This is a genomic window from Streptomyces sp. NBC_00203, from assembly GCF_045206325.1.
GTDB classification, from domain to species: domain Bacteria; phylum Actinomycetota; class Actinomycetes; order Streptomycetales; family Streptomycetaceae; genus Streptomyces; species Streptomyces lutosisoli.
Map to the genome: position 1 here is coordinate 10,477,867 of NZ_CP108126.1, position 57,251 is coordinate 10,535,117.

At 69.3% G+C, this 57,251-nt stretch carries 51 protein-coding genes and 9 pseudogenes (2 of these 60 only partly in view); 41 read left to right on the top strand and 19 right to left on the bottom strand.

The annotated features are described in order from the left end of the window. The 3 genes from OG975_RS46510 to OG975_RS46520 all read left to right on the top strand — a co-directional run. Window positions 1-901, top strand: the 3' portion of a protein-coding gene (locus OG975_RS46510) for an LLM class flavin-dependent oxidoreductase (RefSeq protein WP_406335842.1). 161 nt of this gene lie to the left of the window's left edge; the window shows 901 of its 1,062 coding nt (coding positions 162-1,062); its start codon lies beyond the left edge, outside the window; it ends in the stop codon at window positions 899-901. Window positions 902-996: 95 nt separating this feature from the next. Further along, window positions 997-2,157, top strand: coding sequence for a saccharopine dehydrogenase NADP-binding domain-containing protein (locus OG975_RS46515; protein ID WP_406336757.1), 1,161 nt, complete (start codon window positions 997-999; stop codon window positions 2,155-2,157). A gap of 41 nt (window positions 2,158-2,198) precedes the next feature. Next, window positions 2,199-2,501 (top strand): hypothetical protein, encoded by a 303-nt coding sequence (locus OG975_RS46520; RefSeq protein ID WP_406335843.1) that lies wholly within the window; start codon window positions 2,199-2,201, stop codon window positions 2,499-2,501. A gap of 43 nt (window positions 2,502-2,544) precedes the next feature. On the opposite strand, the gene OG975_RS46525 is transcribed toward OG975_RS46520, so the two are convergent. Then, complete coding sequence (locus tag OG975_RS46525) at window positions 2,545-2,919, bottom strand: winged helix-turn-helix transcriptional regulator (protein ID WP_406335844.1); 375 nt, start codon at window positions 2,917-2,919, stop codon at window positions 2,545-2,547. Window positions 2,920-3,203: 284 nt separating this feature from the next. Continuing rightward, the gene (locus OG975_RS46530; protein WP_406335845.1) at window positions 3,204-4,259 is read right to left on the bottom strand and encodes an aldo/keto reductase; all 1,056 of its coding nucleotides are present in this window, start codon (window positions 4,257-4,259) and stop codon (window positions 3,204-3,206) included. A 241-nt stretch (window positions 4,260-4,500) separates the two neighbouring features. Here OG975_RS46530 and OG975_RS46535 point away from each other — a divergent pair, with 241 nt between their 5' ends. From OG975_RS46535 to OG975_RS46545, 3 genes and pseudogenes are all read left to right on the top strand, one after another. Continuing rightward, window positions 4,501-5,112, top strand: a complete 612-nt coding sequence (locus OG975_RS46535; RefSeq protein ID WP_406335847.1) for a TetR/AcrR family transcriptional regulator — start codon at window positions 4,501-4,503, stop codon at window positions 5,110-5,112. Between the two features lie 432 nt (window positions 5,113-5,544). Continuing rightward, window positions 5,545-5,874 (top strand): hypothetical protein, encoded by a 330-nt coding sequence (locus tag OG975_RS46540; protein WP_406336807.1) that lies wholly within the window; start codon window positions 5,545-5,547, stop codon window positions 5,872-5,874. Between the two features lie 26 nt (window positions 5,875-5,900). Further along, window positions 5,901-6,101: pseudogene (locus OG975_RS46545) on the top strand (IS110 family transposase); the annotation flags it as partial. Between the two features lie 22 nt (window positions 6,102-6,123). On the opposite strand, the gene OG975_RS46550 reads toward OG975_RS46545, so the two are convergent. Further along, window positions 6,124-6,351 carry a hypothetical protein gene (locus tag OG975_RS46550; protein WP_406335848.1) on the bottom strand — a complete coding sequence of 76 codons (228 nt, stop codon included), beginning with the start codon at window positions 6,349-6,351 and terminating at the stop codon, window positions 6,124-6,126. A gap of 492 nt (window positions 6,352-6,843) precedes the next feature. Between OG975_RS46550 and OG975_RS46555 the strand changes: the two genes are divergently transcribed. Together OG975_RS46555 and OG975_RS46560 are read left to right on the top strand one after the other, a co-directional pair. Further along, window positions 6,844-8,073: an IS110 family transposase gene (locus tag OG975_RS46555; protein ID WP_406335849.1), complete on the top strand. Its 1,230-nt coding sequence runs from the start codon at window positions 6,844-6,846 to the stop codon at window positions 8,071-8,073. A 20-nt stretch (window positions 8,074-8,093) separates the two neighbouring features. Further along, window positions 8,094-8,989: pseudogene (locus OG975_RS46560) on the top strand (IS256 family transposase); the annotation flags it as partial. A gap of 87 nt (window positions 8,990-9,076) precedes the next feature. On the opposite strand, the gene OG975_RS46565 reads toward OG975_RS46560, so the two are convergent. Together OG975_RS46565 and OG975_RS46570 are read right to left on the bottom strand one after the other, a co-directional pair. Continuing rightward, window positions 9,077-9,721, bottom strand: coding sequence for a GNAT family N-acetyltransferase (locus OG975_RS46565; protein WP_406335850.1), 645 nt, complete (start codon window positions 9,719-9,721; stop codon window positions 9,077-9,079). Between the two features lie 377 nt (window positions 9,722-10,098). Next, entirely contained in the window at window positions 10,099-12,207 is a 2,109-nt protein-coding gene (locus OG975_RS46570) for a tetratricopeptide repeat protein (protein WP_406336758.1), read from the bottom strand. Window positions 12,208-12,210: 3 nt separating this feature from the next. On the opposite strand from OG975_RS46570, the gene OG975_RS46575 reads away from it, so the two are divergent. From OG975_RS46575 to OG975_RS46595, 5 genes and pseudogenes are all read left to right on the top strand, one after another. Continuing rightward, complete coding sequence (locus OG975_RS46575; RefSeq protein WP_406335851.1) at window positions 12,211-12,417, top strand: hypothetical protein; 207 nt, start codon at window positions 12,211-12,213, stop codon at window positions 12,415-12,417. Window positions 12,418-13,361: 944 nt separating this feature from the next. Beyond that, window positions 13,362-14,627, top strand: coding sequence for a glycosyltransferase family 4 protein (locus OG975_RS46580; RefSeq protein ID WP_406335852.1), 1,266 nt, complete (start codon window positions 13,362-13,364; stop codon window positions 14,625-14,627). Next, a complete protein-coding gene (locus OG975_RS46585) occupies window positions 14,624-15,439 on the top strand; it encodes a transferase (RefSeq protein ID WP_406335853.1) in 816 nt (271 codons plus the stop codon). Before OG975_RS46580 ends, OG975_RS46585 begins: the two co-directional genes overlap by 4 nt. A gap of 121 nt (window positions 15,440-15,560) precedes the next feature. Continuing rightward, a pseudogene (locus OG975_RS46590) lies at window positions 15,561-16,142 on the top strand (transposase); the annotation flags it as partial. After that, complete coding sequence (locus OG975_RS46595) at window positions 16,139-16,474, top strand: hypothetical protein (RefSeq protein WP_406335855.1); 336 nt, start codon at window positions 16,139-16,141, stop codon at window positions 16,472-16,474. The pseudogene OG975_RS46590 and the gene OG975_RS46595, both read left to right, overlap by 4 nt. Here the strand turns inward: OG975_RS46595 and OG975_RS46600 are convergent. Then, window positions 16,468-17,016, bottom strand: a complete 549-nt coding sequence (locus tag OG975_RS46600; protein ID WP_406335856.1) for a transposase — start codon at window positions 17,014-17,016, stop codon at window positions 16,468-16,470. The genes OG975_RS46595 and OG975_RS46600 overlap by 7 nt on opposite strands. 50 nt (window positions 17,017-17,066) lie before the next feature. Between OG975_RS46600 and OG975_RS46605 the strand changes: the two genes are divergently transcribed. Then, window positions 17,067-18,674 (top strand): ISL3 family transposase, encoded by a 1,608-nt coding sequence (locus OG975_RS46605; protein ID WP_406335858.1) that lies wholly within the window; start codon window positions 17,067-17,069, stop codon window positions 18,672-18,674. 24 nt (window positions 18,675-18,698) lie between these two features. Here the strand turns inward: OG975_RS46605 and OG975_RS46610 are convergent, their stop codons facing one another. Next, entirely contained in the window at window positions 18,699-19,259 is a 561-nt protein-coding gene (locus OG975_RS46610) for a winged helix-turn-helix domain-containing protein (RefSeq protein WP_406335860.1), read from the bottom strand. Between the two features lie 369 nt (window positions 19,260-19,628). Between OG975_RS46610 and OG975_RS46615 the strand changes: the two genes are divergently transcribed. From OG975_RS46615 to OG975_RS46630, 4 genes are all read left to right on the top strand, one after another. Further along, a complete protein-coding gene (locus tag OG975_RS46615) occupies window positions 19,629-20,303 on the top strand; it encodes an SMI1/KNR4 family protein (protein WP_406335861.1) in 675 nt (224 codons plus the stop codon). Between the two features lie 266 nt (window positions 20,304-20,569). Next, window positions 20,570-21,040 carry a transposase gene (locus tag OG975_RS46620; RefSeq protein WP_406335862.1) on the top strand — a complete coding sequence of 157 codons (471 nt, stop codon included), beginning with the start codon at window positions 20,570-20,572 and terminating at the stop codon, window positions 21,038-21,040. A gap of 95 nt (window positions 21,041-21,135) precedes the next feature. Then, a complete protein-coding gene (locus OG975_RS46625; RefSeq protein WP_406335863.1) occupies window positions 21,136-21,477 on the top strand; it encodes a hypothetical protein in 342 nt (113 codons plus the stop codon). A gap of 148 nt (window positions 21,478-21,625) precedes the next feature. Further along, on the top strand, window positions 21,626-22,696 hold the full coding sequence (locus OG975_RS46630) for a hypothetical protein (RefSeq protein ID WP_406335865.1): 1,071 nt from the start codon (window positions 21,626-21,628) through the stop codon (window positions 22,694-22,696). Between the two features lie 145 nt (window positions 22,697-22,841). Here the strand turns inward: OG975_RS46630 and OG975_RS46635 are convergent, their stop codons facing one another. The 4 genes and pseudogenes from OG975_RS46635 to OG975_RS46650 form a co-directional block, all read right to left on the bottom strand. After that, a complete protein-coding gene (locus OG975_RS46635; RefSeq protein ID WP_406335866.1) occupies window positions 22,842-23,105 on the bottom strand; it encodes a hypothetical protein in 264 nt (87 codons plus the stop codon). 699 nt (window positions 23,106-23,804) lie between these two features. Then, window positions 23,805-24,197 (bottom strand): hypothetical protein, encoded by a 393-nt coding sequence (locus OG975_RS46640; RefSeq protein ID WP_406335867.1) that lies wholly within the window; start codon window positions 24,195-24,197, stop codon window positions 23,805-23,807. A gap of 185 nt (window positions 24,198-24,382) precedes the next feature. Then, window positions 24,383-24,523 (bottom strand): annotated as a pseudogene (locus OG975_RS46645) (IS630 family transposase); the annotation flags it as partial. A 133-nt stretch (window positions 24,524-24,656) separates the two neighbouring features. Further along, entirely contained in the window at window positions 24,657-25,103 is a 447-nt protein-coding gene (locus tag OG975_RS46650; RefSeq protein ID WP_406335869.1) for an anthrone oxygenase family protein, read from the bottom strand. A gap of 91 nt (window positions 25,104-25,194) precedes the next feature. Between OG975_RS46650 and OG975_RS46655 the strand changes: the two genes are divergently transcribed. Then, complete coding sequence (locus OG975_RS46655; protein ID WP_406335870.1) at window positions 25,195-25,773, top strand: TetR/AcrR family transcriptional regulator; 579 nt, start codon at window positions 25,195-25,197, stop codon at window positions 25,771-25,773. A 267-nt stretch (window positions 25,774-26,040) separates the two neighbouring features. Here the strand turns inward: OG975_RS46655 and OG975_RS46660 are convergent, their stop codons facing one another. The 4 genes and pseudogenes from OG975_RS46660 to OG975_RS46675 all read right to left on the bottom strand — a co-directional run bounded on the left by OG975_RS46660 (window position 26,041) and on the right by OG975_RS46675 (window position 29,821). Further along, a complete protein-coding gene (locus OG975_RS46660) occupies window positions 26,041-27,606 on the bottom strand; it encodes a hypothetical protein (RefSeq protein ID WP_406336759.1) in 1,566 nt (521 codons plus the stop codon). A 1,152-nt stretch (window positions 27,607-28,758) separates the two neighbouring features. Then, a pseudogene (locus OG975_RS46665) lies at window positions 28,759-29,044 on the bottom strand (transposase family protein); the annotation flags it as partial. Continuing rightward, window positions 29,018-29,215 (bottom strand): annotated as a pseudogene (cas2e, locus tag OG975_RS46670) (type I-E CRISPR-associated endoribonuclease Cas2e); the annotation flags it as partial. The pseudogenes cas2e and OG975_RS46665, both read right to left, overlap by 27 nt. 393 nt (window positions 29,216-29,608) lie before the next feature. Then, window positions 29,609-29,821: an FG-GAP repeat protein gene (locus tag OG975_RS46675; protein WP_406335872.1), complete on the bottom strand. Its 213-nt coding sequence runs from the start codon at window positions 29,819-29,821 to the stop codon at window positions 29,609-29,611. Window positions 29,822-29,888: 67 nt separating this feature from the next. Between OG975_RS46675 and OG975_RS46680 the strand changes: the two genes are divergently transcribed. After that, window positions 29,889-30,317, top strand: a complete 429-nt coding sequence (locus OG975_RS46680; RefSeq protein ID WP_406335873.1) for a hypothetical protein — start codon at window positions 29,889-29,891, stop codon at window positions 30,315-30,317. Between the two features lie 88 nt (window positions 30,318-30,405). Here the strand turns inward: OG975_RS46680 and OG975_RS46685 are convergent. The 3 genes and pseudogenes from OG975_RS46685 to OG975_RS46695 form a co-directional block, all read right to left on the bottom strand. Beyond that, window positions 30,406-30,600, bottom strand: a pseudogene (locus tag OG975_RS46685) (hypothetical protein); the annotation flags it as partial. 37 nt (window positions 30,601-30,637) lie between these two features. Beyond that, window positions 30,638-30,796 (bottom strand): annotated as a pseudogene (locus OG975_RS46690) (trypco2 family protein); the annotation flags it as partial. Next, window positions 30,797-31,630 (bottom strand): PIG-L family deacetylase, encoded by an 834-nt coding sequence (locus OG975_RS46695; RefSeq protein ID WP_406335874.1) that lies wholly within the window; start codon window positions 31,628-31,630, stop codon window positions 30,797-30,799. 851 nt (window positions 31,631-32,481) lie between these two features. Between OG975_RS46695 and OG975_RS46700 the strand changes: the two genes are divergently transcribed. The 3 genes and pseudogenes from OG975_RS46700 to OG975_RS46710 form a co-directional block, all read left to right on the top strand. Continuing rightward, window positions 32,482-33,048: a dihydrofolate reductase family protein gene (locus tag OG975_RS46700; RefSeq protein ID WP_403856740.1), complete on the top strand. Its 567-nt coding sequence runs from the start codon at window positions 32,482-32,484 to the stop codon at window positions 33,046-33,048. 169 nt (window positions 33,049-33,217) lie between these two features. Further along, window positions 33,218-33,550, top strand: coding sequence for a ribosomal protein L7/L12 (locus tag OG975_RS46705; protein WP_406335876.1), 333 nt, complete (start codon window positions 33,218-33,220; stop codon window positions 33,548-33,550). Between the two features lie 16 nt (window positions 33,551-33,566). Beyond that, window positions 33,567-33,934: pseudogene (locus OG975_RS46710) on the top strand (transposase); the annotation flags it as partial. Between the two features lie 107 nt (window positions 33,935-34,041). On the opposite strand, the gene OG975_RS46715 reads toward OG975_RS46710, so the two are convergent. Then, window positions 34,042-34,644 (bottom strand): DUF4328 domain-containing protein, encoded by a 603-nt coding sequence (locus tag OG975_RS46715; RefSeq protein WP_406335878.1) that lies wholly within the window; start codon window positions 34,642-34,644, stop codon window positions 34,042-34,044. Window positions 34,645-35,149: 505 nt separating this feature from the next. Here OG975_RS46715 and OG975_RS46720 point away from each other — a divergent pair. The 18 genes from OG975_RS46720 to OG975_RS46805 all read left to right on the top strand — a co-directional run. After that, the gene (locus OG975_RS46720; protein ID WP_406335879.1) at window positions 35,150-37,402 is read left to right on the top strand and encodes an AAA family ATPase; all 2,253 of its coding nucleotides are present in this window, start codon (window positions 35,150-35,152) and stop codon (window positions 37,400-37,402) included. Between the two features lie 45 nt (window positions 37,403-37,447). Further along, window positions 37,448-38,275, top strand: coding sequence for a Pvc16 family protein (locus OG975_RS46725; RefSeq protein ID WP_406335880.1), 828 nt, complete (start codon window positions 37,448-37,450; stop codon window positions 38,273-38,275). Window positions 38,276-38,300: 25 nt separating this feature from the next. Then, window positions 38,301-39,449 carry a phage tail sheath subtilisin-like domain-containing protein gene (locus OG975_RS46730; RefSeq protein ID WP_406335881.1) on the top strand — a complete coding sequence of 383 codons (1,149 nt, stop codon included), beginning with the start codon at window positions 38,301-38,303 and terminating at the stop codon, window positions 39,447-39,449. Between the two features lie 67 nt (window positions 39,450-39,516). Beyond that, entirely contained in the window at window positions 39,517-39,957 is a 441-nt protein-coding gene (locus tag OG975_RS46735; RefSeq protein ID WP_406335882.1) for a phage tail protein, read from the top strand. After that, a complete protein-coding gene (locus OG975_RS46740) occupies window positions 39,954-40,322 on the top strand; it encodes a hypothetical protein (RefSeq protein ID WP_406335884.1) in 369 nt (122 codons plus the stop codon). Before OG975_RS46735 ends, OG975_RS46740 begins: the two co-directional genes overlap by 4 nt. A gap of 11 nt (window positions 40,323-40,333) precedes the next feature. Continuing rightward, window positions 40,334-40,471: a DUF6760 family protein gene (locus tag OG975_RS46745; RefSeq protein WP_406335885.1), complete on the top strand. Its 138-nt coding sequence runs from the start codon at window positions 40,334-40,336 to the stop codon at window positions 40,469-40,471. A 57-nt stretch (window positions 40,472-40,528) separates the two neighbouring features. Next, window positions 40,529-41,629 carry a DUF4157 domain-containing protein gene (locus OG975_RS46750; RefSeq protein ID WP_406335887.1) on the top strand — a complete coding sequence of 367 codons (1,101 nt, stop codon included), beginning with the start codon at window positions 40,529-40,531 and terminating at the stop codon, window positions 41,627-41,629. Window position 41,630: 1 nt separating this feature from the next. Then, a complete protein-coding gene (locus tag OG975_RS46755) occupies window positions 41,631-42,374 on the top strand; it encodes a LysM peptidoglycan-binding domain-containing protein (protein ID WP_406335888.1) in 744 nt (247 codons plus the stop codon). Further along, on the top strand, window positions 42,371-44,056 hold the full coding sequence (locus tag OG975_RS46760; RefSeq protein WP_406335890.1) for a phage baseplate assembly protein V: 1,686 nt from the start codon (window positions 42,371-42,373) through the stop codon (window positions 44,054-44,056). Before OG975_RS46755 ends, OG975_RS46760 begins: the two co-directional genes overlap by 4 nt. Window positions 44,057-44,091: 35 nt before the next feature. Continuing rightward, window positions 44,092-44,481 (top strand): GPW/gp25 family protein, encoded by a 390-nt coding sequence (locus OG975_RS46765; RefSeq protein ID WP_406335891.1) that lies wholly within the window; start codon window positions 44,092-44,094, stop codon window positions 44,479-44,481. Further along, window positions 44,478-46,700, top strand: coding sequence for a putative baseplate assembly protein (locus OG975_RS46770; RefSeq protein WP_406335893.1), 2,223 nt, complete (start codon window positions 44,478-44,480; stop codon window positions 46,698-46,700). The genes OG975_RS46765 and OG975_RS46770 overlap by 4 nt, the downstream gene beginning before the upstream one ends. A 10-nt stretch (window positions 46,701-46,710) precedes the next feature. Continuing rightward, window positions 46,711-48,363, top strand: a complete 1,653-nt coding sequence (locus OG975_RS46775; protein WP_406335894.1) for a hypothetical protein — start codon at window positions 46,711-46,713, stop codon at window positions 48,361-48,363. Between the two features lie 39 nt (window positions 48,364-48,402). After that, a complete protein-coding gene (locus OG975_RS46780; protein WP_406335896.1) occupies window positions 48,403-50,754 on the top strand; it encodes a hypothetical protein in 2,352 nt (783 codons plus the stop codon). Window positions 50,755-50,844: 90 nt separating this feature from the next. Further along, window positions 50,845-51,114, top strand: coding sequence for a hypothetical protein (locus OG975_RS46785; RefSeq protein WP_406335898.1), 270 nt, complete (start codon window positions 50,845-50,847; stop codon window positions 51,112-51,114). Further along, the gene (locus OG975_RS46790) at window positions 51,114-51,524 is read left to right on the top strand and encodes a hypothetical protein (RefSeq protein WP_406335899.1); all 411 of its coding nucleotides are present in this window, start codon (window positions 51,114-51,116) and stop codon (window positions 51,522-51,524) included. Before OG975_RS46785 ends, OG975_RS46790 begins: the two co-directional genes overlap by 1 nt. A 36-nt stretch (window positions 51,525-51,560) precedes the next feature. Next, window positions 51,561-53,924, top strand: a complete 2,364-nt coding sequence (locus OG975_RS46795) for a hypothetical protein (protein ID WP_406335900.1) — start codon at window positions 51,561-51,563, stop codon at window positions 53,922-53,924. Then, window positions 53,917-56,034, top strand: coding sequence for a DUF4157 domain-containing protein (locus OG975_RS46800; protein ID WP_406335901.1), 2,118 nt, complete (start codon window positions 53,917-53,919; stop codon window positions 56,032-56,034). Before OG975_RS46795 ends, OG975_RS46800 begins: the two co-directional genes overlap by 8 nt. Window positions 56,035-56,117: 83 nt before the next feature. Further along, a protein-coding gene (locus OG975_RS46805; RefSeq protein WP_406335902.1) for a polymorphic toxin type 5 domain-containing protein crosses the window boundary here: on the top strand, window positions 56,118-57,251 show its start. Its footprint extends 1,950 nt past the window's final position; 1,134 of the gene's 3,084 nt are visible here — the first part of the coding sequence; its start codon is at window positions 56,118-56,120; its stop codon lies beyond the right edge, outside the window.

Here is a 57,251-nt window from a genome sequence, read left to right on the forward strand (position 1 = left end):
GCGCATGCTCCTCGGATCCGGAATCATCCAGCTCGGCACCCGCACGCCGATGGCCATCGCCCGCGCCGCGATCACGCTGTCGCAGATCTCCCAGGGGCGCTTCCTTCTCGGACTGGGTCCCTCCGGGCCGCAGGTGATCGAAGGGCTGCACGGTGTGCCGTTCGACCGGCCGCTGTCACGGATGCGTGAGACCGTCGAGATCGTGCGAGAGGCCGGCACGGGCGGCAAAGTCTCCTACTCCGGGCGGGAGTTCCAGATCCCGCTGCCAGGTGGGGAGGCGAAGCCCATGCGTCTGTCGATGCGCTCCGAATACGACCTCCCCGTCTACCTGGCGACTCTCTCACCGAAGATGCTGCACCTGACCGGTGAGATCGCCGACGGGTGGCTGGGCACCAGTTTCGTTCCCGAGGGCGCCCAGGAGGCGTACTTCGACCACCTGGACCAAGGCTTGGCCGCCGCCGGTCGCGCCCGCTCCGACCTCGACATCTGCCAGGGCGCCGAGGTCGCCTTCGCCGATGACGAGGACGCGCTGCGCACGATGGTGGCCGGTCGCAAGAAGGAGTTGGCCTTCAGCCTCGGTGGCATGGGCTCCGAGACCACGAACTTCTACAACAACGCCTACAGCCGCCAGGGTTGGGCGGAAGTGGCGGCCGACGTCCGCACACGCTGGCAGGCCGGGGACCGCGACGGCGCGGCGGGCCTGGTCACCGACGAGATGGTGCTGGCGACCACGCTGATCGGAACCGAGGACATGGTGCGCGAGCGGCTGCGTGTGTGGCGCGATGCCGGCGTCGACACCGTTCGTTTCTATCCCGCGGGCGAGACCCTCGACGTCCGACTCGCCACCCTGGGCCGGGCCATCGACCTGGTCCGTGACATCGAGGACGAGGCGGCACGGTAGCGACACGCCATGCCGGCAGCCGAGGAGGGCTGCTGCGCGGTGCCTCATGACAATGCCCTCCGGAAGGCGGCAGAGCCGTGGAAAAGCGCAGGATCATGCTGCTGGGCGCAACGGGGTACACCGGGCGGCGAGTGCTACGGGAACTGATCGCACGAGGTGAGAAGCCGACTTTGGTCGGGCGAAGCCGAACCAGGATGCTCGCCCTGGCCAACCACTTGGAGGTAGAACTGCCGGTGGCCGAGGTCGACGTCACCTCGGCGGCCCACCTCGCGCGCCTTCTGGAGCCCAGCGATGTGGTCGTCTCCACGGTCGGGCCGTTCATGCAGCTCGGTATGGCCACGGTCACGGCCGCGGCACGGGCAGGGGCGCACTACTTCGACTCCACGGGGGAAGGAACCTTCGCCCGCCGCGTCCTCCTCGAGCTGGACTCCGTCGCGGCCGCCCGGGGAGCGACTCTCGTGCCCGCATTCGGCTACGACTATGTGCCCGGCAACCTCGCCGGCGCCCTGGCCCTGGAGCAGGCGGGCGAGCGAGCATGTCATGTCGAGATCGGCTACTTCGTCACCCGCTCGGGGCACGGGAATGAGCTGCTCTACCGGAGTACCCTGCGCGACGCCTGGACCCTGTCCACGGGAGGCACGCGGCAGACGCTGGTCGGTGCGGCGGCCGAAAACGGGTTCGCCTACCGCCGCCCACGCCCCGACGCCCGTTCCCGTCTGGTCGACGAGCGTGCCGCCAAGCGCGTCCTCACTTTCCGCTACGCCGGTGTGAAGCGTGCGGCCATGACCGTCCCGGGATCGGAACATCTAGGACTGCCGGAAGTCTTCCCCCAGTTGGAGAGCGTCGAGGTGGGCCTGGGGTGGCTCGGACGGTGGACGCGTCCGGTACAGATCGCCGCCGCGCTCCAGGCACCCCTGCTGCGGTCGGCGAAGGTGCGGGCCGCGGTGACGCGCTGGTCCGAGCGGCTCCCGGGAGCGCATCGCGAGCCGGACCCCGACGGCCGCTCTCTGGTGATCGCCGTCGCCCGCGACGGTTACGGTCGGCCCCTGGCTACGACGGCCCTCACCGGGCCCGATCCGTACGAGATGACGGGATCCCTCCTGGCGTGGGGCGCTGTCCACGCGGCGGCGCCGGATGCCGTCCTCAAGCCCGGCGTGCACGGGCCGGTCGCGGCGTTTGGGCTCGACACCCTCAGGGTCGGTGTCACCGAGGCCGGAGTACAGGAAGTTGACGAGGCGTCGGTCCGGCACCGGTGATTTCTGCGCGGGCACGGATCACGGCATCGGAACGGTGGAAAGTGCCGACGGGTTGGTGGCCGCCGTGCGCGCGGGTCAGTGGAGAGGCCGATGACGTCCAGGGCCACATCGAAGTCGAGGAGCGTCGCCAGGGCGAACGTGCCGTGAACGTGGGCGAGGCGCAGGCTGCCGCAGCAGCCCGCTGTCCGCGCGGTCCGGCTTCCGACCCGGCAGCGACCGACTCGAAACCGAAACTGAGCTATCCCGTCGGCTCGGCTGCCGCACGCGTCGGCGGGCTGCGCCGCAGCGTCCCGGCCCGGACCTTCGACAAGAGCGTCCGCAAACTCAACAGGATGACCGGCTGACAGCACCGGGCCGGAATCCTGCGCCGACGGTGCCCCCAAATGGTCAGGGAGGATCGCCCCCGGCTGGATCGTCGAGGTGGGTCAGTGCCCAGTCTCGGAGCTTCTCCAGGGCGGGGCGGATCGCCACTCCGGCCTGCGTCAAGCGGTACCGCACGCGCAGTGGCGGTCCTTCCCTCACCTCGCGCACCACGAGGCCGGCCGCCGCCAGGTGGGCCAGCCGGTCGGAGAGCATGCGCTCACTGATGCCGGGAACAGCACGGTGCAACTGGGTGAAGTGCGCGGGACCGGCGAGGAGCACGGAGATGAGCGGACCGCTCCAGCGCTTGCCCAGCAGGTCGAAGACGCGCGTTGTCACCGCGTCCACCTGGCGACTCCTGCCGTGCTCGGTCCGCTCGCCCGAGTCGTCACGCCCCTTCATGGTTCCCTCCCCCTGCGGTCGTGCGGTCATGGGTGCCACCGACACTGATCGGGGATGCGGCATCGCGGTCTCTCTTCTTCGCCTGGTGAGTCACCGACGGGCCGGTGCCACGGTCGCTGACGCCTTGTGTCGGCCGTGGGGCCTTCGCGGCAGGCGAGGCCCCACGGTGTCAGTGGCCGGGGCGTGCCTCGGCCAGGCAGACGGCACCGCCCCGGACCGTGCGCACGATGCGGGACGGAACGCGGCGTCGGCTGCATGAGGCCGTCGGCGGCAGGTTCCGCGGCTCAGGCCGCGGGCACGGCGGGCTGGGCGACGCGGGAGGCGTCACCGCCCTGGACGGCGTCTCGCGCACCGGCGGCCGCCTCGTGGGGCACTCCGAGGGGGACTGCGCTGATGTCGGACAGGTGTGCGAACTGCTTCGGGGTGAGCTGGACATCCAGGGCGCCCAGGTAGTCGTCGAGCTGGGTGAGGTTGCGAGGGCCGATGATCGGGATGAACGAGGTGGACGCCTGGGCGGCGCGCTCACGGACCCAGGCCACCGCCACCTGGGCGGGCGTCGCGCCGGTCTCCTCGGCGATGGCCAGGACGGTGTCCACGACGGCGGTCTTCTGTTCGGTGCTCTCGGTGTGGATGACCGCCTTGAGATCGGTCAGCCGCCCCTCGGTGCTGCGACGGTACTTGCCGGTGAGCAGTCCGCCGCCGAGCGGGGACCACAGGGCGGCGCCGAGGCCCAGGCTCTCGGCCATCGGCAGCAGCTCGCGGTCGGCGGTCCTCTCGACGAGGCTGTACTCGATCTGGATGCCCGTGACCGGTGCCCAGTTCTTCAGGTCCGCGAGGGTGGCGGCGCGGGAGACACGCCATGCGGGGAAGTTGGACAGGGCGGCGTGGAGGATCTTGCCGGAGCTGACCAGGTCGTCCAGTCCGCGCAGGATCTCCTCCATGGGCGTGAGGTCGTCGGGGAAATGGACCCAGTACAGGTCGATGTAGTCGGTGCCGAGACGCTTCAGGCTCGCTTCCAGCGAAGTGACCATGTTCTTGCGGCTGTTGCCCGTCCTGGAGATGCCGGGCTGCGGGCTGGCCCCGTTGGTGAACTTGGTGGCCAGGACGAAGTGGTCCCGGTCGGGGGCGACGAACTTGCCGACCAGCTCTTCCGACTCGCCGAACTGGTAGCCGTCCGCGGTATCGAGGAACGTTCCGCCGGCCTCGGCGAACCTGTCGAACATCCGGCGCGCCTCGTCCGGCTCCGCACCGGCACCCCAGCCGGTGCCGAAGTTCCCTGTGCCAAGCGCGTACTCGGAAACGCGCAGTCCTGTCTGTCGTCCGAAGGTCGTGTAACGCATCAGGTCTCCTTGGTGCTGTTTTCGCATCGATGGTCGGGGCGGGTGAGGCGCCGGACCGAACGGTGGCCCGGTGGGGAGATCAGAGGGTGCCGAGCGAGCCCTGAATGGATGCGGCACCGACGAACCACCCATCCGCGTGCGACGTGATGCGGGGGTTTGCTAAGTAAGACGATCGGTCTACTTAGGCATCCACGGTAGCTGGCCCACCGACCTATGTAAAACGATCGGTATCCTTAAGGCTGTGACCGAATCTCACCCTGTACGTCGGCGTCGCGGGCGTGGCGCCCGGGAGCGGATCCTCAAAGCGGCGACCGAGCTGTTCACGGCGCAGGGGATCAACGCGACCGGAATGGATCAGCTGTCGACCGTCGCCGAAGTGTCGAAACGCACTCTCTACACGCACTTCCCCAGCAAGGACGAGCTCGTCGGGGCGTACCTGCAGTCCCTGAGGGACGATCTCCTCCCCGTCCCCCCGTCGCCCGCCCAACCGACACCGAGCCCGCGTGAACAGCTCCTCGCCGTCTTCGACTGGAAGCTGCCGGAAACCACTGCTCCGTTCCGAGGATGCCCATTCCTGAACGTCAGCGTCGAGGTACCCGACCCCGGGCATTCCGCCCACCAGCTGGCCGCGGCGTACAAGAGGGAGTTCGCCCGCCGCCTGACGGACATCGCACGGCAGGCCGGGGTCGCCGATCCGGAAATCCTCGGTGAGCAACTGGCGCTGCTCTTTGACGGTGCGGCCGCACGCGGCACCGCACTCAACAGCAGCCACACCGGCGCGTGCGCGCGATCCATCGCAGAGTCCTTGGTCGATGCCGCCCTCGCCGACGTCGGCCCGGCATCTCCGCGATGAGGTCGACTGAGGTTGCACAGTGCCTCGCGCAGCTCGGGATCGATGCCGAGGAGTACGGCCTTGAGCTGGGTTTTCGCCGGCGTGCGGGCCTTGACGGCCGACTCCTTCGCCAGCCGGAGAACGCGCATGTCCGCGGCCGGGCCCACGCCAGTCCTGGGCGTGACGTCTGCGCGTCCGGACAGCACCGCGCGGGCGGGGCAAGCGCCGAAATTACCTGGGGAATTACGTGAACTTATCCCTGGGGAATGGCTCGAATGTTCGCGTCATGCTTCCCTAATCCCTTGTTAAGGACGCTCCGAGGGAGCGGTTGTTCCCCCTGGACGTTCGAGTGTCGGATCGTGACATCTAAGGGTTGTCCCGTAGCGGGAGCGGTCGTCGAGGTGTCAGTTCTGCGCTATGGACTGAGGGTTGCCTGGGATGAATGATCTGGGCATGCCGATGGACGAGGCACTCTCCGAAACTGACCTTGATGCGATGGCCAAGCGGGCTGCGTCCGCTTCGCTGGGGCCCTGGGTTCCCGTGCTGGAGACGCGCGGAGCGACGGGTGGCGCGAGTTGTATCCAGGTGGACCCTGACCATGCCGAGCAGGACGACGAAATCTACGTCAACCGGTTCATCGGCGCTCGGCAGGTCCTCGGCCCGGACCGGCAGCTGGATGCCGATCTCGACTTCATCGCATGGGCACGTCAGGACGTACCACGCCTGATCGCCGAGGTGAGGCGGTTGCGGGCCCTGCTCATGGAGAAGGACTCGCGGGACTGACGAGTCTCGTTCGCGGTGAGATCCTCGCCTCGCTCCGAGCCTCGGCCGGGGCCAACGCCCACTACCGACAACGACGCGAGCACGGAGACCGGCACGCAGCCGCCCAACGCAGCCTCTTCAACCGCATGATCGGCCAGCTCTACCACTGCATCCAGCACCGCCAGCACTATGAGGAGAACCTGGCCTTTCCGACTCCGCTCGAAGCGACAAGATCAGGTGTTGCATAAGCCACGGCTGGCCGAGCCGCTCTTACTCAGGGATGACCAGCCCGCTGGCACGCAGTCGAGGCAGGCAGATCTCCAGGCAGGCTTCCACTGAGGCGGCATCAGTTCGCACGAGCAGGTCCTCGTGAAACGGGGCACCGTTCGCGACGAAGGTCCACGGCCTCACGCCGTCACGCATGCGTTCCGCATCGGCCTTGAACAGCACCGTCACACCCTGCTCAGCCAGCGCTTCCATGACACGCACCACGTCCACCAGTGCCACCCCGCCCGTTCGAATAGGCAGGTCACGCTACACGGGCCAGCGGACCCCGACTTGACGGCATAGCAACGTGAGGTGTCTGGCGTCGTCGACGTCTCACAACAGAGCGGCGGCGTTCGGCGTCCTCGCGGCCGCCACCGTAAAGCGAGGGGCTGGCGCTCGTGGGCGCCGGGCGGACGCCTGTGCTCTACCTGGCCACGATGCCTCCGTGCAGAGCGGCGATGCCCGGCGCCGTCGAGCGTCAACACCCCTTGCCCTGACCACTCGTTGGTGCTGGTGGTGCGAGCCCACCACACGGTGACCTCTTGATACGCCCGAGCAGTCCGAGCTCCCGCACAGACCGAGGCCCGCGTGGTGCGCTGGTGCCACGAACGGCTAGTGAGGTGGCGGACCAGCCCGGTGGGCCGAGTCCTGGAATTAGGTCGCTGCGTGGCCCGCATGTGCTCGTGACCAGCACAGACACCCGTGCCATAGGGAGGGAACATCTTGATCTACTGCGGAATCGACTGGGCCGAGAAGACACACGACGTCGCCTTGGTCGACGACAGCGGCGAGTTACGGGCCAAGCGTCACATCACCGACGACGCGGCCGGCTACAAGCTCCTGCTGGATCTGCTCGCCGAGTACGGCGACACCGAGGAGGATCCGATCCCGGTTGCCATCGAGACCTCTCGCGGCCTGCTGGTCGCGGTGCTGCGAACCGGCAAGCGGCAGGTATTCGCGATCACCCCGCTGGCTGCCGCACGCTACCGCGACCGACACAGCGTCTCGCGCAAGAAGTCCGACCCCGGCGACGCCCTGGTCCTGGCCAACATCCTGCGCACCGACATGCACGCCCATCGGCCCCTGCCAGGCGACAGCGATCTGGCCCGCGCCATCGCCGTCCTGGCCCGTGCCCAGCAGGACGCCACCTGGAACCGCCAGCAGATGGCCAACCAGCTCCGCTCCCTGCTGCGCGAGTACTACCCTGCCGCTCTGGACGCCTTCGCGACCTGGCAGAACGGCCTGTGCCGGCCCGAAGCCCGCGAACTCCTCAAGGCCGCGCCGACCCCGGGCAGGGCCGCGAAACTGACCCGTCCGCAGATCATCGACGCACTCAAGCGAGCCGGCCGCAAACGCGGAATCGAGGCCGAGGCCGAGCGGATCCGTGAAGTCTTCCGCGGCGACTTCGCCCACCAGCCGCCCCTGCTCGAGGATGCGCTCGGCCAGCAGATGCTTGCCCTTCTGGGCCAGCTGGAGGCCGCCTGCGTGGCCACCGACGACCTCGCCAAGGCGGTGGAGGAGGCGTTCCCTCAGCACCCGGACGCTGACGTGATCCTGAGCTTCCCCGGGCTCGGCACCCAACTCGGCGCCCGGGTCCTCGCCGAGATCGGGGACGACCGCACACGGTTCGCCGACGGTCGCGGCCTGAAGGCGTATGCGGGCTCCTCGCCCATCACGCGGGCCTCCGGAAAGAAGTCGAGCATCACCCGCCGGTGGGTCAAGAACGACCGGCTCAACCACGTCGGCTACCTCTGGGCGTTCTCCGCCATCACCGCCTCACCCGGCGCCAAGGCGCACTACCGGCGACGCCGCGACGAACACGGAGACTGGCACGCGGCCGCCCAGCGCAACCTCTTCAACCGCATGATCGGCCAGCTCTACCACTGCCTCCAGAAACACGAACTGTTCGACGAACAGACCGCGTTCCCAACCCAACTAGCCACCGCAGCTTGACACTTAGCCGCGTGAGGTGTCTGCACGGCCTGTCCTCCGGGGACTTCGTGCCCGCGCTGGAACAGTTCCTCGGCTCCTCCGCCGGGCTCTCGTCGGCCACCGTCACCCGGCTGACCACCCAGTGGCAGGCCGACCACCAGGCGTTCCAGGAGCGCGACCTGTCCGGCACCGACTACGTCTACGTCTGGGTCGACGGCATCCACCTGCGCATACGCCTGGACGAAGTCAAGGCCGCCGTCCTGGTGGTCATCGGCGTGCGCGCGGACGGCACCAAGGAACTGGTGGCCATGGCCGACGGCTACCGGGAATCGTCCCAGTCGTGGGCCGGGCTGCTGCGGGACTGCGCAAGACGGGGCATGCGCGCGCCCGTGCTGGCGGTCGGCGATGGCGCTCTCGGGTTCTGGAAGGCCTTGCGCGAGGTCTTCCCCACCACCCGCGAGCAGAGGTGCTGGGTTCACAAAACCGCCAACGTCCTCGACGCCATGCCGAAATCGGCCCAGCCGGCGGCGAAGAAGGCAATCCAGGACATCTGCAACGCCGAGGACCGCGAGCACGCCGAGCAGGCGATCAAGACCTTCACCAAGCTCCACGGTGCAAAGTTCCCAAGGCCGTCAAGAAGATCACCGACGACCAGGACGTGCTGCTGGAGTTCTACGACTACCCGGCCGAGCACTGGATCCACCTGCGGACCACCAACCCGATCGAGTCGACCTTCGCCACCGTCCGGCTCCGCACCAAGGTCACCAAGGGCGCCAGCTCCCGCGCCGCCGGCCCGGCGATGGTGTTCAAGCTCGTCGAGTCGGCCCAGGCACGTTGGCGGGCGGTCAACGGCGCCCACCTCGTGCCGCTCGTCCGCGCCGGAGCCTTCTTCGAACGCGGCCAGCTCGTCGAGCGTCCCGAGGCGGTGGCCGCGTGAAGCGCCCGACGCGCGGTAAACGAGCGGTCCGCTGGGCGGCTGCTGTTGCGCGTCGCCGGCCAGACTGCGGAAGGTCGGCCCGCGCTGCTACGGGTGACTGCGTCGGGTCGAGGGCCCTGCCGGATCCGGCGCTTGTTGCAGGTCCAGCATCATGTCGAGCGACAGGGAACCGTCCGCCTCGGTGAAGAAGCCGACCGGTTGGAAGCCGTTCTTCTCGTAGTAGCGGATGGCGCGAGGGTTGTCGGCGCGGACGCCGCCCCACAGGATGATCCTCGTCCTGCCGAGCAGTCGTGCGACCTCCGTGACAAGCGGGAAGGCGAGCGTCCCGACGCCTCGGCCCTGGTAGTCGTCAGCCAGAGTGGGGCCGAAGCGGCAGTCAGTTGTCTCGGTGAGGCGGATGCCCGCGTCCTGGTAGCGCGCGATGTCCGCAGGAGTCAGAGCGAGGCTGAATTCGAGAAGGCCGACGATCCTGCCGGACGGCACGTCCTCGAGCACCAGCCTGAGCTTGTCGTAGCGCGCGATCGCGTCACATAGCTCCCGGGCGGTCGCGAGGTCGTACCCGCCGAACGTACTGAAGCGCCTCGATTCGGAGGACAGGGCATCGAGGAACTCGGCCAATTGCCCCGCGTCGGCGTGCGTCAGGGGGCGGAGGATGACATCCGAACCGCCATGAGGTTTCAGACGGCTCGTCAGGCGAAGGGGATCCTCAGCAATCTCCGTCAGCGTAAGCACCCCAGCAGCCTCTCTCCGAACCGGCTTCGAGGAGACAACCTACCGGCTCCCAAGATTCCGTAAGAACGATTAATCCTTGCTGGGACGGCACCGTGATCCACAACTCTTGACAATTGCTCGGGCTACCCACGGACCACCGACTTCTCGGAAAGTGCCGAAGAGCCAGCTTGGCGCGGCCGCCGTTAATTCTTACCGCCCCCATGACCACCCGGCACACCGAACACGTCTCGCGAACGGGCAGCCGCGACTCCACGCCTGCTCCGCACTCGCTCGGTCGACCCACTCCGTTGGCCACCGAACCGAGTGGGGCAATGAGTACCCCTGAGCGAATTCACAGGTCTGGGCGCGCCACCGCTCGCGCGCACTCGACCAACCGGTTACGGACTCTGTCGCCTGCGCTCTTCGGCGCCCTGGCTTTCCCAGTGAGCGAGGCTCTCACGGATGAACTGCGTGTGCTGGTGATTGGGACCGAGCACCGCCCGACAGTCATCCAGCAACTCGATGAGGCAGGTCACCGCACCGGTCGAATCACCTGCCTCTCCCTGCCAACGAGCCAGGTGCGCCCTGGTGATGAAGGTGAGGGGGTGGCGGGGACCCAACACCCGCAGGCAGTCATCGAGCACGTCTGCCGTCGCTACTGCAGCACCCGCCACGTCGCCAGCCTCTCCCTGCCAACGGGCAAGACCACTGCGCGTGGTGAGGGTCTGGGGATGATTGGGGCCGAGTATCCGCAGACGGTCTTGCAGCAGTTCGGCCGTGGCACGAGCTGCACCGGACACATCTCCCGCCTCGCCGCGCCACCGGGCGAGGCTGTTGCGCGTGGTGAGGGTCTGAGGGTGATCGGGGCCAAGCGTCCGTAGACAGTCCTCCAGCAGCTCCGCGGTCGCGGCCGCAGTGCCAACCGCATTCCCCAACTGCCCCTGCCAGTGGGCCAGACCGCTGCGGGCGGTGAGAGTGCGTGGATGATCCGGACCGAGCACCCGCAAACGGTCCTTCAATAGCTCCGCGAACGCGGCCGCAGCGCCGACCGCATCCCCCGACAGCCCCTGCCAGTGGGCCAGGTTGTGCCGGGTGGCGAGCGTGTCAGGGTGGTCGGGGCCGAGCACCCTCAGCCGGTCACCCAGCAGTTCGGCTGCGGCGCGAGCTGCACCGGACACATCTCCCGCGTCGCCTCGCCACCGTGCAATGCTGTGGCGGATGGCGAGGGTGGCAGGATGATCACCGCCCAGGCTATGGGTGACCGTGCCGACAAGGTGATGGTAATGATCGACAGCGGCGGCGACTTGACCGCTCTCCCCAAGACTGTCGCCTACCCGGAAAAGTACGGGGTGCAGGTCAGGCTCATGGAGAGCTTCCAAGGCGTAGGTCATGAGGGCGGTGGTGTTGGCATGCATCGCCTGAATAAACGCACTGTCGCGTTGGGTGTCGGGCCAAGCTGCCAGGAGAGCGTCACCCGCAGTACGGGCTACGCAGTTGCGGTGAGCGGGCAGGAGAGTATCGCGAACGGCACGCTGAACGAGCTGGTGAACCCGGACCATGCCGTGAGACGTGTAGTCGACGAGGCTGAGCCGGTGTAATGCCCGTAGAGCGAGCTGCACTTGGTCGGCAGTGACCTGCCCTGATCGCCCTTGCCGCAGGCCGTGGTGATCAGTGAGGTGAGCGAGCGTGGGCGGACTGATCAGGACCGCGTCGGGAATCCCGTTGGGGTCGAGGAACGCAGCGAGGAAGAGCAGAGGGCGGGCCAAACCGGCGGGACGCAGGGCGTCGGCGCGGTCGATGGACAAGCTCCAGGTGACGGCTGTTGGGTGGGTCTGGCCGTCCGGCAAGGTGTCGGGGGCGGCGTCGGCGAGCGTGCGGGTTCGGTCAGCAAGCAGTCCCCGGTAACGAGCACAGCTGACGTCGGCGTCATCGATGTACGCGGCGGCCTGTGCAAGAGCCAGCGGTAGATGCCCCAGATCGTCGGCAAGTGCGGCGAGCTGCTCGTCCGGCTCGTTGCGACGATGGTTTTTCAGCGCATCGGTGAGATAGGCCAGGGATTCGGCCGGTCCGAAGACGCCGACTTCGATCAGGCGTCGGCTGCCCGCGGTGAGGGCCGCGTCCTTGCGACGGGTCGTGACAAGGGTGTGGCCGTACGGGCTGGACGGCGGCCACAGGCCGCGCAGGTCGGCAGGGTCGGCCACGTCGTCCAGCACGATCAGCCATCGGCAGAGCTGCTGTTGCGCCTTGGGTTCCAACCAGGCCAGAAATGCTGCCGCCGCGCGCCCGGGGTCGGTGGGGTCCACACCGAGCACCTCGACCCCGGCCTGCGCGAGCGCGGACACGACCGCCGTAGCGTCCTGGGCGGTGATCCACAGCAACAGGTCCACTTCGCCGTCTCGCCACACGGAGCGAGCGTAGTCGGCGGCGAGTTGGGTCTTACCGACCCCGCCCGTTCCCGCCAGCACCGCGCCCGTCGACCCGATCATGGCCGTTCCGCCCTCGGTCATTTCGTGCACAAGGCGATCTGTGGCAGTCCGCTCCCGAAAGCACTCGGCCTGCGGCGGGATCAATCCGACCTGATGCGGCCACTCGGCTCGCAACCACAGCGAGGCGTGGATGATGTGCTGCTGGACCTGACCGATGCTGGCGGCAGCGATACCACCGACAGCCCCGGTTATGGCTGTGCCGGTGCGCCCCTGATGCGCGTCAGCCTGTGACGGGCAGTCACCTCTGCCGGGACCGGTCAGCCCCGCTCCGGACCCGGCAATCGAGGGTTCCCAGCGGACCCGATTGTCACGTTCCCCATCCGCAGCGCTGCCGCTGATCCGGCCTCGGCGTGGATGTGCACGCTCCCCCCAATGGCCGGACCGTCATCCGTGGCTGACACCTCGCAGTCCGCTCCGACAGCGGCCTGAAGCTCCACCAGCAATTTCTCTACAGCCCTGGCGAAGGCAGGGTCACGGTCAGCGGCATCGTCCAGGGAGTCCGTGAGCCTTCGCCGAGTGCGCTCCGAGGGCTCGTCGTGACCAGCCTCGATTTCCTCTCGGGCACGCTCCAGAGCCGGATCCTGTCCGAGTTTGCGGCTGACCAGTTCATGCAGCCGGTCCATCCCCGCGTCCAAGCCATGATCCACTTCCGCGTCAGCCCGACCCGCCACGCGTCGGGCCTTCCCGACCAGCCACGCGAACACGTATCCGACCGCTATTTCCACACCCGTCACCATGCCCCCCTCGATCCGGCGACTCCGGCATCGGGACCCTACCCACAGGTCCTGTCCCCGTACCGCGAGCAGTGCCCTGCAGTCGGCCGAATGGGCTGGCGCTCGCCGTCCGTGCCAGTCGAGCAATTAACTCGATCACCGCGATCACCTGGTTCGGCGACATCAGTGTCTTCCCGGCCTTCGGGCTGCCACGCTCCGTAGCCGACGAGCCGCCCGGGGAGCCCACGACCGCGCCCGTTTTATCGCCCCCTGAGTGTGCAGGCCACTGCGGTCGCGTCCCGAGCAACGAGGCCGAGCAGGCCGAGCTGACGTAGTGACGCTCGAGGCGGGAGTTCCTGCTACCCGGCAGCCATCACCTGAATGCCTCCCTCCGCATCGAGTGGCCACTACGAAGTGGTAACGGGGAGCAACCGTAAGGGAGTTGTCTTGGTCTAAGCCGCCATGAAGATCTCTTTCCTGCTCCACAACGCCTACGGGATCGGAGGCACGATCACCACCACCTTCAACCTGGCCCACGCCCTGGCCAAGAGCCACGAGGTGGAGATCGTCTCTGTGCTGCGGCACCGGGAGCACCCGAACTTGACCCTGGACCCGAGGGTGTCGCTGCGGCCGCTGGTGGACCTCAGGCAGGAGAAGGAGCATCCGCTGCATCTGAGGCCGGCGAAGGTGTTCCCCCGCGCCGAGTACCGGTACCTGCAGTACAGCGAGTTGACCGACCAGCGGATCGGCGGGTGTCTCGCCACAATCGACGCCGACGTGGTGATCGGTACCCGGCCGGGGCTCAATGTGCATCTCGCGCTCCAGGCTCCGCGACACGTCGTACGCATCGGGCAGGAGCACCTCACCCTGGACCACCACCCGCCACGGCTGCGCAACACGTTGCGCCGGGCCTACCGCCGGCTCGACGCGCTCACCACGGTGACCGAGGCGGACGCCGCCTCCTACCGGCGCAAGATGAGGCTGCCTGGTGTACGGGTGGAGGCACTCCCGAACAGCGTGCCGGATCCGGCGCTGCCGGCCGCGGACGGTGCCGCGAAGGTGGTCGTCGCAGCCGGCCGACTGGTCCCGGTGAAACGTTACGACCTGCTCATCGAGGCCTTCGCGGTGGTGGCTGCAGAACACCCGGACTGGCATCTGCGCATCTACGGCAAGGGTAAGGAGCACGCTCGGCTGCGGCAGCTCATCGCCGATCTCGGCCTGTGGAACAACGTTTTCCTGATGGGGGCGGCGACCCCCATGGAGGCAGAGTGGGTCAAGGGCTCCATCGGTGCGGCTGCCTCCAACTTCGAGCCGTTCGGCATGACGATCGTCGAGGCGATGCGTTGTGGCCTGCCGGTGGTGAGCACCGACTGCCCCTATGGACCCGGTGAAATCATCGAAGACGGCGTCGACGGCCGACTGGTGCCGGTCGGGGACCGTGACGCGCTGGGCGCTGCCCTGCTGGAACTGGTCCGTGATGACGAGCGGCGTCGTCGTACGGGCCGTTCGGCCTTGGAGAACGCGCGGCGGTTCGCTCCCGGCCCTGTGGTCGAGCAGGCCGAGCGGCTGTTCGCCGAGGCGGTCTCGGCGAGAAGGGCAGGGCGACCGATCGTGCAAGAACGCACCCGCGTTCACCGCGTCCTGGCCGGCCAGGGCTACGCCGCCCGCGATGCCGCATTTACCGCGGCCGGCCACGCACTGCGCATGGTTCGGAGGGGACAGCGGTGAGCACGGAACACCATGGGCAACAACGCGTTGGCTGCGCGGTCGATGCGAACGGCCAGATCACCTTCGACCTGCCGCCGGGGCCTGCCGACGGACAGCAGTTGCTGCTGCGCTGGCGCCCGAAGAAGGGACAGTCCGAAAAGGCCTTTCATACCCTCGACCTGGAGCCCGCCGCCGACGGTCGCCGACGCGCCGTCCTGGGCCCGCAACCCGTTCTTCCGGAGGGCCGGTGGGACGTGTACCTGCTCCAGGACCCGAGTTCCGAGCGGCAGCGTGTGCGCCCAGGCCTTCGCGACCTGCGGGCACTCGTTGGGGGACACCTCCGTGATCGGCCGTCACCGCTGGCCGTCCGGATCCCGTACGTCACCAAGGACGGATACCTCGCCGTACGAGCCTGGCTGCGCCCCGCCCACGCGGAGGTCGACGGCATCAACGTCACGGACCGGTCGATGACGGTCGGCGCACGCCTGCACGGCACCCCGCTCCTGGACGGAGCCGTTGTGCGCCTGCGCCTGCGGGACGGCGGCACGGTACACGCACTGGAGCCACGGGCCGGAGACGACGACCGAAGCTTCTCCTTCACGGTCGACTACGAGGAGTTGGCCGCCGAGGTGAGCGCCGGGAGCGGCGTCTGGGACGTCTTCATCCAGCCGACGTCGGAAGCACCTCTCATCCGGGTCGCTCGTCTCCTCGACGACGTGGCGGACCGCAAGGAGGTGTTCGTCTACCCACCGGTCACAGTCGGCGGTGCCATTCTGCGCCCCTACTACACAGTCGACAACGACCTGGCCGTAGAGGTGGGGAGGGCTGGTTGAGGCTGCGGGCGGGGGCGGAGTGGTGTCGCCGTGGATCGTGCCCGCCGGCGACGACGGCATCGTCCGCTGCCCCGGCGACACCGGACGCGCCCAGTCGTGGCCCACGACGACATCGCCTTGCCTGCTGCGTGAGTGCCGCCGACGCGGCATGCGCGACCCCGAGCTGGTCGTCGGCGACGGTGCGATGGCACTGTGGAGCGCACTGGCCGGGGTGTTCCCCGCAGCACGCCACCAGCGCTGCTGGGTCCACACTCGCAATGTCCCGAACGCCCTGCCGAAGTCCGCTCAGCCGGGCGCAACGAAGGCGATGCAGGAGATCTACAACGCCGAGGACCGGACCCACGCCCAGAAGGCGATCGAGGCGTTCGCCCGCACCTACGGCACCAAGTGGCTTAAGGCCGTCGCGAAGATCACCGACGACGCCGAGGAACTGCTGGCGGTCTACGACTTCCCGGCCGAGCACTGGATCCACCTACGGACCACGAAGCCGATCGAGTCGACGTTCTCCACGGTCAAGCTCCGCACCAAGGTCACTCGCGGCGCCGGCAGCCCGGCCGCGGCCCTTGCGATGGTGTTCAAGCTCGTCGAGTCCGCCCAGGCCCGCTGGCGCGCGATAATCGGCACCCACTACGTGCCCCTGGTCCGCGCGGGTGCCCGGTTCAAGAGCGACATCCTGGTCGAGCGAGAGGAGGCAGCCGCGTGAGCGAGATCCCCGGCCCCGGCAGCCGTCGAAGCAGCGTAGAACTGCAGATTGACCGGGTCATCGTCGCGTCCTTCGAAAAGGCCACTGTCACTGTGCGCTGTCTGCGGGGGCCGGTCCGTCGCGGTGCCCGCTTCAACTGGCTCAGCGGTTCAGCACAAGCGATTGACCTGACGCTGACGCAGGCCGTCGTCTACGGGCATCGGGTGGCAGAACTCGACATTGGCGTCACCGCCTTCGTGGCTCTCCGAGGAGATGGCGTCCAGCGTCTCATGTCGGGCACGTTGGCCTCCGGATGGCAGGTCATCCAAAGCGTCAACCCGTTGCTCTACTGACGTTGTTGCCGTGATGTCGTCAAGGTGAGGCCGGTTTCGGCGAGACATCCGTCGATGAGGTTGCTGCGGTACTGGATCTGGCGGAGACCGTGCCGAAGCTCGCTCATGAGGTGGTCAGGGTCGGTGAATGCGGTGTTGGCCTGGCTGCTGCGTCGCAGCAGTGACCAGACGCCTTCGACGGGGTTGAGGTCGGGTGCATAGGCCGGCAGGAAGTAGCAGGTGATCCAGTCGTGGGTGTTGACGAACTCCCGCAGTCGGCGGTCTTTGTGCACGTTCAGGTTGTCCCACACCAACACGATCGGCGCGCCGAGTTGCTGGTGGGCGGCGATGAGCAGATCGCGGTAGTCGGTCCAGGCGAAACTGCGTCTGCCGCCCCGCTTGTGATCGACGTGCCGCTTGGGCCGGTAGATCAGGTGTGAGCGTTCGCCCTGCTTGTAGCAGGCCAGAGCGGCAATGGAGATGCGCCGCTGGGAGCGTCCCCGGACCCGGATGACGGGTGTGTGCCCGCGCCTGGCCCAGGTGCGGACGGTGGGCGGCGTCATCGAGAGGCTCAGTCAAGATTTCCGTGACGGGGTGACGGAGCGTCATTCCGGTGGCATGGTCTGCCGTGTGTGATGACTTGCTGGGCATCGTGTTCCCGCACCTGGAGAAGGTGCGGGTGGAACACGTGTGGGTGGAGGACGGCGTGGTGCGGGTCAAGGCCCGCACCCTGGACCGTGCGTTTCCATGTCCGTCGTGCGGTGTTTGCTCGTACCGGGTCCACAGTCGGTATCGGAGACACCTGGCGGACGCCGCCTTGGGCGGGTGTCCGGTGGTCGTCGACTTGTCAGTGCGGCGGCTGTTCTGCGATGTCGCTGATTGTGCGCGTCGTACCTTTGCCGAACAGGTCGAGGGCCTGACCATCCGCTATGGACGTCGCACTGTGGTGCTGGTGGTCCTGGTACAGGCGATTGCCCTGGCACTTGCGGGCCGGGCAGGCGCCCGGCTTGCCGCCGTACTCCACATCGCCGTCAGCAGAGTGACGTTGTTGAACGTGCTGATGGCGCTGCCCGACCCCTGCCCTCCCTCACCGCGGGTGCTCGGGGTGGATGACTTCGCCACCCGACGTGGGCGCAGATATGGGACGGTGCTGGTCGACGTCGAGTCCCGTGCCGTCCTCGATTTGCTGCCCGGCCGGGAGAAGGAACCCTTGGCTGTCTGGCTGGCCGGACACCCGGGGGTCGAGGTGATCTGCCGGGACCGGGCCGGCGCCTATGCCGAGGCGGCCCGCGCAGGCGCTCCGGACGCGCTGCAGGTGGCCGACCGGTGGCATTTATGGGACAACCTGGCCACCGCTGTCGAGCGCACCGCGATCGCTCACCGTCCTTGTCTGCAAGGAACTGAGGTGAGCACCCCTTCGGCCCGGCGCATGGCCGCGGCTCCGCCCTCGACGCTCAATCCGGACACCGGCGCGGAGAAGTGGCTGGTCACCCGGACGCGAGAGCGACACAAGGCAGTTCACCGACTGCTGGCCCGCGGATGGACGATCAGCGCCATCGCGCGGGAGCTGGGCCTTGCCCGGCACACCGCGGAACGCTATGCCCACTGCAAGAACCTCGACGGCCTCATCGAAGGCGCCCTTCGCACCACACGCCTGGACGACTACAAGCCTTACCCGATCCGGCGCTGGAACGAAGGATGCACCGATGCCGCCCGTCTCTTCCGGGAGATCCAGGCTCAGGGCTACCCGGGACGAACCCCGCAAGCGGTGCGCCGCTATCTCCGGCCGCTTCGCACCGGCCTCGGCTCCATCCGGTCGCCGGCCCCGGTGCTCAAACCGCAGCAGGTCACCAACTGGATCATGTGGAACCCCCAACACCTGCGCGACGACGAAGAACGCCATCTGGGCGAAGTACTCAGCCGGTGCCCGGAGTTGACTGCCGTCCGCAGCCACGTGCATGCCTTCGCGCGGATGGTCTGCGATCTCGGCGGAAACAGCCTGCCAGCATGGACAGACGCCGTCCACGCCGACGACCTGCCCGCCCTGCACGCCTTCGCCGACGGGCTCCGGCGTGATCACCAGGCTGTCACCGCGGGCCTTACGCTGCCCTGGAGTTCCGGTCCTGTCGAAGGCCACGTCAACCGGATCAAGATGCTGAAGCGACAGATGTATGGGAGAGCCGGTTTCGCACTACTCCGCAAACGAGTCCTCCTGGCCTGACCCAAGTCACGCTCCGTCACCCCTTCACGGAAATCTTGACTGAGCCCATCGAGAACCCGGCCTCGTCTTCGAAGCACAACCAGGCCCCGAGCGCCGCCACGGCGTTTCCACCTGGAGCCAGGTCTCCTTCACCCAGCCGCTCACGGCTTCTTCGTCGCGCTCGATCGCGCGGCGGGCGGGGACCTGGTGGCTGAAGCCGTGCCGGTGCAGCATCTGCGCGATGGCCGACAGCGTCATGCTCTTGTGGAACCGGCGCCCGATCAGCGTCTTGATCCGCGCCAGCGTCCAGGTCTGGTCCGGCCAGCCGTGCGCTACCGGCCCCTTGGCCAGCTCCTGCTCGAGCACCTCGAACAGTGCCTCGCTCAGCTTGGGCCTGGACGCCGGCCCTTGCGACTCCAAGGCGGATGTTCCGCCGTGCTCCCATGCCTGGCGCCATCGTTGCACCGACCGGACGCTGACACGTAACTGCTTGGCGACCGCGGCATTGTCGTGTTCCAGGGCGAATAACTCGCCCGCCTGCAACCGGATGTGCTCGCGAAACACCCGTCGCTCCGCGGTCAGCCCGCCCCCTTGCGGATACCTCATATGACCGGCCTACTGCGACAACCACAGCTTGTCGACCCCAACGACATCACGCCAGCAAGGTCAGTAACCCAGCGATCCACGGGAATTGACAATTGTTCGGTTCGGAGGGGACAGCGGTGAGCACGGAACACCATGGGCAACCACGCGTTGGCTGCGCGGTCGATGCGAACGGCTCTCGCCGCAACTGCCGCGATCCTTCAAACAACGTAAGTGGCTGTTGCTCTACCGCTCTTGATGGTCGGGAGTTCGAGGCTGGCCACTCGGTCGGGTGCTCTCGCGGTCTTGCTGCGCTCGGCGGCGGCGTCTCCAGTCGCCGGTGTCGCCCACCCAAGCAGGCCGAGCGCCGGGTCGCCGGTAGGGTCGGGCGCCATGACTGACTGGACCGGGGTGCGTGATCGGGTTCTGGCTCTGGCCGCAGTGCCGGGCAGCGACAAGGTGTTCGGGGCGAGGGCGCACGGCTTTGCGCTCGATGCCACTCTGACCGCCGCCGAGGTGGCCGACCTCCAAGCGTGGCTGGACGTTGACCTGCCCGAGGACTATCGCTCGTTCCTACTGCATGTCGGAGCCGGCGGGGCCGGCCCGGCTTACGGCATTCTCCCGGTGCGGCGCGAGGGTTCCGCGGGCTGGCACTGGGTTGGAGAGCTCATTGAGGAGGTCGAGCCGGGCATGTTCGCGGAGGTGTTCCCGGGAGGGGCGGATCCGGTGGCAACGGTGGGGATCCTGGGTGAGCGGCCGCTGGAGGAGGAGTTCGACGACCCCGCCGATCTCGACGCAGCCCTTGAGGCGTGGGAGGAGCGTCTGGGCGAGGTGCAGTACGATCCGCGCCGCACAGCCGGGGCGCTTTGCCTGTGTGATGAGGGCTGCGGGCTGATGGTCTGGCTGGTCGTCACCGGATCGGAACGCGGCCGAATGTGGCGTGACCCGCGCTGCAACGGCACGGATCTTCATCCGATGCGCGACACCGACGGCCTTCCACTGGACTTCGCCAGTTGGTACCTCGGGTGGCTCACAACCACCGAGGCTGCCTGCGGCCTGGACCGATAGCAAGAAGTCCGCTGCCGATCTTGAAAACACGCGACTCGAGGCCTGTCGCCCGATTGGGGGATCTCCGGCTCGTGCGCGCTTGGAGACAGGCCCCCTGCGCAGCTCGTGGGGGTCGAAGTCCACGTGCAACAGGAGGCCCTGTGCCGAAGTCTTCCGCGCTGCCCTCGGATCCGTCCAACTCGGTGGCCCGACGGTGTGATTGTCTCGCGCACGCGCACGGGAACGCGGCCGATCACGGGGAACGTGTGCGACGGTACCCGTCTGACATGACCGACGCTGAATGGACGGCGGTCTGGCCGCTGCTGCCGGTGCCGCGCTGGCTGCGGGGCCGGGGCGGCCAGCCGGAGGCGTTCTGCCACCGCGCGATACTGGACGCGATCCGCTACGTGGTCGACAACGCCACTAAGTGGCGGGCCGTACCGGCCGACTTCCCGCCGTGGGACCGGGTCTACGCGTTCTTCCGATGCTGGCGCGATCACGGCCTGGTCCGGGAGTTCCACGACCGCCTCCGCCGCAAGGTCCGGCGGCTGGCCGGGCGGGATCCGGAGCCGAGCGCGGGCGTGATCGACTCCCAGTTGGTAAAGGCGGACGCCGTCGTCGGATCCGACAGCCGCGGCTTCGATGGCGGCAAGCTGATCAACGGCCGCAAGCGCCACGTCGTGGTCGACACCCTCGGCCTTGTTCCGGGTGCTTGTGCTGGTCGTGGGCTGCCTGCGGTATGGATCAATTGTCTGTAGTGGCCTCGAAGTTCGTCAGTACGAGCAGCGTGAAGCAGGTGCGTGGCGCGAGCGGGGTCAGTGCGGAGCTTGGTGAGGAACCGTAAGTTCTTCAGATGGGCGAAGAGGAGGCCGGCAACGCCGTCACCCTTACGGCCGCCGGGCCCGCCGACCTGATAGGTGCCACCTTCCAGTACCGGCGCAGCGAGGCCGACACGTGGTCGGACATCCCCGCCTCCGCCGTCACCCAGAGCTCCGACGGCAGCGCGGTCACCTGGCCGGTCGCCATGACCGACGGCGTCACGCCTGCGCTCACCTGGGACACCGGCGCCCTGACCGACGATGGCGACCTCCAGTTGCGGGCAATCTTCACGGGCACCAACTCGCCGGCCCCCTCGGACTCCGTCACCGTCCTGCTGAACCGGGTCGACGTCAGCTTGTCTCTTAACCCGGCGTGAGGCGAGACGGGTGAGCCGAGGCACGGTAGTTGCCACATAGGCAGACGTGTTGTCACGGGGCTGGGTTGGTGGGCGTTGTAGCCAGGTGAGCGTTGACGCCGGTTGAGGTGGCAGGGGACTGTCGGTGGCTGGTGGCAGGATCACCGGCATGGTTTTCGTACGTACGACTCCGCCGCGGCCTGTCGAGGTGACCGCGGTCTTTCCTGATCTGGCTTCGTTGGCGCGTCCTGCGATTCGGCTGCATCCTCGTCCCGGGTCGCCTTCGATAGGGGAGAGCTCGGTCGGGGGGCCGTTGCTGTGGCCGGCTGAGGAGCCGTGGCCACATTGCGAAAGCGCGCACCTGGACAGTGGGTTCCGCCGGTCGCCGGCAGACGTACGGCTGGAGAGGCGCAGGCGGGCCCGGCAACACCGTGATCCCCATGGTCCCGCGTTCACGCCCGAGGAGGAGGCGACCAAGGAACAGAATGCCACGAGGCTCGCGAAGCGACTCGACGCCGGTCCTCCCTGGCCCGCGGAGTGCCCGGTCCCCATGTTGCCCGTGGCCCAGCTGTATCTGCGCGACATACCCCTGTTGCGGCCGCCCGGACAGGCCGATCTGCTCCAGGTTCTCTGGTGTCCCTACGACCACGATCCGGATTACAAGCCCGCGACTGCAGTGTTCTGGCGGTCCGCCGCCACGGTCGTCGATGTCCTCGCCACACCACCGGAACCGTATGAGGCGAACCACCCGGGCTATGTGCCGGAGCCGTGTCTGCTGGCGCCAGAAGCAATCACCGAGTACCCCAACAGCCTCGATTTGAGCCCGGAGATGCGGCTGGCGGTGGGGGACTGGAGCAGATGGCAGGCGGCCGGCGTGGGCGTGGACGGCTCGTACGCGGACTATCCGGCGGAGTTTTATGACTGCAATCTGGCTGACGCTCCCGGCTGGAAGGTCGGGGGCTGGCCGCCATGGGGCCGCACCGACCCGTACCGCCGATACTGCACTGTCTGCGACGCTCAAATGGCCCCGCTGCTGACCATCGCCTCCTTCGAATGGGACGGTGGTTCGCGACGCGGCTGGGCGCCGTACGAAGACCAAGCCGCCGCCTCTGCTGCCGGTCATCGCGCTGGCCAGGACCCGGCGCAGCCGACGAAGGTCGAAGTAGGCAGCACGGACAATATGCAGCTCTACGTTTGCCCGACCTCTCCCGAGCATCCACACACCGACCTGATCCAATGAACTGTCGGGCCTGTCACACACCCTCCCGTAGCCGGTGACAGAAGTGCTGCCAAGTCAGGTGTGTGACAGGCCGCTTGCCTCGCTGGTGAATCAGACTGCTTTGACCAATCCCACTCACTACGTCATCCATCTGATCCGGTGACAACTATCGAGCCTCGGCACAACGGGCGAGTGACTCCGTGGGCCAGCAGAGCCATTCGAGAAGGCGGCTGGTGATCACGAAGTAGTGGACGCTGACCCAGCCCTGCTTCTTCTCCAGGACCTGCGGGGCCTCATCCCGGTAGAGGTAGCGGAGGTACCTGCGGCGGATCGGCGCCCCAGCTAGCAGCAGTGCCGGGGAGGAGATGAGGATGGCCACCAGGACCAGGGCCCTCACGACGGTTAACTTCGTCCTCTCCTCATATCGCATGTGCTCAGTGTGCTGATCTGCATGTTGCTTGTCAGCCTGCTCTGCGCGGTTTGGTGCCGACCTTGTGGTGGGCGGGGCGGCTGTATGCCTCGCCGGTGGAGAGGACGCGTCCCGCCTCGTGGCCGGTGGCTGGCCGGCGTTTTTTCGAACCCGGCGGTCGCTTTGCCGGGACGGCTGTGCCGAGCGACTCGCTGCGGGAGAGAATGCTGGGCATGACGACTTGAAGAGCACCGATCGGGCGGCAGCACTGGCGCAAGATCGGGACCTGGGACACGGTCTCCGACGGGGACCGCCGGATCTGTGCCGCCTGCGGAACGCCCGTCCGCTCGTACCAGTACCGATTCCATCCGCCCGAGTCCTCCATGTTCGAGCGGTGCATCGGACTCGCCTGGTGTTCCAGTTGCCGGATCTACTGCGGCAACATGGTGCACGTCCCGCGAAAGCGGGTCCTGGTCGACGCCCTCGCTTCGCTTCCCCGCGAACAACGGGAGAGGCTTGCACGTTCGGAAACACGTCTGATTGAGTTCCTGGACCGCCAAGCCCGAGGCAGCAGAGATTAAGGCTTGTCCCGTAGCACCTGGCCGCAGTTGAGATGATTCGGCATTGCCTGCCTTTACGACCTGCTCCTCGAAGCTGAGATTCTGCAGGTAGTGGCGGCTGCGGTAGGGCAGAGGGTGGGTGATGCGGATGCGGATCAGCTCAGGGCTCGAACGAGTCCTTCGTGCTGGGCCTCGGAGTGCGTTTGACACCGCTGCACGCCAAGAGCTCGGTCCCGGTGGCGTCGAAGTACAGAGTGAAGAACCAGGACCGGTCTGCTGCGTCGATGACGCCGGTACGCAGTTGCTCGTCGCGGTGCCGAGCGAGGATCTCAACGGTCTCGTCGAGGCCGAGGGTCGTCAGGCCGCGCTTCAACGACCATCTCAGCCTCGTTGAAGCGATGCCGGCGACCATCCACTGGGGCACCTCCCTGTCCCAGACCACTACCTCGTCGCCGGCGGCGATGGCGTCGCGTGCTGCCTTGCAGGCGCTCGTCTGGTCGGTGAGCATCGCGGCGATGTCGGGCTGACTTCGGTGCTCGGTCTCGGTGGCCATGCGGTGACTGTAGAGACTGAATGTGGACGTTGCTACAGGATCCGGCGTGGCCTGCGCGGGGCGTGGGATAGAGGATGCGGTCGTGACTGGTCGAGCCAAGGCTTTCCCGTAAACGATCTCCAGTGGGCGAGGCTCGTTCAATTGCGCAGCCTCGTCGGACGCTTCAGGTCCGGGCGAGGAAGACAGTAGGTGGCCGGCACTTGCTCGGGACGTTTCCGTTCGGCCCGGCCGGAGCCCGCGGTGGGCCGGATCCCGAGCGGTCCGAACTGGTCGAAGGCGAACACCCGGTCGGAGAAGCGGTCGGGGACCTCTTCGATCGCATCGAGGGGCGTAGCTTGTCGGGATCGCAGTGGTGGGCTCTCGGTGGCAGCTGTATTCCCGGATGTCGGGATTTCGTTGGCCCGCTGCCGCCCGGGGAGTGGGGATTGTGCGCCACCGGCGCGGTGTCGGCCCGCGGGCTCAGGTGAGGGCGGCGGCCAGCAGGGCGAAGGCGGCGATGATGATGGCGACGCGGACGTAGTGGTAGCGGTTCCAGCGGTTCATCTGCTCCTTCCAGTCGGCGGGGCGGTTGTCGGGGGTCCACGTCTTGTTCCGGTTGTTGATCGGGACGAGCAGCAGGATCGACATGACCACGCTGAGGAGCAGCAGCGCGCCGGCGGTGACCACGAGGCCGGCGCCGTGGTGGTGCCGTCCGGCGACGGCCCAGACCGCGACGAGGACGAGCGAGCCGATGTACCAGAACGGCATCACGGCGCCGAGCATCCGGCCCCCGTGGGCGTGGCCGAGTTGGCCGCTGTCCTCGGGGAGCGCGTTGAGGATCGGGTTCATGACGAAGGCGACGGAGAACTCCACCCCCACCATCACGCCGACGACCACGGTGGTGACGACCTCGAGTGCGTTGAGCATGACGACCCCTCTTGGTATCTAGCATCGCTAGGTGACGAGGCAACGCTAGTGCTGCTGCCGCTCGATTGTCTAGCGGTGCTAGGATCAAATCATGTCGGTACAGGAACGCAAGGAGCGCGAACGGGCGGGCCGCGAGCGCCTCATCGTGGCGACGGCCCGCGAGCTCGCCGAGCAGCAGGGCTGGGACGCGGTCACCACCCGTCGGCTCGCCGAGCGCATCGAATACAGCCAGCCCGTCCTCTACAGCCATTTCCGCGGCAAACGGGAGATCATCGGCGCCGTCGCCCTCGAGGGTGCCGCCGAGATGGCCGCGGCGGTGCGCGCCGCGACCTCCGCCGCGGACGGCCCGCGCGAGCGGGTGTACGCCCTCGCCCACGCCTACCTCGACTTCGCCGCGCGCAACCCGGCGGTCTACGACGCCATCTTCCAGCTCGACGGCGGTCTCCCGTACGCACAGGAGGACACCCCGGAACCTCTCAAGGACGCTTTCGCCGCGCTGCTGGAGTGCCTCGGCGAGGTCGCCGGGGACGGCGTCGACCCGGGGCTGTTCACCGAGGTGTTCTGGGCGTCTCTGCACGGGGTGGCGACCCTGACCCGGGCGGGACGGCTGCCGCCGGAGGACACCGAGCGGAGGGTGGAACTGCTGGTGGACCGGCTCGCCATGGTCTGACACACCGTCCCGGCGGGCGCGCAGCCGGGGTCCTCGGGCCCTGCCGCCTGCCTGCGGCATCGCTTCCGGTCACTCGCGCCCACACGGCGCAGTCGCAGATCGCCTGGCCCCGTACCCCCGACGGGGCACCCGCCCCGGAAGCTGCGGTGCTCATTGATCACGACCCGATACGCGCCCTAGATCAGATGCCCTTTAGAGACGTTGAAACTCAAACTTCGCCAGATGCTCCATCGATTCCTGTACCGGCCGTAGGCGACATGGTCGATGTCAAGGTGCCGGCGTCCTGCTCCTCCTTGGCTCGTCGCCCATGTCGCTGGCGGAAACGTGGTCGTCGGCGGCGAACTTGCCGGCCTCTACATGGCTGACGCTTACAGCTCCGTTGCTGATGTTCGTGATCTGGTGGGCGAACTCGTCTGTTCGGTAACCGGATTCGGCCAGTGCGGACCGCACCCCGTTGACGACCCGGTGCTGGATGGCCAGGACGTAGCGTGAGGCATCCATCTGCTGGAACAGTGCCCCAGCAGACTCAGAGCCCAGTTCGCGCACCGACAGGGCTGGCCCGTCGGGCAGCGCGTGGGCGTATCCGGCCGTCTTCAGCCGCCATCCGTATGCCACGGACTTGCCGAGGACGGCCAGTGAGCGGGCGGCGGAGCCCGGCACCCGGGTGATGGCCCAGGCTGCCTTGCCGAGCACGTTGTTGTGGCGGAAGCGGTGGGCGGTACGGTCCGCGTTCCTGAAGTCCTCGCGCACAGGCAGCAGTACGTGCGGGGTGATCTCCAGGGTGAGCATGCGGCCCTGGGTGTGGATGCGCACGAAGACGGTGACGACCAGCTGCTCGTCCCAGCCGCTGACGCGGATGCGTAGGAAATGCCGCCGCTTCTCGGCGCCCTCTTCGACCGCGCGCGCCCGATGGTCCTCGAAGGCCTGCGGGTTGTACGGCGCCTCCTCGCGTCGCAGCAGCCCCTCGGCGGGAAGGAAAACGCACTCGTCGAGCTCCAGACACCGCAGGCGGTCGCGCCCCAGGTGGCTGTTGGATTCCGAGGGCAGCCTCAGCCCTTCGACGAGCGGCTGGATCTTGTCGAGGACGGCGCGGTTGCTGATTGGCTGCTGCTGCTTGTCCTCGTTGGGGTTAAGTTCGACCGCAAGGACCCAGGGGTTGTAGGCCGTGCCTGCCCCGCAGAACGGACGCGCGGGGTGGTACATGACCAACGGTGCGTGCTGTTCGATCCGTACCTGGTCCTTGAGCCGCTGGAGCCGGGGGTTTTGGGCCTGCTCGGCGGGGTCGCCGGCGGCGTACGGGAAACGCTGCGGCGACAGCTCGGCTGTCAGTATCCGGGCAAACTGGCCGCGTTGCGATGCCGCGCAAAGGGCGATCAGTGCAAAGAGGCATGGCGTGGTCCAGGCCTGCCCGAGGGCGGGGCCCGTGATCAAGAACAGCAGGCATGCCGTGAAGAGAAGGCGACCGCACCAGCGCAGGAGAAAGGCAGACACTTTTTGATGGAGCGGCGGGCCGTCCACGTCCCGGTCCGAGAGGCGAGACGCGAGCGCGAGCATCAGGCTCGGCACCAGCAACACGGCCAGCCGCCCACTGCTCAGCACCGCCCCCGCAACCCACAGGGCGACGGCCACGCCGGCCCAGATCTGTTCCAGGCGTCGGGCGCGTAGCGCGTGTGCCAGGATGCGCCCGGCGTCGAAACCGAGTGAAGGGGCCACGAAGCGCTGCTCGTTGACGTACAGCTCCTCGATGACCCGGTCCCGGTAACCGGTGTTCAGATACGTGCCCACGCACAAGAGTCGTGTGGCTTCACTGGCATGGGGCGGAGACAGGGGCAGTGTCCGCTGCGCCGGCGGAGCGGGGGTGTGCGGAACGGTCGCGGATCGAGACTGGTCTCGGGCGCGGCCGAGAAGGGGCACGCTGACTTTCTGCGGATGTCTCCGGCCACCAGCAATCCCCGTCTCGGCAGTGGGGAGTTCTGGGCCCTCCGGACGCGTAAGGCGCAGGGATGGCTCGGCCCGCCGGCGGGCTCCCGCAGGGGATGGGCTCGTCAGAGACGGCGTTTTGGGCTTCTGTGGGGCAGGTGCTGAAGTTTCTGGCCGGTCAGAGGCAGTTGGCTCGCCGCCCGGCACGGTTGTGGTGGCCGTGGGCATCTTTGAGTCGTCAGCCGGCTCCGGGGCGAGAAGGCTGCGTTCGGACAGGCGAACCCCCAGGAGTGATGCGAGCACCAGCCGCGGCCACGAGTATCCCTCCCGCCCCCTCGGGGGTGGCGCCGCCTGATGGCGTTGCGGGGCTTCGACGAATGAGGCCCACACCGTTCTGGCTCGGGCACGTGCAGTCATGGACCGTCCTCCGCGCTGCCCTCCTGAGAGCCGACTGCCTGAGGTGGGTTCGCTGCCGTGACTGGGTGAGGGGACTGCGACGGCAGAACCGTTTGGCTGGGGACACTTCCTATGACTGCGCCGTTGGTGGCGAGCTCAGGGACTTGGGGCACCAGGGGCGCGGCGGTCGTCCCACTAGTCTCCGTTGCTGCCGCCAGGTCAGTCCCTTGGACGGCTTCTTGGACCCCCCGAACCGTGCCCAACTGTCGGAAGAGTCCGGGCGCTGCCGCGCCAACGGCGATCGCCGCAGCAACACCCGTCACCTGGGAGTGGAAAGCGCATCCCGCGGCGGCTCCAAGCAGAGCCCGAAGAACCAAGACGATGCCGTCAGGGCCGGGCAGTACATAATCCCGTAGCGGGGGTTGATCTTCTCTCTTTCTCTCGCGGCATGCAGCTTGCCAATCCGTGACGTCGGCGAACAGAGCCACGAAACCGATCATGCATCCGCCCACCGCCCCATATCCCATGGCCGCAAGCACGTTCACATTGACTCCCACCTACTCTCCGTGGCCATGATCTGACAGCCTGACAGATCGGAATAGTCCAGCTAGCGGCTTTCCAGAAGTTCTGTCGATAAGTGATCGGGAGATCAGGGGCTGATCCAGTCGGCTGCTCGGCGATGCTGTGGTCACGAGTGGGCACGAAGGTGTCGTCCACGATGAGGACGGTGTCCTTCTGGAACCGCTTGGGGGCTGGGGGCGAGCGTCGGCCCGCGCTGGTCGATGATGCGGCCTGCGGCGGACTTCGAGACGCCGAACAGCGGCGCGAGCTGGCGCATCGTCAAGTTCGTTCGCCAGCAGGCCACCACCAGCAGCACCGGATCCTCCAGCGGTAGCCCTCATGGCCGGCCCTTGCCGACGGCGTCCGCGCCTTCTTGCCGCAGCACGGTCACCACAAGGAGGGCTCGGCCCTGTCCCGCGTATTGCTGGACTTCGTTCCAGAGGGCATCTCGGATGCGGGCCGAGGGGTTGCCGATGAAAACGCCGGCGGAGATTTCCAGGAGCCAGCGGGTGAGGAATCCGCGGAGTCCGGGCGGGTAGTTGGCTTTCCGCAGGTCATAGGGCATAGGAGTGAAGGTGATCGTTTTTGCCGTTCGGTTCGGCGTCGGATGGACGCCGAACCAAACGGCAAATGAGAGATCGTCAGGCGGCTGCCGCGAGGGAGGCCAGGACGGGCATCACCCTCATGACCCGCCGCCTCACCCGCCGAAACCGCCAAAACGAGAGGCCCACTGGATGTGTGCTTCGGCGTGGGTCATGAGGCGTTCGTAGTCCGGAGAACGCGAGCAACGGTGCCGCGTGGGTCTTCTCGGCCACCTTCAGCGGCATCACCGCGAGCGGTTCCTTCTCGTTCGGCCCGTCCACCATGGGCCTGCCCGCGACCGGGGCCCTGTTCGGAGCCTCGGTGGCCGACTGACGGCGACCACATCCCCGTACGAACGCAAGCCTCTACCCACGCATCATGGGAGAGCGACATGACGAGCCCGCCGCAACGCGCGGGTGTTCTGGCTGAACGACTTGATGCCGGTGGTGGTCAGACCGTTCGCGCTGCCGCGCAGCACGAGCACGGTGTCGGCGTCGGTGAGGCCGTCGAAGTCCTCGCCGGGCAGGCCGGTCACCACGTCGGGGTAGCCGTCGCCGTTGGTGTCGCCGATCGACAGGCCCGAGCCCATGCCGTCATGCCACTCCCCGACGCCCGGTACGCCCGCGGTGTCCTGGTTGATCCATACCGGCTTGCGGGTGGTAGACGACCTGGCCCCGCTGCTGCTGAAGGACCTCGTCAGGAGCCGCGGCCAGCTGCGAGTCCGCAGACCAGGGCGAAGTGGCCACATCGTCTACCTCGACGAACTCACGATGGACTTGGCCACGGCATGGGTGGTCGAACGGTTCCGCCGCTGGCCCACGACGACCAACCCCCACTTGATCGTCAGCCGGGTCTCGGTGGCTGATGACAGAAACCCGATGGTCAGCACCGAGGTGACACGAAAGCCCTTCCGGCGCATCGGCATCTCCCCCGGCCGGCTCCGTGAGGACCGGATCTACGACGAGGCCCGCCACACCGATGACCCGGTGCGGCTGATCCGTCTCTTCGGCCTGGGTCAGACGACCGCGATGAAGTACGTCATGGCAGCCCATCCGGACAGGCGTCCGGACCCGATTCAAGCGTGAACCCACCGCACACCTCCCCTCACGAGCGGCGAGGTCGGGCGGGTTGCGCCTCAACCTCATCCCGGATTGCGGGAACCCGCCTACTTCGGTCTGCGTACGGGTGCAGTCGGGCCCCGGCGGTGCCGTCGGCGAGCGTCCGCTGCGGCACTGCGGATTGGGCTGGGGTGGGCGCGGGCGCCTCGCGGCCGAGCAGGTCCAGGGCGGCCTGGGTGCCGTGGTCGCGGCGGGCGGCGGCGACTTCTTCCAGGTCCCACACCATCTCGCCGACGACCGTGCGACGCGGCGCCGTTCCCCCTGTTATCGCCTACGGCCCTACTCCAGCCCGTCGATCGGTCCGCCGCGATCGCGCGCTTCACCCCGCCGCCGGCCGTCGCGGTCTGCCGCAGCTCGATACCGAGATCCAACACGATCTCCTTGACCGTGAACTGGATCAGTGCACCGTCCCCGTCGTGCTGCGCTGCGGCCAGCCCGCTGCGCACCTAGCGCAGTCCGGCGAAGAGATCGTTCTCGGGTACGGCCGCGCCGGTGGCGTCCTTGACACGTACGAAGGTCTCCATGCCCATCATCTCGCCGAACCTCTCCTTGCCCATCTTGAGGAAGAAGATGTTCTCGCCCTGGCTGGCGTGCGCGGCCAACGCGTCGAACTTCTGGCCGCTGAATGCGGTGGCGTCCACCCACGTGGTGATCTCATCGTCGGGGAGGCCGATCTTGGCCATCGCGGCGGCCTCGGCAGGATCCGGCTCCGGCATGTCCTCATGAAACTCGCGCATGATCTCGCCGAACCGCTGCATCATCGAGCGGGGCATCGTGGTCCAGTACACCTTCGGTGTCAGCGCGGTCATCTCCAGCGCCGCCATCGTGATGCGGTGGGCCTGGATGTGGTCGGGGTGGCCGTAGAAGCCGTTCTCGTCGTAGGTGACGACCACATCAGGTCGGTAGTGCCGCATGAGTTCCGCAAGTCGGGCGGCGCCTTCCTCCACGGGGGTCTGCCAGAAGGATCCGGGGGCGTCGTTGCTCGGCCAGCCCATCATCCCGGAGTCGGCATAGTCCAGCATCTCCAGATCGCTGACCTTCAGGACGTCACAGCTCGCCTCGAGTTCTTGACGGCGCATCAAGGCGACCGCCGCCGGATCGTGCCCGGGATCGCCCGGCTTGACATCCCCCGGTCCGTCACCGCAACCGCCGTCGGTACACGTCACGAGAACCGTGCGGATGCCTTCCGCCGCGTACCTCGCGAGGACCCCTCCGGTCCCGGTGGCCTCGTCGTCGGGGTGGGCGTGTACTGCCATGAGAGTCAAGGGCCGGTCAGTCATGAAACAGTCCTCCTGCAGAAATATGTCTTGGTCCAAGTATCGCGGGCGGGTGTACCGCGATCCTGGGGCCCGGATCCTGGTGGGGCGGACGACGTTGTGGTCTCCGTGTTCCCCGCCCGTGTGGCGCCGGTCCCTCGGCCGATGCAACCGTGCCGGCCGGACCGGTTGTTCCCGGCGCGGCCGCTTGGCCTTCCAGGCGTCGGCGTTTCAACGCGAACGAGGTGCAGGCGCGACCTGCATGTCTCAGCGCCATATCGGATCCGACTTCCATCTGGCACCAGCTCGCCTCACGGGCCTCGGTCTGCCGGGGAGCTCAAGCGGCTCGGGCCGATCAGAAGTCACCGTGAGGCGGGCTCGCGCCGCAAAGACCAACGACTGATCAATGCGCAGGCGTTGACTCTCGGTAGCGCCGAGTGCTCCTCCGTCTGCCATAGGGCCTCAAGGGCGCGATCTCCGCGTGGAGTTCACTCGACGCTAGCGACAGCCGACACTGGGCAACTCTTGTGGCGTCGTCGACAGTGGCGGCGACAGGGTGTTGCAGCCATGATTCGAATAAGTCGAAGAAACCGGGCCCCCTGCATGTGTAAGGTCTCGCCGCTCGTGACATGTCGATCTTGCGTGACCTGGGCGTTCTTGGCTGTCTCACGGCCTTGTCACCCATGATCAGCCTCAAATCCGTGGCATTTCCTCGCGAGGGCGAGGTCGAGATCAGGCGGCTTGTCCGAGTCGGCCGAGTACACCACGCTGAGCCCCGAGCACGATGGCTACCGGCGAGCCCAGATCGCGCACCGATGAGTTTCCCGCGCCGCGCTGGTCTATACGCCGGACACCCACGAACGGAAGGCTGAGCCATGCGGAAACTGATCTACGGCATGAACCTGACCCTGGACGGCTACATCGCCGCGGCCGGCGACGACATCGGCTGGAGCGGACCGCCGAGCGACGAGCTGTTCCAGTGGTGGCTCGACCACGAGCAGGCGAGTGGCCTGTCGCTGTATGGGCGCAAGCTGTGGGAGACGATGAGCTCCTACTGGCCGACCGGCGACCAGCAGCCCAACGCCACCCCGGCGGAGATCGAGTTCGCGCGGAACTGGCGGGACACGCCGAAGGTGGTGTTCTCCTCGACGATCGACAAGGTCGACTGGAACACCCGCCTGGTCACCGGCGACGCGATCGCCGAGATCACCCGGCTCAAGGCCGAGGATGGCGGCCCAATGAACATCGGCGGCGCAACGCTCGCCGGGGCGGCCATGCGCGCCGGGCTGATCGACGAGTACGCGATCGCCGCCCATCCGGTCCTGGTGGGCAGCGGCACGCCGTTCTTCACCGCGCTGGACAGCTGGGTGAACCTGAACCTGGTGGAGACGCGGACGTTTCCCGGCGGCGTGGTCCTGACCAGGTACGAGACGAGGCGCTGAGCAGCAGCACCCACGCGCTAGTCTCACGGTGATGTCGTGTACGACATCGGTACGACACGGCCCGTGAGATTACGACATCAGCCGCGAGACCCTACAGCATGCTGCCCTTAACAACGGGTTAGGTCTGCCATGTTGTCCACCAGACGGTATGGCTGCGTCCGATGGGGGGATGGTGGAGGAGCCTGAGTTCGACGTGCTGCTGTCCTCTAGCGGCGATCGAGGGATCGACCTGGTCCAAGCGGTTCGGTCAGTAACTGGGCTGAGCGCATGGCGAAGCAAGCAGCTGCTTGAAGCCGCTCCGGCGACGGTTGTGGACCGGACATGGTTCGAGGCTGCGACGGAAGCGGTGAGGCGCCTCAACGCAGTTGGCGCTCGGGCTGACTTGCTTTGCAGGTGGTGTGAGCGGGTGATGTCTCTTGAGGACTGCCCGGTGGACGCCGGACCGTGTTCGTCGCCCTTCTTGTCCCCGGATGGATGCCCTGCAAGCCGACCGAGAGCTTGATTCCTGCCCTTCCGGGACACGGAACCTGGTCGACCTGGAGCTCGCGCCGGAACACCGCCGGGGCCACGGGGCCCTCTACGACGGCCTCAACCAGGGGCGGATGGATATCGCCCGGCTACGTCGGGCCCTGGCCGGGATGCCGTTGCCGAGGGCGGCGGACGGTCGGATCGTGCTGGCCGCGGATGTCTCACCATGGCTGCGGCCGGACGCCAACACCTGTGCTGTCCGGTCCTTTTGCCACACGTTCGGCCGGGGTGAGGGCATGCTCCCGATGGTCCGGGCTGGCCGTACTCGATCGGGGCTGCGCTGGAGACCGGCCGGACGTCGTGGACGGCGGTGCTGGACGCGGTCCGTCTGGAGCCTGGCGCGGATGTCGCCGCGGTGAGGCTGCACCTGGGGACCGTCTCCGCCGGCAGCACGGCCCCGGCCTTGGGAGACCACCCCGCGACTGCAGCCCTCGACGCGGACACGCGGGTAGTAAGAGAACTGCCTCACGCCTGGGCGAGAGGTGCGACGGGCACGATGGCGCCCAGCGCGGAGCTCTGCAACGCCGTGATGCGCTCGATGACGAGCCCCAGCAGCACGGCCGCCGCGATCATGAGCACCTCCGCTGTCGCGAGGAAGGCCATCGACCCCGGGGCCACCCGGTTCCCCACCACAAGTACCAGCGCGTGCGTGGTCCAGGCGGCCCACCAGAGATTCACCAGTGTCGTGTCCCGCTTCTCCTCCCATGACGCGGAGCTCGCGCGTCCGATGTCGAGGACGGACTGGCGCGGGACAACGAAGTTGACCACCGGTATGAACCACGCGCCGATCGTCCAGCCCCGACTCGGGACCGAGGCCCCGGGGGACAGCTCCTGGGCGTTGCGCCGGGACTGGGCGAGCCACACGAGGAACAGCACGATCGCAAGAGTCATCAGATAGACGAAGATCATGAAGATGAAGCCCGACTTGTGCAGGGACGCATCCGTGCGATGCAGGTAGTGATCCCGGACTGCCGACGCGCGGAACACGTCCACCACGGCGGCCGCCGCTATCGCCGCCTGCGCGGAGCGGGCACGGATCCATGGAGCTTTGCGGGCGGTACTCGTCATCGTCGTCGGCCTGTCTCGGAGGCGTGTGCGGCCGCAGCGGACGCTGGGGCGGAGTGATCATAGGGTCTGATCGCCGCACACGTGTACGACTTTCGGGTCCTCAGTCGCGGGATGCAGGTCCCCGACGGCAGGTGGCCGTCAGCTCACGGGTCTGCGAGCCGGCAGGTCTCGACGGCGTACACCTGGATGCACTTCGGCAGGCCACCGAGGGGGACTCGGTGATCGGTCTCGGCTTCCTCAACGCGCACCCGCATGCCATCGGTCCCTGTGCTCTGGTGGGACTGACCCAGGACTTCATAGCGGGTCGCGACCCAGCACCTTTACGCGAACGTCCACACCACTCGACCCGGAACGGTTCAGCCTCCATCAGACCCGGAGTGCTTCAAGGTGTGGACGAAAAATCATCACATGCCGCCAACGCAGCCCTTGACGCTTTTCACCCGGCTTTCCTAGGATTCGTCTGCCCTGAGGGGGTAAACGGCTGAGCGCGTGAGGGGAGCGGCTCATGCTGGACGCGACCCGCGTTGCCGCAGGAGAGGCGGTCGATGCCGATGCGGCACAGGACGACGCCGTGGCATCGGACGACGGCGCCGCGCGGGGACCGGTCGACGAACTCGCCGGACTGCTCGCGTTCCGCCGCCTCGACCTCCTGCTCGCAACCGGCGTGGCAGCCGCCCGGCAACGCTACGGACCCGACGCCGGGGCCGACTCCTTCCGAGGCCTGTACCTGAGTGAGGAACAGGTGCGCCGCAGCCTGCTTGTGCCTGCGGCCCTGCCGTTGGCGGCCATCGCGGGGCCGCCCGCGAACCCGCTGCCGAGATGGCCGGAGATCGAAGCGGACAACCCTCGCTGGAGCTGGTTACGCCGGCGGTACGACCTCGGTGACCGTGAGCTCGACGCCGTACTCCTGACTCTCGGACCCGACGTGGACCGCCGCTACGAGCAGCTCTACGGCTATCTGCAGGACGACGTCTCCGCGCGCCGCCCCACCGTGAACCTCGTCCTCGACCTGCTCACCACGTCTCCTGCGGACCGGTTGCGCACGCTCGGCCTGTTCGCCCCCGACGCCCCGTTGTTGCGGCACCGGCTGGTCGCGCTGCTCAACGATCCGCGGGCGCTCGAACCACCGTTGATCGCCCGTGTGCTCGCCGCCGACGAGCAGATCACCGCCGCCCTGCTCGGGGTGGACTGCCTGGACCGTAGGCTCGCCCCCTGCTGCGAGGTGATCAGGCCGGAACCGCCGCCGGGCCGCGCCGCAGGTCTCGACCCGGCGGACGGCGAGGCGGGTTCCGGCGCCCAGACGTCGGCCCTGGCGGCCGTCGTACGCGAGGCGTGGGGTCGCCGTCCACTGCGCCTTTGCTTCCACGGACCCGCCGGCACCGGCCGTAAGCCGACCGCGCGGGCGATCGCCGAACAACTGGGCCTGCCGCTGCTCGTGGTGGACGTCCCTGCACTGGCCCAGGACGCGGTCGCCGTCCCCGAGCGCCTGCAACTGGCCCTGAGGGAAGCCGAGTTGCGCGACGCGCTGGTGTATCTGGACGGTGCGGACGCCTTCCTTCCGGAGCCGGGCAGGGCAGGCTCCGGAAGTCTCGCGACGGTGCTCGCCGCGCACCAGGGGGTGATCTTCCTGGGGACGGCCGAAGCCTGGGCCCCGCCCGCCGATCACCCCCTCGGCGTGCTCAACATCGCCTTCACCCGGCCCGGAGCGGCGGAGCGGCTCACGATCTGGCGCCAGGCCTTGTCCGCCGCCGACGCGAAGGCGTCTGCCCTGGACGTGTCCGCGGTCGCCGACCGGTTCCGGCTGTCCCCGGGACAGATCCGTGACGCCGCGCTCACCGCCAGCGCAGCCGCCCGGCTACGCGGCGCGGGCCGGGACGGCGAACCACGGCTGAGCACCGAGGACTTGTTCGCCGCGGCCCGCCAGGAACGCGGCCAGGACCTGACCGCGTTCGCCCGCCGCGTCCGGCTGGTGCACCGATGGGACGACCTCGTGGTGCCCGACGAAGTGCAGCGCCAGCTGCACGAGCTCACCATGCGGGTGCAGCACCGCACCCGGGTGCTGGACGAGTGGGGCTTCGACCGGAAACTGTCCGGCGGCAAGGGAATCACCGCCCTGTTCGCCGGACCGCCCGGCACCGGAAAGACGATGGCCACCTCCGTGATCGCCGCCGAACTCGGCCTCGACCTGTTCGCGATCGACCTGTCCATGGTGGTCAGCAAGTACGTGGGGGAGACCGAGAAGAACCTCGCCCGGGTCTTCGAGGCCGCCACGGACACCGACGCCGTCCTCTTCTTCGACGAGGCCGACGCCCTGTTCGGCAAGCGTTCCGAGGTGCGCGACGCCCACGACCGCTACGCCAACATCGAGATCGCCTACCTGTTGCAGCGGATGGAGCAGTACGACGGTCTCGCCGTGCTCGCCACGAACCTGCGCCACCACCTCGACGAGGCGTTCACCCGGCGGCTGCACATCATGGTCGACTTCCCGTTCCCCGACGTCACGGAACGGCTGCGGATCTGGCGGACCTGCCTGCCCGCGCAGACGCCGCTGGAGCCCGACGTCGACCTCGCCGAACTGGCCCGGTTCCGGCTCGCGGGCGCCAACATCAAGAACGTCGTACTCGGTGCGGCCTTCCTGGCCGCCGCCGAAGGCGTGCCGGTCGGCCGACAGCACCTTGTCGACGCCTCCCGCCGCGAGCACCACAAGATGGGCAAGGTACTCACCGACCTCGAACCGCAGCCCCCGCCCGACCCCTGATCCGATCCGCAGGGGCCTGTTCGGTGACCGAGGGGGGAGTGCGCGGTGTTCGACGATCTCGATGCCAGCCTGGCCGCTGTACTGGCCGACACGGGCGCGCCCACCGAGGTGCGCAACGCCGACGTCAGCTTCGCCGTGCCGGACAAGGACTTCACCCCCGGCCAGGTCACCTTGAACCTTTTCCTGCACGAGGTGCAGGAGAACCGCGCGCTGCGCGACGACACACCGCAACGCCAGCCCCTCGCCGGCGGCGGCTGGGTCAGCCGACGCGCGCCCCTGCGGGTGGACTGCACCTACCTGATCACCGCCTGGTCACCCGTGACCGGCGGGCTCAAGGCGGCGGAGGAACACCGCCTGCTCGGCCGCACCCTGCTGTGGCTGGCCCGTTTCCCGGTCGTCCCGGACAGTTTCCTGCGGGGCACACTCAAGATCCCGCCGCAGCCGTTCCCGCCGGCCACCAGCGTCGCCCAGACCCGGGAAGGTCAGTCGATGGGCGAGTTCTGGACCGCGCTCGGCATCGCGCCGAGGCCCGCGTTCTCGCTCACCGCGACCATCGCCCTGCAACCGTTCACCGAGACCGAGACCCTCCCCGGCCTCAAGGCCGTGCAACTGCGCGGCGGACTGCTCGGCGACCCGCTGCTGCGGGGGCGGGTGTTCGACCCCACGTTGGCGGCCGTGCCGGGGGCGAGCGTCCGCCTGGTCGAGGCGGCCCGCACCGTCACCAGCGGTCCCACAGGCGGCTTCAGCTTTGCCGACGTCCCGTTCGGCACCTACACGTTGACCGTCCGGTCCGCCGGGCATCCCGACGCCACCACGACCGTGGACTACGGACAGGACGCACAAGTACACGACGTCATGCTGACCGGGCCCTGACCCGGCATCGCCGAGGAGAGAGAGCATGGTCGACTACGAGACCAAGGCACCAGGCGTCTACATCGAGGAGCAACCGGCGACCGGGCCGATCACCGGAGCGGGGACGGGCACGGCGGCACTGATCGGCACCCCGGTGACGTCGGTCCCCAACACGGCCCTGGGCATCCCGGTGCCGATCACCAACTGGACCGACTACGTCACCCGGTTCGGCACCTTCAAGACCAATTCGCCACTGCCCTACGCGGTGCGCGGCTTCTTCGACAACGGCGGCGCGAGTGCCTACGTCGTACCGGTCAAGGACACCAAGGACGCCACCGGCATGACCGCGGCCCTCGACCGGCTGACCCGGGTGCGGGAGGTGAACCTGGTCTGCGCTCCCGGCCTGGTCGACGCCACGGTGCAGAGCAGCCTGCTCACTCACTGCGAGGCCATGGGAAACCGGTTCGCGATCCTCGACGGCGCCACCGACACCACCCCGCTCAAGTCCGACGGGGCGTTGCAGACCCAGCGGGGCGGCCTGCTGTCCAAGGGCGGCTGGGGCGGGTTGTACTGGCCGTGGATCCTCGTCGACGACCCCGCGTCCACCCCGCCGGGCACCACGTTCGTGCCGCCGTCCGGGCACGTCGCCGGGATCATGGCCCGGGTCGACGGCGCCGTCGGTGTGCACGGGGCCCCCGCGAACGAGGTGGTCCGCGGCGCCCGCGACCTGTCCTACACGCTCAACGACACCGAGCAGGGGGCGCTCAACCACGCCGGCGTCAACGCGATCCGGCTGTTCCCGGGACGGCCTCCCATCCTGTGGGGCGCCCGGACCCTCACCGACGGCACGGCCTGGCGCTATGTGAACGTGCGCCGCCTGGTGGCCTACGTCGAGGACTCGCTGCTGCAGGGGCTGGGCTGGGCGGTGTTCAGCCCCAACACGACCAGCCTGTGGAAGACCCTGGACCGGACCATCTCCGAGTTCCTCACCCGAATCTGGCAGGCGGGCGCACTGTTCGGCCGTACCGCGAAGGACGCCTTCTACGTCCGCATCGACGAGGAGCTCAACCCCGCGGCGGTGCGCAACGCCGGGCAGGTGATCGTGGAGATCGGGCTGTCCCCGGTGCGGCCCGCCGAGTTCGTCGTCGTCCGGCTCGGACTGTGGGACGGCGGATCACAGGCGACGGAGAGCTGAGACAGGTCAGGACAAGCCCCGGACCCCGTGACGGCCTGCGGACGCCCGACAGATTGAGGAGAGGACGATGGCACAGACAGGACAGCTGGTCGACCCGTTCCGGAATTTCAACTTCCTCGTCGAGATCGACGGGATCACCCAGGCCGGCTTCAGCGAGTGCAGCGGCCTGTCGTCCACCACCGAGGTGATCGAATACCGCGAGGGCGGCGACAACACCACGGTCCACAAGCTGCCTGGCAAGACCAGCTACGGCGACATCACCCTCAAGTGGGGAACCACCGACAACCTGGACCTGTGGAACTGGCGGCAGCAGGTCATCGACGGCCAGGTCGTGCGCAAGACCGGCGCCCTCATCCTGTTCGACCTGGCCGGGAGCACGGAGGTCGCCCGCTGGAACTTCGTCCGGGCCTGGCCGACCAAGTGCGAGCTGCCCTCGTTCAGCGCCAAGGGGAACGACCTCGCGATCGAGACCCTGGTACTGGCTCACGAAGGGCTGGCCCGGGCGTGAACGCCTTCGTCGCCGAGGTCGAGTTCGAGCTGCCCAAGGGGTATGTCGACTCCACCGGCACACTCCACCGCACGGGCGTCATGCGGCTGGCGACAGCTGCGGACGAGATCTACCCGCTCAAGGACCCGCGGGTGCGCAACTGGCCCGCCTACCTGATCGTGCTGCTGCTCGCCCGGGTCGTGGTCAAACTCGGCAGCCTGACCGACGTGCACGCCGGGGTGATCGAAGGCCTGTTCTCCGAGGACCTGGCGTACCTGCAGGACCTCTACAACCGGATCAACGGCCTGACACCGTCCCTGCTGGCGGTCACCTGCCCGGACTGCGGCGCCGAGCAGACCGTGGAGGTGCCGCCGCTGGGGGGATAGCCGGCTACCCCGTGGACCGGGTTCACCACGAGGTGGCCTTCCTGGGACGGCACGTCGCCTGGACCCTCGAAGAACTGCTCAGCCTTGATCACGCGGCACGCCTGCGCTGGGTCGGGGAGATCTCCGCCCAGCTCACCGCCGAGGCGTGAGCCACCCCGACCGCGACCCCGGCCGCGACGCCGACGAGACCGCAGGAGAGGACAGTTGTGGACGACCCGGCCACCGACGAACAGCGCCCACCGCCCGACGAGGAACGGCCCACCCTGGGCCGACTGCTCGACGCCCAGGCGCGACGGCGCACGCAAGCCCTGCAGCCCCGCCTGGCGTGGGCCCGGCCCCTGGCGACCTTGATGCGCAAAGTGGAACTGCTGGGCGACGGCGTCGGCGATCGGTTCGACCGCTTCGAAGGACGTCCCTCGGCCGACCCGACGGCGAGTGGCCCCGCCGTCGCGGCCCTCGTGCGGCCCCGCGACGCCACGGCCCGACAAACCGGTGCGGGCGCGGCGGAAACCGCCGGGCATCGACCCCGCCGCGACAGAACCGCCACGATGCCCCAGGAGCCCCTTGCGCACCAAGGGCTTCCGGCCGAGGTCTGGCCGGGCGACGACTCACGCGAGCCGGGCCGGGACGGCGTGACGGGCGACGGCCGGGGCGAGGGGGACGTGCCCTCCGAGGCGCGCGACCTGCCGCCCTCGACGCGGTACCGGCTGCGCCAGGAGGTCGGCGCGGCGGCGGACGCCATGCGGGTGCACGACGGCCCGCACGCCGACGCGCTGGCCCGCGCCGCCGGCGCCGACGCGGTGACCGTCGGCCGGGAGGTGCACCTGCGCCAGGGCCGCTACGCCCCGCACCGAGAGGACGGGCAGGCCCTGCTCGCCCACGAGGCCACTCACGTCGCCGCCGTGCTGGAGCCAGGACACGCATGGCGCAAGGCTGTTGGCGACGACGCCGAGGAACGGCTGGCCCGGGACCGGGAGACCCGGATGCTCGGTGGCACCCGGGCCCCACGGACCTCGGCCCCGCTCGCGCCGCCACTCCTCGCACCGTCCGGTCCGGCCGCGATCGCGGGCGCACCCGGGCACGCCGTCGCGCCGACCGGCGCGGGAAGCGCAGTGCCACCCCCCGCACCGTCCTGGGCGCCACCCGCGGCCACCACCACCGCGCCGCCGGGATCACCACGCGCCGCGGACGCCGACCGGGACCTCACGGCGGGCCCGGCCGCACCACCGGACCTGGAAGCCCTGCGGCGCGGCGTCGTGGCCGACGTGATGCGACAGATCAAGACCGAGTTCGAGCGGGGAGGGTGAGATGGCCGACTTCGGTGTCGTCCGGAGGGTGGCGGTGCCGCGCGTACCCACGCACGAGCAGGCCAAGGCGACCATCGTGAACACGTTCACCCGTGAGTCGTTCAGCGTCATGTACAACCCCGAGGAGTTCAAACTCGAGCAGGGCAACACCTTCGCCGAGGTGGGCATCCCGGGGCTGGGCACCCCACCGGTGCAGTACGTCCGCGGCAAGGCGCGCACCCTGTCGATGGAGCTGTTCTTCGACACCTACGAGGCAGGCACCGACGTCCGCCAGAGCACCTCGCCCGTGGTTGCCCTGCTCGACAAGGACCCGCGTGAACAGGCCCCACCCGTGCTGCTGTTCTCGCTCGGCCGGCTGCAGTTCCAGTGCGTGCTGGTCGAGGCCGGCCAACGGTTCACGATGTTCCTGCGGGACGGCACACCCGTACGAAGCACGCTGTCGGTGCGCTTCCAGGAGTACGTGAGCCTGGAGGTCGACGTCCACCAGGGCCTGTTCTTCGGGTCCCCGACGGTGTCCGCGGCCGTCAACGCCGTCGGCGCGGTGATCGGCGTCGGCACCACCTTGCACATCACCACGGCGAGCGACACCCTCTCCGGCATCGCCGGCGCCTACCTCGGCGACCCCGGACTGTGGCGGGAGATCGCCCGCGCCAACCGGATCGACGACCCGCTGAACCTGTCGCCCGGCCGGACGCTGGTCATCCCGCCCCGCACCGCCGCCGGCGGGAGGGGGGACGCCCGATGACCGAGTCCTTCTACGCGCCCCGGTTCGAGATCCTCATGTCCGGGGTCACCCTTGCCGCCGACCTCACCGAGCAGGTGGTCAGCCTCACCGTGGAGACCGACCTCGACCTGGCCGGCACCTTCGCACTGGTCCTGCGCAACGGCGACAACAGACTGCTCGACTCCGCGCTGCTGGACATCGGCAAGAGCGTGGAGATCCATCTCGGCTACGGGCACGACCTGCACCCGGCGTTCCTCGGCGAGGTCGCCTCCGTCGAACCCAGCTTCCCGCAGGACGGCCCCCCGACGATCCGGGTCACCGGGTACGACAAGTCGTTCAAGCTGCGCCGCAACCAACCCAAGCCGACCACCTACAGCTTCACCACGCCGAGCGTCATCGCGGCCAAGATCGCCGTGCAGAACGGGCTGATCCCGGTGATCGACCCGACCCCGGACCTGCCGGAGGCCCTGACCCAGACCGACAGCGACTTCGTCCTCCTCAAGTCGCTGGCCGCCCCGCACGCCTTCGACGTCTTCGTGGAATGGGACCGGCTGCACTTCCAGTTCCCCCGGCCCCAGTTCAGCGCGCAGGTCCTGGAGTGGGGGCGGAACCTGTCCAGCTTCAGCGCCCGTATCTCCGCCGCCGGGCTGGCCGGGCTGCAGGTGGTGCGCGGCTACAACCAGGAGCTCGCCCAGAGCATCTACGCCGCCGCCCTGGCGATGGACATCAGCGCCGACAACCTCGTGGAGCGGCTCGGCAGCAGCGCGATGGACCTGCTCACCTCGCTGGTCCGGGAAGGGTTCCGCGAGCACAAGGTGACCAACCCGCTGAACGCGCTGGAGGTCGCGAAGTCCGTGCTGATCGACCTGCTGGAGGGGATGTACGAGGGCCAGGGGTCGTGTGTCGGGCTGCCCGAGCTGGTCGCCGGCAGGTACGTCGAGATCCGCGGCGTGGGAAAGCGCTTCTCCGGAACCTATCGCGCGCGCAAGGTGACCCACCGAATCGACTCCGGCGGGTTCCACACCGACTTCTCGATCAGCCAGCGCGGACAGACCAGCCTGCTCGGACTGCTCCGCAAACACGCCGTACAGGTGCCGGCACCGGACCGTGCCGGGAAGTTCTACGGCGTCAAGGTCGGCGTCGTCGACAGCAACAACGAGTTGGCCGGCGCGGCCGTACCGCTGGGCCGGGTGAAGGTGAAGTTCCCCGACCTCTCGGACTCCGTCGAGAGCACCTGGGCCCCGTGCGCCCAGCCGGCGGCCGGCGACGGCAGCGGCTTCTACTGGCTCCCCGAGGAGGGCGACCAGGTGCTCGTGGCGTTCCGGGACGGCGACTTCTCCCAGCCGTACGTGATCGGCAGCCTGTGGAACGTCCAGAAGAAGCCACCGGCGGCCAACCTCGACGGGCGCAACACCAAGCGCGTGATCAAGACGCCCGCCGGGCACGCGATCACCTTCGACGACTCACCGGAGAGCCGGTCGGTGACGATCGAGGACACCCGGGGCGGCAGCGTCGTCCTGGACTCGTTGACCGGCAAGGTCACCGTGCACGCCGCCGGGGACCTGGAGATCACCGCGACCGGCGCGGTCCTGATGTCGGCCAAGACGAACATCACCCTGTCGGCCAAGGGCGAGATCCACCTCGAAGCCGCGGCGGGCGCCACGAAGGTTGCCATGACGGCGACTTCGGTGGACGTCACATGAGCGGGCCGGGCAGTGCGCGAGGGAGGGGGGCGACGGTGAACGAAGCGGCGTACGGGCGCGGACTGACCCATCCGTTCCGGCTGGGCGTGACCGGGCTCAGCGAGTCCGAAGGTGTGCGCAAGGTCGAGGAGTCGATCCGGATCATCCTCGGCACCCAGCACGGTCAGCGCGTCATGCGGCCCACCTTCGGATGCAACCTGGGCTCCCTGGCGTTCGCCCCGAACAACGCCACGACGGCGAACCTGGCCCGGTACTACGTCGCCGACGGGCTGGCCCGCTGGGAGCCGCGGATCGAGGTGCTCGACGTCGCCGTCGACAGCGCCAACACCACCGCGCAGCTGATCATCACGATCACCTACCGGCTGCGGGCCACCCAGGACGTGCACAACCTCGTCTACCCCTTCTACCTGGAGCCTGCGCCATGACGTTCGACGCGCGGCGGGGCCGGATCCTCCCGCCCAACCTCGACGACCGGACCTGGCAGGACCTGGTCGACCAGATGCGGGCGCTCATCCCCAAATACGCCCCCACGTGGACCGACCACAATCCCAGCGACCCCGGGATCACACTGATCGAGCTGTTCGCGTGGCTGACCGAGGGCGTCGTCTACCGGCTCAACCAGGTCCCGGACAAGAACTACATCGCGTTCCTCAACCTGCTCGGGATCACCCGCGATCCGCCCACCCCCGCGCACACCTACCTCACCTTCACCACCGGCGTCGGGGCTCTGGACGTGCCGGCCGGTGCCCAGGCCTCCACCGTGGCCGGCGAGGGCCGCAACCCGATCGTGTTCGAGACCGACGAGCCGGTGCGCGTACTGCCGGTCCGGCTCGACACCGCCCTGCTGATCGGACCGTTCGCGGGCGGCGCGGGGACGGCCACCTATCGCGACATCACCACCGCGCTGGTCGGCCCGCCCGCCACGAAGACCACGCTGCAACTGCCCGCCGGGCAGACCGTCCAGCTCTGCCTCGGCTTCGACGCGGCCGCCGCCGAGGCCGTCCGGCTCGGTGTCCGTCTGTACCTGCCGCTGCCGCCCGGGGTGAACGTCAGCTGGGTCTACTCCACCGGCAGCACGGAGCCGATCACGTGGTCGTCCCCGGCGGCGGGGCAGCTGTCCGACGGCACGCTCTACCGACCCCCCGACGGCAGCCCCGGGCGCCCGCTCGGCCAGGACGGCACCGTCGTGCTCACCCCACCGGCGGACTGGGCCGCGCAACGTCCGGCACCCGCCCAGGGCGGCCCCGCCGCACCCACCTGGTCCGCCGTCAAGCCCGCCACCGCCGGGGACGCCCACACCGACCCGCGGTTCTGGCTGGGCCTCAGGCTGGTCAACCCGGGCACCGTCCCCTCCGCCGTCGGGATCGACCGTCTGCTGTTCAACGCCGCCCACGCCTCGACCGCGCTGACCCTGCCGGTGCCCGAAACCCTCGGCACCAGCGACGGCACACCGCTGCAGACCTTCCCACTGCACAACCGCCCGCTGTACCGGCGTGCGGACCTGCGCGCCCGCTACGGCGACCTGATGGTCGAGGTCGGCACCGGCACCCCGCCGGTCTGGAAGGCCTGGACGCCGGTCGACGACCTGCCCGCCGGTCCCGGGAACGTCTACCGCTCGGACCCCGTCGTCGGCGAGATCCTCTTCGGCAACCACGACCCGCAGAGCCAGCGGGGCAACGGATCGATCCCACCGGCAGGCGCCCTGATCCGGGCCGTCTACCGATACGTCGCGAGCGGCGCCTCGGGCAATGTGGCCGCCGAGCAGGTCATCCAGCTCGGCACCGCGCGCGGGGGAGGGCCGCTGACCGGCCTGACCGGTGTCACCAACCTCGGGCCCGCCGCCGACGGCGCCGACGAGGAGCCGATCGAGGACACCCTGCAACGGGCGCCCCGGGAGCTCAAGACCCGCGACCGGGCAGTCACCAGCGAGGACTACGAGGTGCTCGCCGGGGAGCCGAACAAGAGCGTCGAAGTGGTCGCCTGCCTGCCGCCACGCTCCCAGCCCCAGGACAACCCGCCCACGTGGAGGGCCGGGGACCCGTGGACCTTCGCCGGGATCGTCCGGGCGCCCGGCATGGTCAACGTCGTCGTCGTGCCCGACCAGGGCGACGCCGTCCCACGGCCGGAACCGACCCCCGAGCTGCTGGACCAGGTGCGCAGCTACCTCGACCAGCGGCGCGACGTCGGCGTCCAGCTGCAGGTGGTCGGACCCCGCTATCTGCCTGTCATGGTGCAGGCCGAGGTGGTGATCTGGCAGCAGGCCGCCGCCGCGGGCGCGACCGTCGACGACGTCCGCGCCGACACCCTGGCCAAGATCGCCGCGTTCCTGCACCCGACCAGGGGCGGGCCGAACGGTAGCGGCTGGCAGGTCGGACAGAACGTCTACACCTCCGACCTGTTCCGGGCGATCATGCCCGCCGCCGACCTCGGCTACATCTCCACCCTGCAGGTCAGGCCGGACACCCCCGCCTACCACTACCCGCCGCTCAACCCCACAGGCACGGACGCCAACTACAACCCGAACCTGGAGCGGCCGTTCGCCCTGTCCGGCTTCGGCGCCTCGGTGCGCCTGGCCGACTACGAACTGGTCTGCGCCGCCGTGGCCGCCAAACAGGTGGTCAACCCGAAGATCTCGGACACGTGAGGGAGGCGACGTGGAACAGAGCTCCTACCTGCGCTATCTGCCGCCGGTCCTGTGGCGGGACGCCGCACCCGACCAGGGCCCGTTGGCCGGCGTCCGGCTCGGGGAGTGGCTGCGGATCGTCGAGAAGGTGCTCACCGGGATCGACGACGGCGTCACCGTGCCGCACGGCGACCACACCCACCCGGCGGTCACCGACGTCATCGCCGACACCCATCGCCTGCTCGACCCGTGGAAGACACGGGAGGAGATGCTGCCGTGGCTGGCGTCCTGGGTGGCCCTGGAGCTGCCGACGCTGCGCGGGCAGCCGCTGTGGGACGAGTACCAGCGGCGCCGGGTGACCGCCGCGATCGCCGCCACCTACCGGCGCCGCGGGCTCAAGGCCGGCCTGCTGGCGAACCTCGGGCTGCACACCCTGGGACCGACCCGGCCCCGGGTCGCCATCGACGACGGCAGCCGGGTGCTGGTCTGCACGCCCAGGCCGGACGCGGCCGCCCCGGTCAGTGTGATGGTCGGCCAGGGCCCGGTCCTGCGCGGGCAGTCCGTCCTCATCGAGGGGCTGATCCGCCCCTGGTGCATCGCCCGCAGCAGCAGCGGGGAGTTCTTCGTCGGCGACTCCGGGCTGCCCTCGGCGGTGGCCCTGCCGTTGCGCAGCCGGGTATGGCAGTTGACCCCGTCCGGGGCCTACCACTTCGCCGGTGCCCCGCCGAAGCCGCGGCCGGTCACGCCCGACACCCAGTTCAACCCGGTGATCGCCGTCGCCGTCCGGCCCGCCGCCGGCGCCCGGCCGGAGACGCTGTACGTGCTCGACCGGCGGGGCACCCTGCTCGGCGTCCCCGCGCCGTTCGACGCCGCCACCGCCACCGCGGTCACCTCGCTGGCCCTGGGGGCGAACCAGTTCAGCCCGATCGCCATGACGGTGGACATCAACGGCGACCTCCTCGTGCTCGATCGCGGAGACGGCCCGGGCACGCCCAACCCGCCGAAGATCGTCACAGTCGCCCCGAATCCGCTCAACGTCACCCGACGCAACCTCAACACCGTGCTGGAACCGCTGTCGCTGCTGGTCCGCCCCGACGGCTCCCTGGTGATCGGCGACGGGCGCGAGCAGGAGAACCCGGGCCCGGGACAGCTCACCGGGAACCTCGTGGTGGTCGACCGTGGCAACCCCGCCGCGTGGGCGGAGTCCTTGCTGCTGCCGGTGGACAACCCGCTCGTCGCGCCGACCGGCGTCGCCCAGTCCCGTGACGGCACGCTCCACGTCCTCGACGTCGGGCTGAAACCGTTCCGGCTGTTCGGCGACCCGTTCGTCCGCGACGTCTGCGAGCCCGCCGCCGTCTACCGGGTCGACCCGCGCGCCACCCCGCCGGACGCGGTCCGGGTCAGCGAGGCCGGCCACATGGTGTTCCCCACCGGAATGGTCGCCGACGGCGACCGCCTGGTCATCTGCGACCCCGGCCAGCCGGAGTCCCCGGGGATCACACCCATCTGGCCGCGCCTTCGCCCCTTCCGGTTCGACGTCGTCGTCCACTTCCTCGACAGCGGGCTGCCCGACGACCAGTCCGCACGCGAGCGGACGGAGAACCAGGTCATCGCCACCATCCGCAGCGTCGTCGAGGACAACCGGCCGGCCCACACCGAGTGGGGCCGGATCACCGCGGTCTAGGTCACTGACCCGGCCGATGAGGCCGAGGGGGGAGCGGGTATGTCGGTGCGGCGCACCTACTACGGAAACCTGGCGGCCGGGAACGTCGTCGCCGGCAACACCCAGCACGGCGAGAGCCTCACCGACATCGAGGGATACACCCTGCCGATGGAACAGGCTCGGCTGAGCGCGCTGCTCGATCCCGGCGTCGGCGAGGGCCTGCAGGTCAACGCGGTCCTTGGGCAGCCCGGGCTGACCGTCGCTACCGGGGTGGCTGTCGACGGGAGGGGCCGTACCGCCGTCCTCGCCGTCGATGGTGCCGCCGTCGTCGACCAGTCCCTGCCCGGCGACCAGCTGCGCAACGTACCGACCGTGGCCGTCACCGCGAACGGTGCACAGCTGCCTACGGACGGGATCAGCGGCGTGCAGGTCCTGTCGATCGTCCCGCGCGAGGTACTGGTCACCGGCAGCCTCGGGCAGGACCCGGTGCTCGTGCACGCCCCCTGGCTGCACCTGGAACCGGCCGCGGCATGGACCGACAACGGCCAGAGCGTGCCGCTGGCCACCGTCACTCTCGACCAGGCCGGCGCGGTGACCGCCCTCGCCGCCGACCGCCGACTGATCGCCACGCCGGCCGGCGGGTTCGTCACCGGCTTCCCGACCGCGACCGCAGGGCAGTCACCGGTGATCGGGCAGGCCACCGGCGGCCGACTGCGCGCGCTCGCGGACGGCGGGCTCGAACTGGCTCGGATGGCCCCGGGTGGCACGCTCACCCCAGCGCTGACCATCGAGGGGGCCACCGGTCACCTCGGAGTCGGCACCGCCACCCCTACAGCCATGGTCGAGATCGACAACGGCAGCGCCCCCACCCTCGGTCTGCGCCTGGCGACCAGCGGCACTGGATGGGGGGCGGGGCTGCAACTGGCCAACCGCTCCGGCCCGGCCGGCCGCACCTACGGCACGTGGGTCGGCGCCGACGGCCGGTGGCGCTTCACCGACGTCGACCTCTCCGTCGACCGACTCGTCGTAGAACCCGGCGGCCACGTGGGGATCGGCCTGCCGGCGGCGGCCACCGCGGCCTGCAGCCTGCACGTCGAGGGATCCGAGGTGCACAGCGGCGGGTCGGGTGCCGGGTTCTCGTTCATGGACCGGCACGTGAGCGGCTTCGTCGCCACCCCGGCCGGCGGGCAGCGCTGGGTCTGGTACGCCCAGGACGGAACGGCCCGGCTGTGGTCCGGCCACGATCAGCTCACCGTCGGGGCCCAGGGGGAGGGTGGCGGGCTGGACGTGCCACGCCGGATGCGGGTCCGGCAGGGCTCAGACGCCTCGGCCGGGATCTGGTTGCAGCAGAAGGGTTCCGGCGATGCCGGCTTCCTCGGGATGTCCGACGACAGCCATGTCGGTATGTGGGGGATGCACGCCGGCTGGGCGCTGGTGATGGATGTCGGGAGCGGGCGGATCTCCACCAAGGGACCGCTCGACGTCGGCGCCGGTACCCGAGCCGACCTGCACGTCACCGGGGACGCGGTGGTCGGGGCCGGGGGCAACGGTGCGCTGACCGTGCGGCACGTGAACGGCAAGGCGGCGGGCAACGACAGCGACGACGACCTGTACCTCAACGGGGCCACCGGTCGCGGAGTCCACGTGGGCGGGCAGACCCTGGCGCCACTGACCGTGCACGGCAACGCTGTCGTCGAAGGCGACCTGCGTGCCTCCGGCGGGATCACCCTGCCGCCGTCCGGGGTGATCCAGAGCGAGGGGCGGCTGCACATCTCCGGAGGGGAACTCCTCTACCTGCTCAACCACGACGGAGTGGTGATCGGCACGGAGTGGGGCGGCAACGGCAACCTCACCGTGGAGGGCAGGCAGTTGAGGATCGGCGACCCGCCTCCACTGCCGTCCTGGTCCGGGGGCGGACTGATGACCCTCGACGTCTTCGCCAGCGGGGCGCTGTACGTCGGCGGCGACTTCAACAACCCCAAGTGCGTCTTCTACGCCAACGGCACCAAGCACTTCGTCATCGACCACCCGCTGGACCCCGAGAACACATCGCTGCATCACGTGTGCATCGAGGGCCCGGAGGCGGCCGTGTTCTACCGGGGTTCGGCGCGGCTGGTGGACGGACGTGCCGAGGTCGAACTGCCGGCGTACTTCGAGGGGCTGGCCCGGGCCGACGGCCGCACGGTCATGCTCACCGCGGTCTGTGACGACGACGAGCCGGTCGGCGTACTGGCCGCCTCACCCGTGCGCGACGGGCGGTTCACCGTCCGGGCCGCGGACGGGCGCAATCCCGCCCAGCGGTTCTGCTGGGAGGTCAAGGCGGTGCGGGCCGACGTCGAGCCGCTCGCCGTGGAGACGCTCAAAGCCGGTCGCGAGGCGATCGCCGGGGCTGACAGAGCCGGACAGGCGTAAGGCGATGGACGACGTGAACGACAGCGGGCGGCGCGCGGCGGAAAGCGACGCACGCGGTGGCGACCCGACACAAGGGGAGAGGGGAACGGGATGAGCGAGCAGATGCAGAACCGGCTGACCGAGCTACGGGGCGAGTACGAACTGGGACAGCGCCGCCTCCAGGAGCTGGTGGGGCAGGAGGTCGCTCTGCGGGAGACCCTGCTGCGGATCAGCGGTGCGATCCAGGTGCTGGAGGAGTTGACGGGCACACCGGCGGACGGCGCCGCCCCGGCGCCGGGGGCCTCGGAAGCGGGCCTGCCCCGGGTGGACGGGACGCCGGCCGAGCCGCCCGCGCCGGGCACCGTGCTCACCATCGGCTGATGCCCGGGCAATCGGCCCCGGTGGTAGTGGCCGGGGGGAAGCTGCTGTGCGGGCACGCGGGCCAGATCGCCGTCGTGACGGTGAGCACCCGGCTGACCGTGGGCGCCAAGGGCGTACTACTGCTGGGGCAGGAAAAGGACCTCGCGTTCCTGCCTCCGACACCGCCGCCACCACCGCCGTTGACACCGTGCACGCACGTCACGATGGACAACCCGCCGAAACCGGCGCCTTGTATCACCAAGGCGGCCACCACCGGGACCCTCGCCACCAAACTGACGGTCGGTGGGATCGCGGTCCTGCTGAAGACCACGACGGGTACGACGACGACGGTCGTCCCCAACCCCGTGCTACCGAAGGACAGCACCTGGTCGGTGTCCGACCCGGGCCAGACCAGGCTCCTCGCCATGTGACCACTGCCCCCGCCGGATGAGACGAAAGGCGACGCCGTGAGCGCCACCCCGATGATCCGCACGCAGTACTGGAACCTCGCCACGAACACCCTGCGCGGCGGAACGACCGGCCACGGGGAGAGCGTGACCGACATCGAGAGCGGCCTGCTGCCGCTGGCACACGCCACCGAGTCGAGCCTGCACTCCTGGGGCGTGGCCGACGGGCTCACCGTCTCCGCGACCGCGAACAGTCCCGGCGTCACCGTTGCCCCCGGGACGGGGCTGGACGTTCTGGGCCGGCTGATCGTGCTCGCCTCCGGGGGAGTGGCCGTCGTCGACCCGTCCGTAGATCCCGGTCAGATGGTCAACGTGCCTACCGCGCCGGTCACCGACGCCGGCGTCGTCCTTCCCACCGACACCCTCGCGACGGGCGCTCTGCTGCTGACCATCGCGTTCCGAGAGGTGCAGGACCAGGGGCAGCTGGCCAACGCGCCGGTGCTGCTGCACGCCCCCTGGCTGCGGCTGCAGGCCCCCGGGGACGTGCCGGACGACGGCCGCCAACTGGTGCTGGCCCAGGTGACGCTGGGCGCCGGCGGCGTCGTCACCGGCCTCGACCCGACCCGGCGCCGACCGGTCGGCCTGCCCGCGGGCCGACTGGAGCTGCGCCGTCCGCTCGCCGTCACCGCCCCGCAGCTCAGCGTGTCCCATGTGGCCGCCGCGGCACTCGCCGTCGGCGCGAACGGTGGTGTCGCGCTGACCGGGACCACCGGCGGCCCGGACGTGCCGCTCCTCACCGTGGACGCCGCGCTGACCTCGCTCGCACTGCTGCCCGGCGGCGGGAAGGTCGCGGTGGGTGCCGCCACGCCACCGCGGACCAGCCTGCACGTGGAAGGGACGGGAGTGCATGCCGGTGGCCCGGGCGGCGGGTTTTCGTTCGCTGACCGGGGCACGGGCTCGTACGTCGACAACCCGGGCGCTGGTGAGCGGTGGTTGTGGTACGGCGCGGGGGGCCTGGCCCGGCTGTGGTCGGGCGGTGACCTGCTCACCGTGTCGGCTGTGGGCAAGCAGGTGACCCTGCCGGGGCCGGTGAAGCTCGGTATCGGGATCGGCGGGGCGGCGTCGCGGTCGCTGCACGTGGAGGGCACGGGGGTGCACACCGGTGGCCCGGGCGGCGGGTTCTCCTTCGCCGACCGGGGCACCGGCTCGTACGTCGACAACCCGGGCGCGGGTGAGCGGTGGCTGTGGTACGGCGCGGGAGGTCTGGCCCGGCTGTGGTCGGGCGGTGACCTGCTCACCGTGTCGGCTGTGGGCAAGCAGGTCACGCTGCCGGGGCCGGTGAAGCTGGGCATCGGGATCGGCGGGGCGGCGTCGCGGTCGCTGCACGTAGAAGGCTCGGAGGTGCACAGCGGCGGTCCGGGCGGCGGGTTCTCGTTCGCCGACCGCAACGTCGGGTCGCTCGTGGAAATGCCGGACCAGGGGCAGCGCTGGGTCTGGTACTCCCTCGCCGGCGCCGGGCGGCTGTGGTCGGGCAAGGACCTGTTCACGGTGACCCCGACCGCGGACGGCGGCAGCGAGTTCGGCCACCCCGACGGGTCGGCCACGCTGTCGCTGTGGGGGTCGCGAATCTCCGACGTGGGCAACGGCACCCTGGCGATCCAGTCCGGCGGCACTGTCGTCGCGTTCAACGGCGGCGACAGCGTCGGCATCGGCACCGACAGCCCCGGCGCACGGCTCGGTGTGGTCTCGGAGGGCACAGCGATCGTTGCGAACAACACCGAGGACGGGTTCTTCCGCGCCGGAGTGTTCGCCAACGGCGGCATGGGCGTGCTGGCCCAGGGACGGACCACGGGCGTCTGGGCGGCCGGCAAGAGCTTCGGCATCATCGGCAGCGGCACGACCGCCGGCCAGTTCTACGGTGACGTGAACATCACCGGCACCCTGAGCAAGGGCGGCGGTGGCTTCCGGATCGACCATCCGATCGACCCGGCGAACAAGTACCTGTCCCACTCCTTCGTCGAGTCACCCGAGATGCTCAACGTCTACCGAGGGACCATCACCACCGACGCCGACGGCAAGGCCACCGTCGAGCTCCCGGCCTACGTCCACGTGCTCAACGCCGACGTCAGCTACCACCTGACCGTCGTCGGCGACGTGGGCACCGCATCGGTCACCGAGCCCTTGCAGGACAACAGGTTCGGCCTGCGGACCGACCGTCCCGGCGCCGCCGTGTGCTGGCTGCTGTTCGGCGTGCGGCAGGACCGGTGGGCGCAGGCGCACCGCATCCAGGTGGAGGAGGACAAGTCGGACGAAGCCCGCGACCGCTATCTGCACCCCCATCTGTTCGAAGAGGGCGCGCGGCCGGCCTACGCCCACCCCGAGCACACGCGGCTGTTCGAGGCGTCGGAGTCGTCCGATGAGTGACAGGCAGCACGTGCCCGAGAGGGGCGCGCGGCCCGGCGCCCCGGCGGCCCGAGGACACCGTCCCACAGCGCGGGCCACGCACGAACCGGCCGTCCACGCCGGCCGCGATGTCCCGCTGCGCCGGGCCGACTTGGCGGCTTCGTCGCGCGGCAGCCCGCCCGGCGGACCGGGGCCCGCCGACATCGCGAGGCTGCACCCGGACGACCTGCTGACGCTGCAAGGGCTCGCGGGCAACGGCGCCGTGACCGGACACCTGGACGCCCGCAGAGGCGTCGAGGATTCCCGCCCGTCGCGACCTGTTGAGGCCGACCCGGGCACACCGCTGCCCGTGGACGTACGCGGGCGACTGGAGCACGCGTTCGGGCTCCCCCTGGGGCACGTCCGGCTGCACCGGGGACCGGACGCCGCGCGCAGCGCGCAGGCCCTGGACGCCCGGGCGTTCACGGTGGGGGAGCACATCGGATTCCCGCCGGGGCTGCCCCTGCACTCGGCGGACGGGCAACGCCTGCTCGCGCACGAGGTCGCCCACGTCGTCCAGCAGGGACCGCGGGCCGGGGACACCGGAACACCACGCCGGACCACACGCCGGGACGGCATCGAACGGTCTGCCGAGCACGCCGCCGACCGCGCCGTGAACGGGCGGCAGGTCGGGCCGCTCGTCGCCGCCCCCGGGCTCGTCGTCGCCCGCGACGGCGCCTTCAGCCCCCTGGAGTGGCTCGGCGACCAGGCCAAAGGCGCCAAGGAGGCCGGGTATCGCTGGCTGATCGACCACTTGCGCGCACTGCACCGGTCCGGCATCGCCCGACTCACGTCCTACGGCGCCCACCTCACAGGCGCCCAGCGCGTCCTGTGGGACGTCCTCGTCATGGACGTGGACGCGTCGCTGACGATCCTGGAAGGCCTCGTCTACGCCGTGGTCGGCATCGTCGCCGGCTTCGTCACCGGCATCCTGCAGATGCTCGTCGGTCTGCTGCGCATGCTAGTCGGCGTCGTCGAGGCAATCCTGCTGTTCCTCTACGGGTTCATCGACGGCGGCAAGGCGTTCGACGAGTGGGCATCCGGCGTCGCCCGGACGATCTCGTTGATCCCCAAGGGGCTGCGGATGCTCGTCGACGACTGGCTGGCCGAGTTCCGCACCGCGTCGCCGGAGAAGGCCGGCCTGATGATCGGCGAACTCACCGGGCAGATCCTGGCGTTCCTGGCGACACTCGGCATGGCAGCCGGCAAGGCGGGTGGCGTCGCCCAGTCCGCCAAGCTCGCGCCGAGGCTGGCCGCGCTTCTCGAGACCGCTCCCGACGCGCTCGCCACGACCACCGGGGTGACCGTTCCGGTCGCGGTCGAGACCGCCCCCGCGCAGGCGATCGCCACCGCCGTGGTCAAGCACGGCGCCGCCGCCACCGAGGCGGCCGGGGCGACGAGCCTGCAGATGGCCGCCCACGGCGGCGGACCGTCCGGACCCTCCCGCAGCGGCGGTGGATCCACGTCCGGCACCGGGGGCGGGCAGCGCCCGTCGTCGCCCACTCGGACCGGCCCCGCGAAGACGACCCCGGCGAAAACCACAGCCGCCCGGGCCGGTCAGGCCACGGAGGCCGAGCAGGCCGCCGCGCTCGCCGCCCAACAGAAGCTGGCCGAGCAGGAGTTCGAGGCATTCCTCGACTGGGTGCGCAGCGAGGGCTCCACCGAAGGGGTCTCGTCCGGTGAGCGGCTCGAGATGCAGTCCCACGGCGCGGCGTCGGAGATCCGGTCCCGCTACGGGCTGACCGGGGATCAGCAGTCGATGCACGGCCTGCCCCGCTCGACGGCCAGGGACCTGCCCGGCTACGACCCCAAGGCCTCGCTGACGACGCTGGGGGACAAACAAATCCACGGCGTTCTCGACGAGCCCTGGAAGCAGGCGTTCCAGAGGATGCGGCGGGCAGGCCGGACCGATGTCACCGCGCAGGAGGTGTACGACGAAGTGGCGAAGTCCATCGAGCAGTCCCCTGACCTGTCCGCGGGCAGGAAGACCAGTCTGAAACTGCGGCTCTGGGACGAGATGTTCAAGGAGTACAACCTGCCGCAGGACTACAAGATGCGACTTCCGTACCCCAACATCCCGGCGGCCCGCTGATGGCCCCCGGAGACCGGACGAGCCGGCCCGAGCGGATCGACCGGGCGGTCACACGACCCGGGACGTCCCCGTCGCACGATGCGATGACCGAACGGAGCCCGACCGAACTCCTCGGCAATCGCCGGATCGGCCAGCTGTTGCACGGCGCCGACGCACCCGGCCTGGCCGGCAGCGACATCGGGAACGCCACCGGAACGCCGCTGCCCGTGGAACTCGCCGCGCGACTCGCGGCCGTAGTCCGGGCGGATCCGAGCCGGGTCCGCCCGCACCGGGGTGAACAGACAGCGCAAGCCCCGGATACGCCCCTCGGCGACCGGCTGCCGCAGGCGGCTGGCGCGGGAGGGGTGGCGTTCTCGTACAGCGTCCGTATCAGCTCCCTGCTCGACTCCGACGGACTGCTGATCGAATTCATCAAGCAGTACCGAGGAGTCGCCACGGACCAGGAGGCGGGGCGCATCCGGGACCAGGAGCAGTGGAAGTGGACCGGCACCGCGCCGACCGTCACCGACGCGCACGTGCGGCACGGCTACATCCTGATCCCGGTCACCGACCGGTCGGTCACGCCGGCCACGGAGGACGAACGCCGGCAGTGCTGCGAGTTCCTCACGGGGCTGTCATCGGCCGAGCAGGAGGCGTTCGACGCCGAGACCGACCGCCGGTTCTGGGAGCGCACCCAGTACCGGGTCGGGCAGCGGCTCGGCGGTTCGCCCGACGATCGAGCCATGGCGCCGTACTGGATGGTGCTGCGCGACGACCTGATCCGGCAGCGGCAGGCGATCGCCGCGCTGTCGCCGGATGTGCGCGCCGTGCTCGGCGAGGAGAACCTCCAGGCGGTACGTCACGACGACTACCCGACCCTGCTGCGTGTCGCGGACAAGCTCGCCCAGCTGTCCCCGGCGGAGCTGGCGGAGTACCGCGGCCGGGTCACCGCGAGCACGACCCACTGGGGGGAACTGGAGGCATCGGTCGACCGGTTCATCGCCGAGCGGCAGGAACGCCAGGCCGCCACCCAGGAACGGGAACAGATCGTCACCCAGCTGTACGGGCTGCGCGAGCTCTACCAGCGCTACCGCCTGTACATGTCGATGGTGACCAACAACACCGCGATTCTCGCCCCTTCGGGCGGCGCCGGCGCCATGAGCGGGCTGGGCATGGGCACGGGACTGGGCAACCAGCCCACGATCAACCGCATGCGGTCGGAGCTGGAGGCCGACCTG

What these genes read in the sequence shown, in the direction of transcription:
- OG975_RS46515 (WP_406336757.1), top strand. Translation starts at nt 997, where the DNA reads ATGCTGCTGGGCGCAACGGGGTACACCGGGCGGCGAGTGCTACGGGAA.
- OG975_RS46525 (WP_406335844.1), bottom strand. Translation starts at nt 2,919, where the DNA reads ATGAAGGGGCGTGACGACTCGGGCGAGCGGACCGAGCACGGCAGGAGT.
- OG975_RS46530 (WP_406335845.1), bottom strand. Translation starts at nt 4,259, where the DNA reads ATGCGTTACACGACCTTCGGACGACAGACAGGACTGCGCGTTTCCGAG.
- OG975_RS46540 (WP_406336807.1), top strand. Translation starts at nt 5,545, where the DNA reads ATGCCGATGGACGAGGCACTCTCCGAAACTGACCTTGATGCGATGGCC.
- OG975_RS46570 (WP_406336758.1), bottom strand. Translation starts at nt 12,207, where the DNA reads ATGACCGAGGGCGGAACGGCCATGATCGGGTCGACGGGCGCGGTGCTG.
- OG975_RS46580 (WP_406335852.1), top strand. Translation starts at nt 13,362, where the DNA reads ATGAAGATCTCTTTCCTGCTCCACAACGCCTACGGGATCGGAGGCACG.
- OG975_RS46600 (WP_406335856.1), bottom strand. Translation starts at nt 17,016, where the DNA reads ATGACGCCGCCCACCGTCCGCACCTGGGCCAGGCGCGGGCACACACCC.
- OG975_RS46610 (WP_406335860.1), bottom strand. Translation starts at nt 19,259, where the DNA reads ATGAGGTATCCGCAAGGGGGCGGGCTGACCGCGGAGCGACGGGTGTTT.
- OG975_RS46615 (WP_406335861.1), top strand. Translation starts at nt 19,629, where the DNA reads ATGACTGACTGGACCGGGGTGCGTGATCGGGTTCTGGCTCTGGCCGCA.
- OG975_RS46620 (WP_406335862.1), top strand. Translation starts at nt 20,570, where the DNA reads ATGACCGACGCTGAATGGACGGCGGTCTGGCCGCTGCTGCCGGTGCCG.
- OG975_RS46625 (WP_406335863.1), top strand. Translation starts at nt 21,136, where the DNA reads ATGGGCGAAGAGGAGGCCGGCAACGCCGTCACCCTTACGGCCGCCGGG.
- OG975_RS46630 (WP_406335865.1), top strand. Translation starts at nt 21,626, where the DNA reads ATGGTTTTCGTACGTACGACTCCGCCGCGGCCTGTCGAGGTGACCGCG.
- OG975_RS46635 (WP_406335866.1), bottom strand. Translation starts at nt 23,105, where the DNA reads ATGCGATATGAGGAGAGGACGAAGTTAACCGTCGTGAGGGCCCTGGTC.
- OG975_RS46640 (WP_406335867.1), bottom strand. Translation starts at nt 24,197, where the DNA reads ATGGCCACCGAGACCGAGCACCGAAGTCAGCCCGACATCGCCGCGATG.
- OG975_RS46650 (WP_406335869.1), bottom strand. Translation starts at nt 25,103, where the DNA reads ATGCTCAACGCACTCGAGGTCGTCACCACCGTGGTCGTCGGCGTGATG.
- OG975_RS46655 (WP_406335870.1), top strand. Translation starts at nt 25,195, where the DNA reads ATGTCGGTACAGGAACGCAAGGAGCGCGAACGGGCGGGCCGCGAGCGC.
- OG975_RS46675 (WP_406335872.1), bottom strand. Translation starts at nt 29,821, where the DNA reads ATGGGCTCGGGCCTGTCGATCGGCGACACCAACGGCGACGGCTACCCC.
- OG975_RS46695 (WP_406335874.1), bottom strand. Translation starts at nt 31,630, where the DNA reads ATGACTGACCGGCCCTTGACTCTCATGGCAGTACACGCCCACCCCGAC.
- OG975_RS46700 (WP_403856740.1), top strand. Translation starts at nt 32,482, where the DNA reads ATGCGGAAACTGATCTACGGCATGAACCTGACCCTGGACGGCTACATC.
- OG975_RS46705 (WP_406335876.1), top strand. Translation starts at nt 33,218, where the DNA reads ATGGTGGAGGAGCCTGAGTTCGACGTGCTGCTGTCCTCTAGCGGCGAT.
- OG975_RS46715 (WP_406335878.1), bottom strand. Translation starts at nt 34,644, where the DNA reads ATGACGAGTACCGCCCGCAAAGCTCCATGGATCCGTGCCCGCTCCGCG.
- OG975_RS46720 (WP_406335879.1), top strand. Translation starts at nt 35,150, where the DNA reads ATGCTGGACGCGACCCGCGTTGCCGCAGGAGAGGCGGTCGATGCCGAT.
- OG975_RS46730 (WP_406335881.1), top strand. Translation starts at nt 38,301, where the DNA reads ATGGTCGACTACGAGACCAAGGCACCAGGCGTCTACATCGAGGAGCAA.
- OG975_RS46735 (WP_406335882.1), top strand. Translation starts at nt 39,517, where the DNA reads ATGGCACAGACAGGACAGCTGGTCGACCCGTTCCGGAATTTCAACTTC.
- OG975_RS46755 (WP_406335888.1), top strand. Translation starts at nt 41,631, where the DNA reads ATGGCCGACTTCGGTGTCGTCCGGAGGGTGGCGGTGCCGCGCGTACCC.
- OG975_RS46760 (WP_406335890.1), top strand. Translation starts at nt 42,371, where the DNA reads ATGACCGAGTCCTTCTACGCGCCCCGGTTCGAGATCCTCATGTCCGGG.
- OG975_RS46770 (WP_406335893.1), top strand. Translation starts at nt 44,478, where the DNA reads ATGACGTTCGACGCGCGGCGGGGCCGGATCCTCCCGCCCAACCTCGAC.
- OG975_RS46780 (WP_406335896.1), top strand. Translation starts at nt 48,403, where the DNA reads ATGTCGGTGCGGCGCACCTACTACGGAAACCTGGCGGCCGGGAACGTC.
- OG975_RS46785 (WP_406335898.1), top strand. Translation starts at nt 50,845, where the DNA reads ATGAGCGAGCAGATGCAGAACCGGCTGACCGAGCTACGGGGCGAGTAC.
- OG975_RS46790 (WP_406335899.1), top strand. Translation starts at nt 51,114, where the DNA reads ATGCCCGGGCAATCGGCCCCGGTGGTAGTGGCCGGGGGGAAGCTGCTG.
- OG975_RS46800 (WP_406335901.1), top strand. Translation starts at nt 53,917, where the DNA reads ATGAGTGACAGGCAGCACGTGCCCGAGAGGGGCGCGCGGCCCGGCGCC.